The sequence below is a fragment of the Streptomyces sp. NPDC051909 genome (assembly GCF_040681095.1).
Taxonomy (GTDB): Bacteria; Actinomycetota; Actinomycetes; order Streptomycetales; family Streptomycetaceae; genus Streptomyces.
Map to the genome: position 1 here is coordinate 56,066 of NZ_JBFAYA010000015.1, position 56,409 is coordinate 112,474.

General features: G+C 72.8%; 51 protein-coding genes, 1 tRNA gene and 2 pseudogenes (2 of these 54 only partly in view). 15 read left to right on the forward strand and 39 right to left on the reverse strand.

The genetic code is table 11. From position 1 onward, the window contains the following. Nucleotides 1-2,519, reverse strand: partial view of a phosphoenolpyruvate carboxylase gene (gene ppc, locus AB0M18_RS23645; protein ID WP_365761126.1) — the 5' portion only. Its footprint begins 211 nt before the window's first position; 2,519 of the gene's 2,730 nt are visible here — the first part of the coding sequence; the start codon lies at nt 2,517-2,519; its stop codon lies off the left edge, out of view. Nucleotides 2,520-2,777: 258 nt separating this feature from the next. On the opposite strand from ppc, the gene AB0M18_RS23650 reads away from it, so the two are divergent. Next, complete coding sequence (locus AB0M18_RS23650) at nt 2,778-3,758, forward strand: fatty acid desaturase (RefSeq protein WP_365761128.1); 981 nt, start codon at nt 2,778-2,780, stop codon at nt 3,756-3,758. Continuing rightward, the gene (locus AB0M18_RS23655) at nt 3,758-4,444 is read left to right on the forward strand and encodes a TetR/AcrR family transcriptional regulator (RefSeq protein ID WP_365761377.1); all 687 of its coding nucleotides are present in this window, start codon (nt 3,758-3,760) and stop codon (nt 4,442-4,444) included. Before AB0M18_RS23650 ends, AB0M18_RS23655 begins: the two co-directional genes overlap by 1 nt. Before the next feature lie 31 nt (nt 4,445-4,475). Here the strand turns inward: AB0M18_RS23655 and AB0M18_RS23660 are convergent, their stop codons facing one another. The 3 genes and pseudogenes from AB0M18_RS23660 to AB0M18_RS23670 all read right to left on the reverse strand — a co-directional run bounded on the left by AB0M18_RS23660 (nt 4,476) and on the right by AB0M18_RS23670 (nt 6,218). Next, nucleotides 4,476-5,027, reverse strand: coding sequence for a hypothetical protein (locus AB0M18_RS23660; protein WP_365761130.1), 552 nt, complete (start codon nt 5,025-5,027; stop codon nt 4,476-4,478). Nucleotides 5,028-5,103: 76 nt separating this feature from the next. Next, nucleotides 5,104-5,304 (reverse strand): annotated as a pseudogene (locus AB0M18_RS23665) (glyoxalase); the annotation flags it as partial. 80 nt (nt 5,305-5,384) lie between these two features. Continuing rightward, the gene (locus AB0M18_RS23670) at nt 5,385-6,218 is read right to left on the reverse strand and encodes a trans-aconitate 2-methyltransferase (RefSeq protein ID WP_365761132.1); all 834 of its coding nucleotides are present in this window, start codon (nt 6,216-6,218) and stop codon (nt 5,385-5,387) included. Nucleotides 6,219-6,381: 163 nt separating this feature from the next. Here AB0M18_RS23670 and AB0M18_RS23675 point away from each other — a divergent pair, with 163 nt between their 5' ends. Beyond that, entirely contained in the window at nt 6,382-6,879 is a 498-nt protein-coding gene (locus AB0M18_RS23675) for a MarR family transcriptional regulator (protein ID WP_365761134.1), read from the forward strand. Here the strand turns inward: AB0M18_RS23675 and AB0M18_RS23680 are convergent. From AB0M18_RS23680 to AB0M18_RS23720, 9 genes and pseudogenes are all read right to left on the reverse strand, one after another. Next, entirely contained in the window at nt 6,838-7,581 is a 744-nt protein-coding gene (locus AB0M18_RS23680; RefSeq protein WP_365761136.1) for a response regulator transcription factor, read from the reverse strand. The genes AB0M18_RS23675 and AB0M18_RS23680 overlap by 42 nt on opposite strands. Nucleotides 7,582-7,833: 252 nt before the next feature. Continuing rightward, nucleotides 7,834-8,997 carry a galactokinase gene (gene galK, locus AB0M18_RS23685; RefSeq protein WP_365761138.1) on the reverse strand — a complete coding sequence of 388 codons (1,164 nt, stop codon included), beginning with the start codon at nt 8,995-8,997 and terminating at the stop codon, nt 7,834-7,836. Between the two features lie 91 nt (nt 8,998-9,088). After that, a pseudogene (locus AB0M18_RS23690) lies at nt 9,089-9,223 on the reverse strand (NAD-dependent epimerase/dehydratase family protein); the annotation flags it as partial. A 44-nt stretch (nt 9,224-9,267) separates the two neighbouring features. Further along, entirely contained in the window at nt 9,268-10,320 is a 1,053-nt protein-coding gene (galT, locus tag AB0M18_RS23695) for a galactose-1-phosphate uridylyltransferase (RefSeq protein WP_365761140.1), read from the reverse strand. 197 nt (nt 10,321-10,517) lie between these two features. Further along, entirely contained in the window at nt 10,518-11,204 is a 687-nt protein-coding gene (locus AB0M18_RS23700) for a response regulator transcription factor (RefSeq protein WP_365761142.1), read from the reverse strand. A 182-nt stretch (nt 11,205-11,386) separates the two neighbouring features. Continuing rightward, the gene (locus AB0M18_RS23705) at nt 11,387-13,159 is read right to left on the reverse strand and encodes a PQQ-binding-like beta-propeller repeat protein (RefSeq protein ID WP_365761144.1); all 1,773 of its coding nucleotides are present in this window, start codon (nt 13,157-13,159) and stop codon (nt 11,387-11,389) included. 100 nt (nt 13,160-13,259) lie between these two features. Continuing rightward, complete coding sequence (locus AB0M18_RS23710) at nt 13,260-15,074, reverse strand: PQQ-binding-like beta-propeller repeat protein (protein WP_365761146.1); 1,815 nt, start codon at nt 15,072-15,074, stop codon at nt 13,260-13,262. Between the two features lie 133 nt (nt 15,075-15,207). Further along, nucleotides 15,208-17,013: an ABC-F family ATP-binding cassette domain-containing protein gene (locus AB0M18_RS23715; RefSeq protein ID WP_365761148.1), complete on the reverse strand. Its 1,806-nt coding sequence runs from the start codon at nt 17,011-17,013 to the stop codon at nt 15,208-15,210. Nucleotides 17,014-17,077: 64 nt separating this feature from the next. Continuing rightward, a complete protein-coding gene (locus AB0M18_RS23720) occupies nt 17,078-18,361 on the reverse strand; it encodes an acyltransferase (RefSeq protein WP_365761151.1) in 1,284 nt (427 codons plus the stop codon). 237 nt (nt 18,362-18,598) lie between these two features. On the opposite strand from AB0M18_RS23720, the gene AB0M18_RS23725 reads away from it, so the two are divergent. Next, entirely contained in the window at nt 18,599-19,555 is a 957-nt protein-coding gene (locus AB0M18_RS23725) for a hypothetical protein (RefSeq protein ID WP_365761153.1), read from the forward strand. Here AB0M18_RS23725 and AB0M18_RS23730 read toward each other — a convergent pair whose 3' ends face one another. From AB0M18_RS23730 to rsmI, 6 genes are all read right to left on the reverse strand, one after another. After that, entirely contained in the window at nt 19,556-20,455 is a 900-nt protein-coding gene (locus tag AB0M18_RS23730; protein WP_365761155.1) for a 4-(cytidine 5'-diphospho)-2-C-methyl-D-erythritol kinase, read from the reverse strand. It lies immediately after the preceding gene. Continuing rightward, a complete protein-coding gene (gene rsmA / locus AB0M18_RS23735; protein WP_365761157.1) occupies nt 20,452-21,339 on the reverse strand; it encodes a 16S rRNA (adenine(1518)-N(6)/adenine(1519)-N(6))-dimethyltransferase RsmA in 888 nt (295 codons plus the stop codon). Before rsmA ends, AB0M18_RS23730 begins: the two co-directional genes overlap by 4 nt. A gap of 42 nt (nt 21,340-21,381) precedes the next feature. Further along, nucleotides 21,382-22,548 carry a ubiquitin-like domain-containing protein gene (locus tag AB0M18_RS23740; RefSeq protein ID WP_365761159.1) on the reverse strand — a complete coding sequence of 389 codons (1,167 nt, stop codon included), beginning with the start codon at nt 22,546-22,548 and terminating at the stop codon, nt 21,382-21,384. A gap of 103 nt (nt 22,549-22,651) precedes the next feature. After that, complete coding sequence (locus AB0M18_RS23745) at nt 22,652-23,521, reverse strand: TatD family hydrolase (protein ID WP_365761161.1); 870 nt, start codon at nt 23,519-23,521, stop codon at nt 22,652-22,654. Nucleotides 23,522-23,562: 41 nt separating this feature from the next. Continuing rightward, the gene (locus AB0M18_RS23750; protein ID WP_365761163.1) at nt 23,563-23,994 is read right to left on the reverse strand and encodes a hypothetical protein; all 432 of its coding nucleotides are present in this window, start codon (nt 23,992-23,994) and stop codon (nt 23,563-23,565) included. Nucleotides 23,995-24,133: 139 nt separating this feature from the next. Further along, nucleotides 24,134-25,018: a 16S rRNA (cytidine(1402)-2'-O)-methyltransferase gene (gene rsmI / locus AB0M18_RS23755; RefSeq protein WP_365761165.1), complete on the reverse strand. Its 885-nt coding sequence runs from the start codon at nt 25,016-25,018 to the stop codon at nt 24,134-24,136. A gap of 165 nt (nt 25,019-25,183) precedes the next feature. Here rsmI and AB0M18_RS23760 point away from each other — a divergent pair, with 165 nt between their 5' ends. The 5 genes from AB0M18_RS23760 to AB0M18_RS23780 all read left to right on the forward strand — a co-directional run bounded on the left by AB0M18_RS23760 (nt 25,184) and on the right by AB0M18_RS23780 (nt 30,346). Beyond that, nucleotides 25,184-26,908 carry a phospholipid carrier-dependent glycosyltransferase gene (locus AB0M18_RS23760; RefSeq protein WP_365761379.1) on the forward strand — a complete coding sequence of 575 codons (1,725 nt, stop codon included), beginning with the start codon at nt 25,184-25,186 and terminating at the stop codon, nt 26,906-26,908. Nucleotides 26,909-27,010: 102 nt separating this feature from the next. Next, the gene (locus AB0M18_RS23765; protein WP_365761167.1) at nt 27,011-28,660 is read left to right on the forward strand and encodes a penicillin-binding transpeptidase domain-containing protein; all 1,650 of its coding nucleotides are present in this window, start codon (nt 27,011-27,013) and stop codon (nt 28,658-28,660) included. A 78-nt stretch (nt 28,661-28,738) separates the two neighbouring features. Continuing rightward, nucleotides 28,739-28,945, forward strand: a complete 207-nt coding sequence (locus tag AB0M18_RS23770) for a hypothetical protein (RefSeq protein WP_365761405.1) — start codon at nt 28,739-28,741, stop codon at nt 28,943-28,945. Then, the gene (locus AB0M18_RS23775) at nt 28,942-29,796 is read left to right on the forward strand and encodes a DMT family transporter (protein WP_365761169.1); all 855 of its coding nucleotides are present in this window, start codon (nt 28,942-28,944) and stop codon (nt 29,794-29,796) included. Before AB0M18_RS23770 ends, AB0M18_RS23775 begins: the two co-directional genes overlap by 4 nt. 19 nt (nt 29,797-29,815) lie before the next feature. Then, nucleotides 29,816-30,346 (forward strand): NUDIX domain-containing protein, encoded by a 531-nt coding sequence (locus AB0M18_RS23780; protein WP_365761171.1) that lies wholly within the window; start codon nt 29,816-29,818, stop codon nt 30,344-30,346. On the opposite strand, the gene AB0M18_RS23785 is transcribed toward AB0M18_RS23780, so the two are convergent. From AB0M18_RS23785 to AB0M18_RS23800, 4 genes are all read right to left on the reverse strand, one after another. Beyond that, the gene (locus AB0M18_RS23785; protein WP_365761173.1) at nt 30,291-31,454 is read right to left on the reverse strand and encodes a serine hydrolase domain-containing protein; all 1,164 of its coding nucleotides are present in this window, start codon (nt 31,452-31,454) and stop codon (nt 30,291-30,293) included. The genes AB0M18_RS23780 and AB0M18_RS23785 overlap by 56 nt on opposite strands. Before the next feature lie 84 nt (nt 31,455-31,538). Continuing rightward, nucleotides 31,539-32,285 (reverse strand): ABC transporter ATP-binding protein, encoded by a 747-nt coding sequence (locus AB0M18_RS23790; RefSeq protein WP_365761381.1) that lies wholly within the window; start codon nt 32,283-32,285, stop codon nt 31,539-31,541. Nucleotides 32,286-32,326: 41 nt separating this feature from the next. Next, nucleotides 32,327-33,088 (reverse strand): cobalt ECF transporter T component CbiQ, encoded by a 762-nt coding sequence (cbiQ, locus tag AB0M18_RS23795; RefSeq protein WP_365761175.1) that lies wholly within the window; start codon nt 33,086-33,088, stop codon nt 32,327-32,329. A 1-nt stretch (nt 33,089) separates the two neighbouring features. Further along, the gene (locus tag AB0M18_RS23800; protein ID WP_365761177.1) at nt 33,090-34,154 is read right to left on the reverse strand and encodes an energy-coupling factor ABC transporter permease; all 1,065 of its coding nucleotides are present in this window, start codon (nt 34,152-34,154) and stop codon (nt 33,090-33,092) included. Between the two features lie 161 nt (nt 34,155-34,315). Here AB0M18_RS23800 and AB0M18_RS23805 point away from each other — a divergent pair, with 161 nt between their 5' ends. Beyond that, nucleotides 34,316-34,678 (forward strand): SsgA family sporulation/cell division regulator, encoded by a 363-nt coding sequence (locus tag AB0M18_RS23805; RefSeq protein ID WP_365761179.1) that lies wholly within the window; start codon nt 34,316-34,318, stop codon nt 34,676-34,678. An 86-nt stretch (nt 34,679-34,764) separates the two neighbouring features. Here AB0M18_RS23805 and AB0M18_RS23810 read toward each other — a convergent pair whose 3' ends face one another. Together AB0M18_RS23810 and AB0M18_RS23815 are read right to left on the reverse strand one after the other, a co-directional pair. Further along, nucleotides 34,765-36,999, reverse strand: a complete 2,235-nt coding sequence (locus AB0M18_RS23810) for an MMPL family transporter (protein ID WP_365761181.1) — start codon at nt 36,997-36,999, stop codon at nt 34,765-34,767. Nucleotides 37,000-37,101: 102 nt separating this feature from the next. Next, the gene (locus AB0M18_RS23815) at nt 37,102-37,677 is read right to left on the reverse strand and encodes a TetR/AcrR family transcriptional regulator (protein WP_365761183.1); all 576 of its coding nucleotides are present in this window, start codon (nt 37,675-37,677) and stop codon (nt 37,102-37,104) included. 176 nt (nt 37,678-37,853) lie between these two features. Here AB0M18_RS23815 and AB0M18_RS23820 point away from each other — a divergent pair, with 176 nt between their 5' ends. Further along, entirely contained in the window at nt 37,854-41,375 is a 3,522-nt protein-coding gene (locus tag AB0M18_RS23820; protein WP_365761185.1) for a S41 family peptidase, read from the forward strand. On the opposite strand, the gene AB0M18_RS23825 is transcribed toward AB0M18_RS23820, so the two are convergent. From AB0M18_RS23825 to AB0M18_RS23845, 5 genes are all read right to left on the reverse strand, one after another. Continuing rightward, nucleotides 41,318-41,872, reverse strand: a complete 555-nt coding sequence (locus tag AB0M18_RS23825; protein ID WP_365761187.1) for a GNAT family N-acetyltransferase — start codon at nt 41,870-41,872, stop codon at nt 41,318-41,320. The two genes, AB0M18_RS23820 and AB0M18_RS23825, sit on opposite strands and share 58 nt — an antisense overlap. Before the next feature lie 138 nt (nt 41,873-42,010). Next, entirely contained in the window at nt 42,011-42,199 is a 189-nt protein-coding gene (locus tag AB0M18_RS23830; RefSeq protein WP_365761189.1) for a hypothetical protein, read from the reverse strand. Nucleotides 42,200-42,322: 123 nt separating this feature from the next. Continuing rightward, a complete protein-coding gene (locus AB0M18_RS23835) occupies nt 42,323-43,204 on the reverse strand; it encodes an SDR family oxidoreductase (RefSeq protein ID WP_365761191.1) in 882 nt (293 codons plus the stop codon). Next, nucleotides 43,201-44,100, reverse strand: a complete 900-nt coding sequence (locus AB0M18_RS23840; protein ID WP_365761383.1) for an alpha/beta fold hydrolase — start codon at nt 44,098-44,100, stop codon at nt 43,201-43,203. The genes AB0M18_RS23835 and AB0M18_RS23840 overlap by 4 nt, the downstream gene beginning before the upstream one ends. An 11-nt stretch (nt 44,101-44,111) precedes the next feature. Beyond that, nucleotides 44,112-45,635: an NAD(P)/FAD-dependent oxidoreductase gene (locus AB0M18_RS23845; RefSeq protein WP_365761193.1), complete on the reverse strand. Its 1,524-nt coding sequence runs from the start codon at nt 45,633-45,635 to the stop codon at nt 44,112-44,114. 274 nt (nt 45,636-45,909) lie between these two features. Here AB0M18_RS23845 and AB0M18_RS23850 point away from each other — a divergent pair, with 274 nt between their 5' ends. Next, nucleotides 45,910-46,530, forward strand: a complete 621-nt coding sequence (locus AB0M18_RS23850) for a MerR family transcriptional regulator (protein ID WP_365761385.1) — start codon at nt 45,910-45,912, stop codon at nt 46,528-46,530. A 54-nt stretch (nt 46,531-46,584) separates the two neighbouring features. Here AB0M18_RS23850 and AB0M18_RS23855 read toward each other — a convergent pair whose 3' ends face one another. Next, the gene (locus tag AB0M18_RS23855) at nt 46,585-47,388 is read right to left on the reverse strand and encodes an exodeoxyribonuclease III (RefSeq protein WP_365761195.1); all 804 of its coding nucleotides are present in this window, start codon (nt 47,386-47,388) and stop codon (nt 46,585-46,587) included. Between the two features lie 68 nt (nt 47,389-47,456). On the opposite strand from AB0M18_RS23855, the gene AB0M18_RS23860 reads away from it, so the two are divergent. Beyond that, nucleotides 47,457-47,948 (forward strand): GNAT family N-acetyltransferase, encoded by a 492-nt coding sequence (locus AB0M18_RS23860; RefSeq protein ID WP_365761197.1) that lies wholly within the window; start codon nt 47,457-47,459, stop codon nt 47,946-47,948. A 142-nt stretch (nt 47,949-48,090) separates the two neighbouring features. Next, nucleotides 48,091-49,125 (forward strand): peptidase, encoded by a 1,035-nt coding sequence (locus AB0M18_RS23865; RefSeq protein ID WP_365761199.1) that lies wholly within the window; start codon nt 48,091-48,093, stop codon nt 49,123-49,125. Nucleotides 49,126-49,197: 72 nt separating this feature from the next. On the opposite strand, the gene AB0M18_RS23870 is transcribed toward AB0M18_RS23865, so the two are convergent. The 7 genes from AB0M18_RS23870 to galU form a co-directional block, all read right to left on the reverse strand. Beyond that, nucleotides 49,198-49,271 (reverse strand) — tRNA-Ala (locus AB0M18_RS23870). 109 nt (nt 49,272-49,380) lie between these two features. Continuing rightward, nucleotides 49,381-50,478: a gephyrin-like molybdotransferase receptor GlpR gene (gene glpR / locus AB0M18_RS23875; RefSeq protein WP_365761201.1), complete on the reverse strand. Its 1,098-nt coding sequence runs from the start codon at nt 50,476-50,478 to the stop codon at nt 49,381-49,383. Between the two features lie 146 nt (nt 50,479-50,624). After that, nucleotides 50,625-51,242: a GNAT family protein gene (locus tag AB0M18_RS23880; RefSeq protein WP_365761203.1), complete on the reverse strand. Its 618-nt coding sequence runs from the start codon at nt 51,240-51,242 to the stop codon at nt 50,625-50,627. After that, a complete protein-coding gene (locus AB0M18_RS23885) occupies nt 51,239-51,892 on the reverse strand; it encodes a MogA/MoaB family molybdenum cofactor biosynthesis protein (RefSeq protein ID WP_365761205.1) in 654 nt (217 codons plus the stop codon). The genes AB0M18_RS23880 and AB0M18_RS23885 overlap by 4 nt, the downstream gene beginning before the upstream one ends. Further along, the gene (moaC, locus tag AB0M18_RS23890; protein WP_365761207.1) at nt 51,889-52,374 is read right to left on the reverse strand and encodes a cyclic pyranopterin monophosphate synthase MoaC; all 486 of its coding nucleotides are present in this window, start codon (nt 52,372-52,374) and stop codon (nt 51,889-51,891) included. The genes AB0M18_RS23885 and moaC overlap by 4 nt, the downstream gene beginning before the upstream one ends. An 82-nt stretch (nt 52,375-52,456) precedes the next feature. Beyond that, the gene (glp, locus tag AB0M18_RS23895) at nt 52,457-53,734 is read right to left on the reverse strand and encodes a gephyrin-like molybdotransferase Glp (RefSeq protein WP_365761387.1); all 1,278 of its coding nucleotides are present in this window, start codon (nt 53,732-53,734) and stop codon (nt 52,457-52,459) included. A 109-nt stretch (nt 53,735-53,843) separates the two neighbouring features. Then, nucleotides 53,844-54,743 (reverse strand): UTP--glucose-1-phosphate uridylyltransferase GalU, encoded by a 900-nt coding sequence (gene galU, locus AB0M18_RS23900; protein ID WP_365761209.1) that lies wholly within the window; start codon nt 54,741-54,743, stop codon nt 53,844-53,846. Between the two features lie 178 nt (nt 54,744-54,921). On the opposite strand from galU, the gene AB0M18_RS23905 reads away from it, so the two are divergent. Next, nucleotides 54,922-55,488, forward strand: coding sequence for a 5-formyltetrahydrofolate cyclo-ligase (locus AB0M18_RS23905; RefSeq protein WP_365761389.1), 567 nt, complete (start codon nt 54,922-54,924; stop codon nt 55,486-55,488). Between the two features lie 31 nt (nt 55,489-55,519). On the opposite strand, the gene AB0M18_RS23910 is transcribed toward AB0M18_RS23905, so the two are convergent. Next, nucleotides 55,520-56,409, reverse strand: partial view of a penicillin acylase family protein gene (locus AB0M18_RS23910; protein ID WP_365761211.1) — the 3' end only. 1,852 nt of this gene lie beyond the right edge of the window; the window shows 890 of its 2,742 coding nt (coding positions 1,853-2,742); the start codon falls outside the window, past its right edge — the gene reads right to left on this strand; it ends in the stop codon at nt 55,520-55,522.

Sequence of the window (56,409 nt, forward strand, 5' to 3'; positions counted from 1 at the left end):
CCCGTCACCTTCAGCACCTCGGCGACCGTGAGCGCGTGCTCGGCCTCGATCGTGTCGAAGACGTGCTTGAGCTCGTCCGGGACCAGGGTGTCGACGTAGTGGCGGGCGATCCGCAGGTCCGTCTTGGCCAGCGTCATCTCGACGTTGGAGAGGAAGTTGCGGAAGAAGTGCCAGCGTTCGTACATCTCGCCGAGGACGGCGTCGAGGCCGGCCTCGCGCAGGGCCTTGAGGCCCGACCCGACGCCGTACCAGCCGGGGACGATCTGGCGGGACTGGGTCCAGCCGAACACCCACGGGATGGCGCGGAGTCCGTCGAGGGAGACGCCGGAGCCGGGGCGGCGCGAGGGGCGCGAGCCGAGGTGCAGGTCGGCGAGCTGGTCGACGGGGGTGGAGGCGAGGAAGTACGCCGGCAGGCCGGGGTCCTCGACGAGCTTGCGGTACGCGGTGTGGGCAGCCTCCGAGACGGTGTCCATGGCCGCGTCCCAGCGGGCGAGGGCATCGTCGGACTGGCGCGGCGCGGTGTGCAGGGCGGAGGCCTGGAGGGTGGCGGCGACCGTCAGTTCCAGGTTCTCCCGCGCCAGGGACGGGATCAGGTACTTGTCGGAGATGACCTCGCCCTGCTCGGTCACCTTGATCTCGCCCTCCAGGGTGCCCCAGGGCTGGGCGAGGATCGCGTCGTGCGAGGGGCCGCCGCCGCGGCCGACGGTGCCGCCGCGGCCGTGGAAGAGCCGGAGCCGTACGCCGTAGCGGTGGGCGACGTCGCGCAGGCGCCGCTGGGCGCGGTGGATCTCCCACTGGGAGGTGGTGATGCCGCCGAACTTCGACGAGTCGGAGTAGCCGAGCATGACCTCCTGGACGTCGCCGCGGAGCGAGACGAGGCGCCGGTAGGAGGGGTCGGCGAGCATGTCGTTGAGGATGACGTCCGCGGCGCGGAGCTCGTCGGTGGTCTCCAGGAGCGGCACGATGCCGATCTTGGCCCAGCCGGCGTGCAGGTCGACGAGGCCGGCCTCGCGGGCGAGGACCGCGGCGGCGAAGACGTCGTCGGCGCCCTGGCACATCGAGATGATGTACGACTCGATGACCTCGGGTCCGAAGACCTCCAAGGCCCGCTTCACGGTCTGGAAGACACCGAGGGTCTTCTCGCCGGCGGCGTCGAGCGGGGCCGGCGTGGGGGCCAGCGGACGCCGCGAGCGGAGCTCCTTGGCGAGCAGCTTCTGCCGGTAGTCGCGGGGCATGTCGGCGTAGCGCCAGGACTCCTCGCCGAGTCGGTCGAAGAGCTGACCGAGGGCGTGGTGGTGGGCGTCGGCGTGCTCGCGCACGTCCATGGTGGCGAGCTGGAGGCCGAAGGCGGCGAGGGTGCGGATGGTGCGGTCCATGCGGCCGTCGGCGAACAGGCCGCCGCGGTGGGCGCGCAGGGAGGTCTGGATCAGGGTGAGGTCGCGGAGGAGTTCGGCGGTGCCGAGGTAGTCGCGGCCGTCCTGGTGGGGGGTGCCGTTGGCGAGGCGCTCGCGGGTGTTGAGGAGCTTCTGGCGGACGCAGGTGACCTTGAGCCGGTAGGGCTCCTCGGCGTTGAGGCGCTTGTAGCGGGGGCTGATCTCGGGCAGCCGCTCCAGGTCGGCCTGGAGGGACTCCAGGAGTTCCTCCGTCGCGCCGGCGTAGCGGATGGAGTTGGAGAGGAGTCCGCGCAGGTGGTCGACGAGTTCGAGGGCGTCGGTGATGCCGTGCTCGTGCTGGAGGATCAGCACGTCCCAGGTGACCTGGGGGGTGACGTTGGGGTTGCCGTCGCGGTCGCCGCCGATCCAGGTGCCGAAGGTCAGCGGGCGGGTGCCGGCGGGCAGCTCGAAGCCGACCCGCTCCAGCTCGGCGGCGAGGTCTTCGAGGACGTCGCCGACGGCGTCGGCGTGCAGCTCGTCGAGGTAGTAGATGGCGTTGCGGGCCTCGTCGGCGGGCTCGGGACGGACGACCCGGAGCTCGTCGGTCTGCCAGACGAGGTCGATGTTCTCGGCGAGCCGGAGGTCGACGCGGCGCCGGTCGGCCTCGATGACCGGGGTCTCCAGGAGGGCCCCGATGCGGCGCAGCTTGTTGAGGACGGAGCGCCGGGCGGCCTCGGTGGGGTGGGCGGTGAACACCGGCCGTACGTTGAGGTTCTTGATCGTCTCGCGTACGTGGGCGGGGTCGCCGTCCTTGAGCATGTCGGCGGTACGGGCGAGGAGGCCGCCCTCGGCGGCGCGCTTCTCGCGCATCTCGCGGCCGCGGTGGACCTGCTCGGTGACGTTGGCGAGGTGGAAGTAGGTGGAGAACGCGCGCACGAGGCGGGCGGCGGTCTCCAGCTCGACGCCGCGCAGCAGCTCGGCGGCGGCCTCGCCGTCCTCGCGGGTGAGGCGGCGGACCTTCTCGACGAGTTCCAGGAGCTCCGGGCCCTCCTGGCGGACAAGGGTCTCGCCGAGGAGATCGCCCAGTCGGCGGATGTCGGAGCGCAGCTCGGCGCTGGCGGTGGAGGTCTGGTCGGCACTGCTCACAGGTGCGGCTCCTTGCAGTGTTTGAGCACGTCTGGAGGGGTACTGGAGGCTTGCGGACCGCGCTGTCCGACGCACCCAGGATAGGTGTCCGTCGCCGCGGCACGGGTCACGCCCCGCCTTTGGCGCTCTTGCCGCGCGCCGAGGCGCTGCCATACTTACGTCGCCGTAGGTTACGGAGCCGTAGCCAAGGGCTCCCTTTTCGTACGCGCGCGTACTTTTCCGCTCGCATTCCTCACCCTCACCCCCCAGGGGACAGCCATGACCACAAGCCCCGAGTTGACCTCGGAGTCCCGGGAAGTCACCGCTCCGGACCTGCCCTCCGCCACGCTCGGCGGGGACAACAAGCGTTCGATCGAGCAGATCACGCTGCTGCTGTTCATCACGGTGCCCTTCCTGGCCCTGGTCGCGGCGGTGCCGCTGGCCTGGGGGTGGGGGGTGAGCTGGCTGGATCTGGGGCTGATGACGGCGATGTACTTCATCGGCTGTCACGGCATCACGATCGGTTTCCACCGCTACTTCACGCACGGGTCGTTCAAGGCGAAGCGGCCGCTGCGGATCGCGCTGGCGATCATGGGGTCGCTGGCGGTGGAGGGGCCGCTGGTGCGGTGGGTGGCGGACCACCGCAAGCACCACAAGTTCTCGGACGCGGAGGGCGACCCGCACTCGCCGTGGCGGTTCGGGGAGACGGTGCCGGCCCTGATGAAGGGGCTGTGGTGGGCGCACATCGGGTGGATGTTCGACGAGGAACAGACGCCGCAGCACAAGTACGCGCCGGATCTGATCAAGGACCCGGCGATCCGGACGATCTCCCGCCAGTTCGTGCTGTGGACGGTCGTCTCGCTCGCGATTCCGCCGCTGGTGGGCGGTCTGGTGACGATGTCCTGGTGGGGCGCGTTCACGGCCTTCTTCTGGGGTTCTCTCGTCCGCGTGGCGCTGCTGCACCATGTGACGTGGTCGATCAACTCGATCTGTCACGCGGTCGGCAAGCGCCCCTTCAAGTCGCGTGACCGCTCGGGCAACGTGTGGTGGCTGGCGGTGCTGTCCTGCGGCGAGTCCTGGCACAACCTGCACCACGCGGACCCGACGTCGGCGCGGCACGGGGTGCTGCGGGGGCAGGTGGACTCCAGCGCGCGGCTGATCCGCTGGTTCGAGCTCGCGGGCTGGGCGTCAGACGTGCGGTGGCCTGCGCAGGCGCGGATCGACGCCCGGCGCCAGGATGCGCCCGCCGACGCGGCATGATGGAAGACGTGGCGATCGACGGCAGTACAGGCAGTGCGGGCAGCACGAGCGAGCAGAAGGCCCGGCGTGGCCGCCGGGTGAGGATGACGGGCGCCGAGCGCCGCGAGCAGCTCCTCGACATCGGTCGCACGCTGTTCGCGGAGAAGGGCTTCGAGGGCACGTCGGTGGAGGAGATCGCGGCGAAGGCCGGGGTCTCCAAGCCGGTGGTGTACGAGCACTTCGGCGGCAAGGAGGGCCTGTACGCGGTCGTGGTGGACCGGGAGATGCGCCAGCTGCTCGACATGGTGACGGGCGCGCTGACCGCCGGCCACCCGCGCGAGCTCCTGGAGCAGGCGGCCTTCGCCCTCCTCGACTACATCGAGCGCTACACGGACGGCTTCCGGATCCTGGTCCGCGACTCGCCGGTCGCCCAGTCGACCGGCACCTTCGCGTCGCTGATCAGCGACATCGCCACCCAGGTCGAGGACATCCTGGGCCTGGAGTTCAAGGCCCGCGGCTTCGACCCCAAACTGGCCCCCCTCTACGCCCAGGCCCTGGTCGGCAGCGTGGCCCTGACCGGCCAGTGGTGGCTCGACGTCCGCAAGCCGAAGAAGGCCGAGGTCGCCGCCCACCTGGTCAACCTGGCCTGGCACGGCCTCGACGGCCTGGAGCAGAAGCCCCGCCTGATAGGGCACCGCAAGAGCTGACCCCGATGCCCGGCCGGCGTACGGCCGGGCATCAGTTCGCCCTGTGCCAGGGCTTGCAGCCCGCGGTCTTGAACGCCTTGTCCGAGGCCAGGACGGTCACGGTGACGGGCCCCTTGGACCCGTCGGCCGCGATCACCTCGCCAGGGTCCCCGGTCGTCCCCCGCAGCCGGCTCCAGAAGCAGAACGGGGCGGGCCCGTCGCTACCGCCCTCGCTGCGGTACGTACCCGGGGCGATGTCCTCGCCGACGAGGAAGGTCCCGTCGCCGGGGATGGTGTTCCGGCCGGCCGCCGCGGTGGGCGTTCGCGCCGTGGTGGGCCGTTCGGCGGCCGGTGCGGTGCCGCGCTCGGTGGCCGCCCCGGTCTGCGGCGGGCTCGTGGTGACGGTGACCGTGGCCGCCGGCCCGCCCCCGGAGTCGTCCTCGCCGAGGAGGAGTCCGAGCAGCAGCCCGACGCCGATGCCGCCGAGGGCGACGAGGGAGTGGGTCAGCAGCGGTCCGCGCCGGAACGGCTGAGGGGCGGGACGGCGGGACGGGCCCGACGTGGGCCCCGGCGGGGGCCCGGTCGGGGTCGGGCGGTCGGTCATGGAGCCAGGGTGCGGCCGGGGCGGTCCGGCCGCACCCCGAGCGGGCTGTCTGTACTGCGGCCCCATGGCCCCGGGCTCACCCCACCGCTTCGGTCGCCTGTTCGGCCAAGGGCTCCAGGAACTCCAGCCGGTTGCCGACCGGGTCGTCGGAGGAGATGCGGCGGTGGCCCGGGAGGTTGTCGTCCCAGGCCACGGGGGCTCCGCGTTTCTCCAGGCGGGCCGCGTAGTCGGCGATTGCCGTCACCCGGGGGCCCGGGTGGGCCTTCCTCGCCGGCCGGCGGTGGCATGGTCCGCCTCCGGCGGGGGTCGCCTCGGGTCCCGGGTGGAGCTGGACGTGGTCCACGGCGGATAAGGGCATCAGGCGGCCTTCCTCGCGAGGGCGAAAATCCGGCGGAACGGGAACGCGGTGCCGTGCGGGCCCGGTGGGTAGGCCTCGCGGAGGCGGTCGCGGTACTGGGTGAGGAAGGCCTCGGTGGCCGCCGGGTCGTCGCGGAGGGCGGTGAGGACGGGGCGCAGGGCGGTGCCCTTGACCCAGTCGAGGACCGGGTCCTCGCCCGGCAGCAGCTGGATGTACGTGGTCTCCCAGACGTCCGTCTCGCAGCCGAGGTCCGCGAGGCGCTGCAGATAGTCGACGGGCTCCAGGATGTGCACGAAGCGCCGGCCCTGGTCGCCGACCCGGTCCCGCCATTCGGGGCTCTCGCACAGTTCGCCGAGCAGCGCGTGGCTGGGCGAGGTGAAGTTGCCCGGGACCTGGAAGGCGAAGGTGCCGCCGGGCCGCAGTCCGTCGATCCAGACCGCGAAGGACTCGGGGTGGTTGGGCACCCACTGCAGGGCCGCGTTGGAGACGATCAGGTCGTACGGCTCGTCCGGCGTCCAGTGCGCCGCGTCGGCCCGCCGGAAGTCGAGCCAGCCGCCGCCGGACGTGGTGCCCGCCCAGTCCTTCTCGGCCCGCTCCAGCATCTCGGGCGAGAGGTCGAAGCCGGTGATGTGCGCGTCGGGCCAGCGGTCGGCGAGGAGGACGGTGACGTTGCCCGGTCCGCAGCCGATGTCGGCGATGCGGGCGGGGCGCGATTGGTTCGGCAGCTGCGGTATTCGTGCGAGCAGATCGAGGAACGGGCGGGTGCGATGACCCGAGTGGCGCAGGTACTGCTGTGGGTCCCACGTCGGTGCGGCGGAGTCCACGGAATGCATGTTCGAAGCCCCCTTGCTGGAACGAGTTGCCGAAACGGAACGGAGTTCCGGCCCGGTCCCTTCCCCATAGTCAAGAAGACTATATCTCGACATCAAGATACTTGAAAGAGAGATGCTCGATCTCAAGAGACTTTACGTCAACAGACCCTCTACACTGATCGTCATGGAGGACGAGGTCGACCGATTGGTCGCTGCATGGCGCCGCGAGCGCCCGGACCTCGACGTGGAACCGCTCGAGGTGCTCAGCCGTGTCTCACGCCTGGCCCGCCACCTCGACCGCGCTCGTCGACTCGCCTTCGCCGAGCACCAGCTGGAGCCCTGGGAGTTCGACGTCCTGACGTCGCTGCGCCGGGCCGGCGCGCCCTACCAGCTCTCCCCCGGCCAGCTGCTCACCCAGACCCTGGTCACCTCGGGCACCATGACCAACCGCATCGACCGGCTCGCCAAGAAGAGCCTCGTCGAGCGGCTGCCCGACCCCAGCGACCGGCGCGGCGTCCTGGTCCGCCTCACCCCCGAGGGCCGCGACCGCGCCGACCAGGCGCTGGCCGGACTGCTCGCCCAGGAGCGCGCCATCCTGGCCCGCCTCCCCCGCCACCAGCGCGGCGAACTGGCCGATCTGCTACGCCAGTTGACCGCCCCGTTCGACAACCTCCCCAGCTAGGACGGGTCCTGGGGCGGGCGCCGCCTCCGGGGCCTCGGCCGGGTCCACCCCGGCCCGCCGGGCCAGCGCCACCGCCGCGAGTGTCGAGTGCACGCCGAGCTTCCCGAGGACGTTCTGCATGTGCGTCCGCACGGTGTGCGGTGACAGGAAGAGCCGCTCGGCGACGGCCTTCCGCCCGAGCCCGGCCACCATGCACCGCAGCACTTCCCGCTCCCTCGGCGTCAGCGACTCCACAAGGCGTTCGCTCTCCGTACGGTGCCGACGGGCCTCCGTCAGCTCCCGCAGCACGCCGGTGAGCAGCGCCGGCGGCAGATGCGTCTCGTCCCTGAGCACACCCCGTACCACCGCGAGCAGCCGCTGCAGCGAGGAGTCCTTGGCCACCCAGCCCCAGGCCCCGGCCTGCAGCGCGAGCGCCGCGCGCCGGGCGTCGTCCCGCTCCGCGAGCACGACGCTGCGCAGCCCGGGGCGGCCCTCCCGGACCTGCCCGACCAGCTCGATCCCGTCTCCGGAGCCCAGCTCCGCGTCCACGAGCATCACGTCGAACCGCCGCCCCTCCGCAGTCGCCCGGTCCAGACAGCGCAGGGCGGCGGGTCCGCTCCCCGCGGCGGCGACCTCGACGTCGGGCTCCGCCGCGAGGGCGGCGGCCAGCGATTCTGCGAAGACACGGTGGTCGTCCACCACCAGAACCCGGATACGGGCCACGGACACCCCTCATGTGGTCGAGGAACGGCCCCGGCACGGGTACGACGCCGGGCGCGGGCCGTCACTCGCACGGCCGCCGCCGTGCCAGACGCATACCCCCGCCCCGGGCGCCGTACCCGGCGGGTCTCGATACCCCTGATCAGCACCGGCCCCCACCGGCGCTGCGACCAGACTAGGGGCGCCCTCGCCGCCCCGCGGCAAAATCGCGGAAGTCCACCCGCCCGCGCGAAACGCACCGGAACGGCCGCCGCGTCACCGAAGTCGACGGGCACCGGCCCCCGGAACGACCGGAAACACCCGCGGTTCGGCGAACCCGGCGACGCGGAACACCTCACCGACAGCGCGAGCCACCTCGTCGGCGACGCCGTCCTCCACCAGCACCACCACCGACCCCCCGAAGCCGCCACCCGTCATCCGCGCACCCAGCGCGCCGGCCTCGACCGCCGCCCGGACCGCGAGGTCCAGCTCCGGACAGGACACCCGCAGGTCGTCGCGGAGCGAGGCGTGTCCCTCCACGAGCAGCGGGCCGACCGCGCGCGGGTCGCCCGCGTCGAGCAGCGCGATGGTGCGCTCCACGCGCGCGTTGTCGGTGACCACGTGCCGTACGTACCGGCGAACCGTTTCGTCAGTCAACCGCCCGAGAGATTCGGGCAGATGCGCGACGCCCACCTCACGCAGCGTGCGCACGCCGAGCGCCCGCGCACCGGCCTCGCATCCGGCGCGCCGCTCCGCGTACGCGCCGTCGCCGAGGGCGTGCTTGACCCGGGTGTCCACGACGAGCAGCCGCAGCCCGTGCGCGGCGAGGTCGAAGGGCACCTGACGGTACGACAGGTCACGGGTGTCCAGGAACAGCGCGTGCCCCTCCGTGGCGCACGCGGAGGCCATCTGGTCCATGATCCCGCAGGGCACGCCGACGAACGCGTTCTCGGCGTGCTGGGCGATCCGGGCGATCTCGGGCCGGGTGAGCCCGAGCCCGTACTGCTCGCCGAGCGCGAGCGCGGTGACGACCTCCAGCGCGGCGGAGGACGAGAGACCGGCCCCGGTCGGCACGCTCGACGCGAGGTGGACGTCGGCGCCGCCGCCCACCGGGTGCCCGGCGGCGCGCAGCGCCCACACCACGCCGGCCGGGTAGGCGGCCCAGCCGTCGCCCGTCCCCGGCTCCAGGGCGGCGACGTCCAGGCGTACGGGACCGCCCGGCACGTCACGGGAGTGCAGCCGCAGCACCCCGTCGTCGCGCCGGGACACCGCGGCCACGGCCGTGTGCGGCAGGGCCAGCGGAAGCACGAAGCCCTCGTTGAAGTCGGTGTACTCACCGATCAGGTTGACCCGTCCGGGCGCGGCCCAGACCCCCTCGGGCGCGGCCCCGTACAGCTCCTGGAACTCCGCGGCGACGCCCGCCCCGACCGCACTGGTCATGCCCTCTCCTACTCCTTCTTCCGTGCGAACGCCCACGCGTCCTCGACGATGGCCGCCAGGTCCGGGCGGGACGGGGTCCAGCCGAGCCGCTCGCGGGCACGCCCGCGCGGAAGCCGGTGGACAGGTCGTCGAGGACGGTGACCTCGTGCCCCGCCTCAAGCAGGTGCGCGGCGACCGTGCTGCCCACATAGCCCGCTCCGCCCGTCACCAGGTACCTGCCCGTCACCGGGTGCCTGCCCGTGACCGGATACTCGGCCGTCACCGCCCCGCTCACCTGCTCGCCACCTCTCGGAGTCGGTCGGCCGCCGACTCCGGCGACACGTCGTTCATGAACGCTCCCATCCCGGACTCGGTGCCCGCGAGGTACTTCAGCCTGCCCGAGGCCCGCCGGACGGTGAAGAGCTCCAGGTGCAGCGCGAACTCCTCGCGGCCCGGGCCGTCGACCGGGGCCTGGTGCCAGGCCGAGATGTACGGGGTCGGGGGCGCGTCCGGGCCGAAGATCCGGTCGAAGCGGCGAAGCAGCTCCAGGTAGACGGACGGGAACTCGGCGCGCGCCTCCGCGCCGAGGCCGGTGAGGTCGGCGACCCGCCGGTGCGGCTGCAGATGCACCTCGTACGGCCAGCGCGCGGCGTACGGCACATAGGCCGTCCAGTGCTCCCCGGCGAGCACCACCCGCTCGCCGGCCCGCTCCTCGGCGAGCACGTCCTCGAAGAGGTTGCGGCCGGTGCGGGCGCGGTGCCCGGCGGCGTTGCGGAGCATGGCGGCGGTGCGCGGGGCGGTGAAGGGGAAGCCGTACACCTGCCCGTGGGGGTGGGCGAGGGTGACGCCGATCTCGGCGCCGCGGTTCTCGAAGCAGTAGACCTGCGCGACCCCGGGGCGGGCGGAGAGCTCGGCGGTGCGGTCGGTCCAGGCGGCGAGCACGAGGGCGGCGCGCTCCTCGCTCAGCTCGGCGAAGGAGGCGTGGTGGTCGGAGGTGAAGCAGACCACCTCGCAGCGCCCGTTGGCGCCGGAGAGGGACGGGAAGCGGTTCTCGAAGACGGCGACCTCGTAGCTCCCGGCCGGGATCTCGCTGTGCCAGGCCTCGGTGGAGGGGCAGAGCGGGCAGCTGTCGGCGGGCGGCTGGTAGGTGCGGCCCTGCCGGTGGGAGGCGATGGCGACGTGCTCGCCGAGCAGCCGGTCGAGGCGGATCTCGGAGGCGGAGACGACGGGGTCGAGGGCGCGCCGGTCGGCGGCGTCGCGGCCACCGCTCTCGCGGGCGCCGTCCTCGGCGTCGTAGTAGATGAGCTCGCGCCCGTCGGCGAGACGGGTGACGGTCTTCTTCACGGCGGGCGGCTCCCTCGGCATCCAACAAACAGAACCACACATAAAAAAGCACAATCAAACATCACCGCGCAACACTCAACCCGACCCGTGCCCCGGATCGGTACCGAAGGAGAAGGGCGAGGCGAGCGAGGAGGGCGAGGCGAGCGAGGAGGGCGAGGCGAGCGAGGAGGGTTACGGGTCGGGTCCGCGGTTACGGGTCAGGCCCGCGGTGCCGGCACGCGCACCGGCACCCGGTCGAGCAGCCCCGTCCGCGCGGCCAGCGCCGCCGCCTCCAGGCGCGAGCCCACGCCCAGCTTCATCAGCACCCGCTGCACATGGGTGCGCGCCGTGCTCGGGGCGATCGCCATGCCCGCCGCGATCACCCGGGTGTCCTCGCCCTCGGCCACCCGGACCAGCACCTCCGCCTCGCGCGGGGTCAGCAGCCGCAGCAGCCGCTGCCCCTCGTCGTCCGGCTGCGCCACCGGGTTCAGCAGCTCGGCGAAGGCTCCCTGGATCAGCTGCGGCGCCACCGCCGTCTCGCCCGCGCGCGCCTTCACCAGGGCGCGCTCCACGCCCTCGATCCGCTCGTCGTGGCGCACGTAACCGGACGCGCCGGCCGCGAACGCGGCGGCGATCCCGCGCGGCGACGGCACCGGACCGAGCACCACCACCGCGATCTGCGGCCGCTCGCGCTTGATCCGCACCACCGGGTCGAAGGTGCCCGGCTCCGCGGGCGCCGCCGTGCCGAGCAGGCAGACCTCGGGTGCGCGGCTCACCACCAGCTCCGCGGCCCCGGCCACGGGCGCCGCCGCCGCGAGCACCCGGTGCCCGCGCAGCTTCAGCGCCGAGGCCAGTGCCTCCGCGTGCAGTCGGTGGTCGTCGACCACCATGAGCCGTACGCCCATCGTCGCTCCCCCATCCCCGGGCCGGCCTTCCCCTGGCCACCCTGCCCGGCAAGCTACACACTCCCCCGCCCCGCTTTGCCCCAATCGCGCCGACCGGTGAAACGGACGCGCCCCGGAGACGCCGGTGGGGCCCCTCCCTGAGCAGAGGGGCCCCACGGCGAGCGGAAGCGGTCGGCCGGCGGTCAGCCCGCGGTCGTGAAGGCCACGGCCAGGTACTTCTTGCTGTACGCGGAGCTGCTGTTCGAGGACTTGCTGACCAGCTTGTCGGCGATGAACAGGCGCCCGTCGGCGTACCGGAACTCGGCGCCGGTCTGGCTGAAGCTCGTCTCCGCGGTCCTGGTCGGCTTGTCCGACGGGTTCTCCATGAGCAGCGTCGACTTCATCGTCCCGCCGTCGATGGAGACGACCTGCCCGCCCTTGTCGTAGGGCGGCCACTTGTACGCGATGAGGTTGCCGCCGTCCATGCGCAGCGGGATGAGGTTGTACCGGTCGCCCGCGTCGGCCTTCTCCGGCACGAGCTGGCCGGTGGCGAGGTCGAAGCCGACGATCTCGTTGGTCTCGTCGCCGTACTCGCCGGTGCTGCCCTCGTGCTCCTCGGTCGGCACGTAGAGCCGGCCGTTGCCGACGAGGACGTGCGTGCAGGACTCGACCTCCTGGGAGCAGCGGGGCTCGTAGCGCTCGGGGTCCGCGGTGATCTTCGCCTTCAGCTTCCCGGTCTTCTCGTCGATGGAGAAGAAGTCCGAGACGCCGCTGCCGTCGTTGGAGGCGTCGTTGACGTCGGCGGCGACGACCAGCGGCTTGGTGGAGACGACGTTCGCGCGGTCCACGCCCGGGGGCATCTTGTACTGCGAGATCGGCGCGCCGGTGAGCGGGTTGAGGTTCTGGATGGTGATCGTCGGGTCGTCGACGGAGCCGCACCTGCGGACCGCGACGAGGCCGCCCTCACCGCCGCCGTAGCCCACGTCCTCGCAGTCCCCGGCGCTGGTCTGCGGCTTCCAGCGCGTGTTGCCGTTGGCCACGTCGAAGGCGGCGCCGCCGTCGAGGCCGCCGGCCGCGACGGTCTGGCCGTGCAGGGTGACCTCCAGGAAGCCCGCCTTCTTGTCGCCGACGGCGCCGCCGCTGATCGAGGTCTGCCACACCAGCTTGCCGGTGACGAGGTCGACCAGGGCGACCTCGGTGCACGGCTGGTAGTACTTCGGGGCGACCCGCTTGGCCGCCTCGAAGAGGATCGGCACCTTGTGGTCGGCCGTCATGTGGACCGAGGTGCCGCAGACCTGGCCGGCCAGCGGCAGGGTCCACAGGACCGTGCCCTTGTCCAGGTCGTAGCCGACGATCGAGTTGATGCCCGTCTTCACGTACGCCTTGTCGGTGATCCAGGAACCCGACAGGTCGGTGATGTCCGGGACCTGGGGCAGGTCGAACTGGAAGGCGAGCTTGGCCTTGGTGTTCGCCGGGACCTTCTCCTTGCCGCCTCCGCCGATGCCGCCCGCGCCGCCGTTCTGGCCGGCGCTGGTCCCACCGGAGCCGCCCTTGGCGGGCGTCTCCGGGTCGCCGCCGCCGGAGTTCGCGTACCAGAGGCCGCCGCCGATGATCAGCGCAATGGCGACGACCGCCGCGATGATGATCTGCGCCTGCGCGGACAGCTTCTTGCGGCCGCCGGGGCCGGGGACCGGCGCGGGCGGCTGCTGCGGGTACATCGGCTGCGTGGTGGGCTGCATCGGCTGCGCCGGGTAGCCGTACGGCTGCTGGGGCTGGGGCTGGGGCTGCTGCGGATAGCCGTAGGGCTGCTGCTGCGGCTGCTCCTGCGGGTAGCCGTACGGAGGCTGGGCCGGGGGCTGCGCCGGGGGCGGCGGGGTGGGCACCCCGAAGCCTCCGGACGGAGGATCCTGCGGCGCGCCGAATCCGCCCGGGGGCGGCCCCGGGGGCTGGTTCGGCGGGGGCGGCGGCTGGGTCATGGCTGAGGACACCTCGGTCGGGTCGAAAGGGAGGAGCGGCGGGACGAGCAGGGGTCTGTCCGGCGGACCGGGAACGATCCGCCGGACAGACCCCGGGGCGTCACTTGGCGTACGCCATCATCGTCTTGGTCTCCTTCTCCTCCTTGTCGTTGGAGGCGGAGACCCGGCCGGCCGAGATCACGAACGTGCCGTTGGAGTAGGCGTATCCGGCGCTGAAGAAGGAGTTCTCCACCGAGGAGACCGCCGCCTGGTGCTGGAGCAGCACCTTCGGCGCGCCGCCGGTCGGCGCGATCGTCGCGACCGCGCCGCCCGCGTCGTAACGCGGCCCGACGTAGACCAGGACGTCCGAGCCCTCCATGCGCAGCGGGGTCATCTGCTGCTCACCGGGAGCCTTGGAACGCCACTTCGCCTTGCCGGTGTTCAGGTCGAAGGCGATGACCTCGTTCGGCGTGCCGTACTCGGTGTCGGTCGACATGTAGAAGGTGTTCGCGTCGGCGGCGACGCCGGTGCAGCCCTGGAGGTTCTTGCCGAAGATGACGAAGCTGCCGCCGCAGCGCGGGGCGAACTTGTCGCCGCCGCCCTGGATCTGCGAGCGCTCCTTGCCGTTCGCGGTGAGCGAGAAGATCGCCCACTTCTTCTGCTCGCGCTGGGTGGCGGAGACGACCAGCGGGTCGACGGAGTAGACCTTGTCGACCTCCCACGTGGCCTGGAGCTGGAAGGTCCACTTGGCCTTGCCCGTGGCGGGGTCGACCTCGCTGATCGCGTGCTGCTCCTTGTTCACGTCGCCCGAGGGGCACTTGGAGGCGGCGATCAGCTTGCTGCCGCCCGCGTACGCGTAGGGCTTGCAGCCGCTGGTGGGGCCGGTGAAGAGCTGCTTGCCGTCGGTGAGCGAGAAGCCGTAGGCGGAGCTGGAGCCGGAGGCCGTCACCGTGTTGCCGCTGATGGTGAGGGTGTTGTCGGAGAAGGCGAAGAGACCGGTCGGCTTGGGGATGGACTTCTTCCAGCCCGCCTTGCCGGTGTTGAGGTCGACCTGCTGCATCTCCAGGCACTTGGCCTTGTCGCCCGCGGTGTCCTTGTACGCGAAGACCATGAGGCCCTCGGCGTTCGGCTGGGGCGGCGCGGCGCACAGCTCGTTGGGCACGTCGATGTGCCACTTGCTGGAGCCGTCGGCCAGGCTGTAGCCGTCGATGCCCTTGTACATCGCCTTGACGACGGTGTCGCCGACGATCCACGGGCCGTAGACGTCGGCGCCGTTGCGCGGCAGGTCGACGGTGTTCTTCAGCAGCCAGCTGATCTTGGCCTCGCCGTCCTTGCGACCGGCGTTCAGGTCCTCGGGGCCGCCGTTCTCGCCGTCGCCGCTGCCGTCGCCCTTGTCGACGGACTCGGTCGGCTTCGGGCCGGTGGTCGCGGACTGGGTCGGCTCGGCGACCGGGTCCTTCTCCTCGTCGCCGCTCAGGGCGAACCAGGTGCCGAGGCCGATGACGAGCGCCGCGGCGACGGAGGCCGCAATGATGATGCCGGGCTTGCCCTTGAACGGGTTCTTGCCGCCGCCACCGCCGGGCGCCGGGGGCATCGGGGCCGTCGGGTAGGCGCCGTACGGACCCGGCTGCTGCTGGCCGTACGGACCCGGCTGCTGCGCATAGGGCCCGGGCTGTTGCGGATACCCGTACGGACCGGGCTGCGGCTGCTGCGGGGCCTCCTGCGGGTAGCCGTACGGGCCCTGCTGAGGCGCCTGTTGCGGGTAGCCGTACGGGCCGGGCTGCGCGGCCGGAGCGGCGGGCACGGTCGGCGGGGCGGTCGGCGGTGCCTGCGGCGGGACCGGCGGTGCCTGCGGCGGCATGGGCGGGACCGGCGGGACGTTCGGGTCCGGCGCGCCGAAGCCTCCCGGCGGCTGGTTGCTGGGCGGCTGGGTCATCAGCGCTTCCCCCTTTTGTGAGCGGGTTTTCTTTCTACCACTCACCGGATGGCGCAAAAGTGACCGGTCCGTCCCTTGTTCCCAAGGGAGGACCGGTCCGTGATGCCAGCGTTACGCGTCCTCTACGACATCTCTACGCGTCTTCGGCGAGTTCCAGCCAGCGCATTTCCAACTCCTCGCGTTCACCTGCGAGTTCCCGGAGCTCCGCGTCCAGTTTGGCCACCTTTTCGAAGTCCGTGGCGTTTTCGGCGATCTGGGTGTGCAGCTTGCTCTCCTTCTCGGAGATCCTGTCGAGCTGTCGCTCGACCTTCTGCAACTCCTTCTTCGCGGCGCGGGCGTCGGCGGCCGAGACTCCGGTCTTCGCGGCCGCCGCGGCAGCGGCCGGCGCCGGGGTCGCGGCCTCGATCATCCGCTGCCGCCGCTCCAGGTACTCGTCGATGCCGCGCGGCAGCATCCGCAGGGTCTTGTCGCCGAGCAGCGCGAAGGTGCGGTCGGTGGTGCGCTCGATGAAGAAGCGGTCGTGGGAGATGACGACCATCGAGCCGGGCCAGCCGTCGAGCAGGTCCTCCAGCTGGGTCAGGGTCTCGATGTCGAGGTCGTTGGTGGGCTCGTCGAGGAAGAGCACGTTGGGCTCGTCCATGAGCAGGCGAAGCAGCTGGAGCCGGCGCCGCTCGCCACCCGACAGGTCGCCGACCGGCGTCCACTGCTTCTCCTTGGAGAAGCCGAACTGCTCGCACAGCTGACCGGCGGTCATCTCCCGGCCCTTGCCGAGGTCGACCCGGTCGCGGACCTGCTGCACGGCCTCCAGGACCCGCAGCTCGGCGGGGAGCTCGGTGACGTCCTGCGAGAGGTAGGCGAGCCGCACGGTCTTGCCGACCACGACCCGCCCGGCGGCGGGCTGGATGTCCCCCTCCGTGACGGCGGCATCCGCGAGCGCCCGCAGGAGTGAGGTCTTCCCCGCGCCGTTGACGCCGACCAGACCGATCCGGTCGCCGGGGCCGAGCTGCCAGGTGAGGTGCTGGAGCAGCGTCTTCGGACCGGCGGTGACGGTCACGTCCTCCAGGTCGAAGACGGTCTTGCCGAGCCGGGCGTTGGCGAACTTCATCAGCTCGCTGCTGTCCCGGGGCTCCGGCACGTCCGCGATGAGCGCGTTCGCCGCCTCGATGCGGAAGCGCGGCTTGGAGGTACGGGCGGGGGCGCCGCGGCGCAGCCAGGCCAGCTCCTTGCGGACCAGGTTCTGCCGCTTGACCTCCTCGGTCGCGGCGATCCGCTCGCGCTCGGCGCGCGCGAAGACGTAGTCGGAGTAGCCGCCCTCGTACTCGTACACCGTGCCGCGCTGCACGTCCCACATGCGGGTGCAGACCTGGTCGAGGAACCAGCGGTCGTGGGTGACGCAGACGAGCGCGGAGCGCCGCTCGCGCAGGTGCTTGGCGAGCCAGGCGATGCCCTCGACGTCGAGGTGGTTGGTGGGCTCGTCGAGGACGATCAGGTCCTGCTCCTCGATGAGCAGCTTGGCGAGCGCGATCCGCCGCCGCTCGCCGCCGGACAGCGGCCCGATGACGGTGTCGAGCCCCTTCTCGAAGCCGGGCAGGTCGAGCCCGCCGAAGAGGCCGGTGAGCACGTCCCGGATCTTGGCGCTGCCGGCCCACTCGTGGTCGGCCATGACGCCGATGACCTCGTGCCGGACGGTCGCCGTCGGGTCGAGCGAATCGTGCTGGGTGAGCACCCCGAGGCGCAGCCCGCCGCTGTGGGTGACGCGTCCGGTGTCGGCCTCCTCCAGCTTGGCGAGCATCCGGACGAGGGTGGTCTTGCCGTCGCCGTTGCGGCCGACGACGCCGATCCGGTCCCCTTCGGAGACGCCGAGGGACACCCCGTCGAGCAGTGCACGGGTGCCGTACACCTTGCTGACGGACTCGACATTGACCAGGTTGACGGCCATTTCACTCCTGTACGGGGCTTGCGATCGACGTCCCAGGGTACGTCCCCCGGCGCCGCTCCGGCCCCTACGCCCGCCCCGCCCGCTCCACCAGGAACCAGCCCGCGAGCGCCATCGCGACGGCGGCCGGGGCGGTGACGCGCAGCGCGATCAGGGTGGCGGTGTGGCCCTCCAGGAGGCCGCCCAGGCCGGTCATCGAGAGGCCGAGGACACCGAGCAGGGCCAGGGTGATGCCGAGGGCGGCGAGGGGGCCGCCGGTGTCGGTCGCGGGGACGGCGGGGGCCGGCTGCTCGAAGCGGCGGAAGACGGCCACGAGGAGGGCGGTCAGGACGGCCGCCGCGGCGAGGCGGAGCGGGACCTGGGCCCACCAGGCGCCGGTCGCGGGGTCGGGCAGGCCGGCGCCGAGGGCGAGCAGCGCGCCGTACACGCCGAGCATCGCCGTCAGATGCCAGAGGAAGGCGGTCATGGCGATCCCGTTGGCGGCGACGACCGCGCGCCAGACCCGGGCCCGGGCCGTGAGGCGGGCGCCCGGGCCCTTCAGGAGCTCGACCGCGCCGACCAGCCACAGGCCGTGGCAGAGCAGGGCGAGGGTGGGCGGGGCCATGTTCGAGATCTTCTCGCCGGGCATGCCGACCATGGACAGCGGATACGGGCCGAGGGCCACGAGCAGCCCCGCGCCCGCCAGACCCGCCGCCGCGAGCAGCGCCGGGCGGCGGATCATGCCGTCGGCCCGCAGGAAGCCGAGCTGGTGGATCGCCAGCCAGACGAAGGCGAAGTTCAGGAACTCGACGTACGGCACACCGGCCGCGAACCGCAGCACGTCCACCACGCCCGCGCCCGCCACCAGCGCACCGAACGCGCGCCATCCGTACCGCCCGTGCGCCGTCAGGAGCGGCGGCGTGAAGGCGACCATGGCGAGGTAGATGCCGATGAACCACAGCGGCTGGGTGACGAGCCGCAGCGCCGTCCCGGTCAGCCCGCCGTCCGCGCCGAGCAGCTGGACGGCCAGCGCGAGCACCCCCCACACCCCGATGAAGACCATCGTCGGCCGCAGCAGCCGCTGCAGCCGGGCCCGCAGGAAGGCGGCGTAGCGGGGGCGGGAGCGGTGGGCGAGGGCGTGCGAGAAGCCGCCCACGAAGAAGAACACCGGCATGACCTGGAGCACCCAGGTCAGCACCTGGAGGCCGGGCACGACGGCGAGCAGGTTGCCGACCTGTCCGTCGGCGGTGACGGCCGCCATCAGCCAGTGGCCGAGCACGACGACCGCGAGCGAGGCGACCCGCAGCAGGTCGACATAGCGGTCGCGCGTCGCGGGCGTGGCGGCGGCGAGTTCCCGAGCGCTGATTCCCATACGGGCACGGTGCCGGGCGGACCGGGGGTGCCGGGAGCGCTCGGATACTCAACTCGCGCGTGAGTACGAGGCGGACGGGCCGTCTTCAGGGCCCCGGCGCCCCGGGTCTCCGGCCCGGATGGCGGGAGCACGCTCGACCGCGCGGGCGACCCCGCGGCCGGGGCACCGCACCCGACCGCTGACCGTCCGTCACATTCAGGGCGTCGTCCTCACCCCCGCCCCACCCCGAGGAGCCCCATGCCCCGCACCGTCCTCGCCGCCGGCGCCGCGCTCGCCGCCCTGCTCGTCTCCGTACCGAGCGGCGGCGACCCGACCGTCTCGCACCCGCGAATCGCCGCCCACTTCGACGCCGCGGCCGGCCAGAACGCGGAGAACATCGCCCTCGAACCCGACGGCTCCGCCGACATCACGTTCGCCTTCGCCCGCCAGGTCGCCCGGGTCGGCAAGGACGGCGACACGACGATCCTCGCCACCCTCCCCGAGGTGCCGGGCGCGGTGACACCCGTCGGCGGGGCCGTCGTCCTCGGCATCGCCCGCGCCCACGACGGCACCCTGTACGTCAACTACGCCACGGGCAAGCGGGAGACCGGCATCTGGCGCCTGTCGCCCGACGGCGAGCTGCGGCAGATCGGGTTCTTCCCGGCGAACGCCTTCCCCAACGGGCTCGCCCTCGACGAGGAGTGCGGCACCCTCTACACCGCCGACTCGGCGCTCGGCACGGTGTGGAGCCTGCCGGTGTCCGGCGGCGAGCCCACGGCCTGGGCGACCGGGACGGCGCTCGAACCCACCCCGGAGCTCGGCTTCGGCGCGAACGGCCTCAAGGTCCACAACGGCGCCGTCTGGGTGTCCAACTCCGCCCGCGGCACGCTGCTGCGCATCCCGGTCGGCCCCGAGCCGGACCGGGCCGCGGGCCCGGTCGAGACCAGGGCGACCGGACTCACGTTCATCGACGACTTCGCCTTCACCGGGCACGGTGACACGGTGCTCGCCGCGTTGATCCAGGCGAACAGGCTGGAGCTCGTACGGCCCGACGGCACCCACAAGACCGTGCTCACCGCGACGGACGGGCTCGACAACCCGACCTCCGTGGCGGTGCACGCCAAGAAGGTCTACGTGAACAGCGCGGCCTTCTTCAACACGACGGACCCGGACCCGAACCTGCTGCTCGCCCGCATCTCCAAGAACAAGCTGTAACTAGGCGAGAAGGGTCGCCCCGGCCGCCGGGGAGGTCGCCACGCGGGCCGTCCGGCAGGTGCCGGAGGCGATCAGCGCGGCGGCGACCGACTCGGCGGACTCCGGGTCCTTCACCAGGAACGCCGTCGTCGGGCCCGAGCCGGAGACCAGGGCCGCGAGCGCGCCCGCGTCCGTGCCGGCCGCGAGGGTCGCCGCCAGCGAGGGCCGCAGCGACAGCGCGGCCGGCTGGAGGTCGTTGGCGAGGGCGCCCGCGAGCGCGGCGGTGTCGCCGGTCCGCAGGGCGTCGAGGAGTACGGGCGAGGCGACCGGCTCCGGCACGGTCACGCCCTCGTTCAGGCGGTCGAACTCGCCGTACACCGCCGGGGTCGACAGACCGCCGTCGGCGACCGCGAACACCCAGTGGAAGGCGCCGCCGACCGGCAGCTCCGTCAGCCGCTCGCCGCGGCCGACGCCGAGCGCGGCGCCGCCGACCAGACTGAAGGGCACGTCGGAGCCCAGCTCGGCGCAGATGTCGAGGAGCTCGGCGCGCGGGGTGTCCAGGCCCCACAGCGCGTCGCAGGCGAGCAGCGCGCCCGCGCCGTCCGCGCTGCCGCCGGCCATGCCGCCGGCGACCGGGATGTCCTTGGCGATGTGCAGGTGCACGTCGGGTGCGATGCCGTGGCGGGCGGCGAGCAGTTCGGCGGCCCGCGCGGCCAGGTTGGTGCGGTCGAGCGGCACCTTGCCGGCGTCCGGGCCCTCGCACGTGATCGTCAGGGTCTCGGCGGGCGTCGCGGTGACCTCGTCGTACAGCGACACGGCGAGGAAGACGTTGGCCAGGTCGTGGAAGCCGTCGGGCCGGGCGCCGCCGACCGCGAGCTGGACGTTGACCTTGGCGGGAACCCGTACCGTCACGCCGCTCATGCCTTCGCCTCCGGCTTGTTCTCCGCGATCCGTGCGAACTCCTCGACCGTCAGCGCCTCGCCCCGCGCCTGCGGCGAGATCCCGGCCTTGACCAGGGCCTCCTCGGCGGCGGCCGGCGACCCCGCCCAGGTCGCGAGCGCGGCCCGCAGGGTCTTGCGGCGCTGCGCGAAGGCCGCGTCGACGACCGCGAAGACCTCGGCCTTGGCGGCGGTCGTGGCGATCGGCTCGGTGCGCCGGACGAGGGAGACCAGGCCGGAGTCGACGTTCGGCGCGGGCCAGAAGACGTTGCGGCCGATGGCGCCGGCCCGCTTGACCTCCGCGTACCAGTTCGCCTTGACGGAGGGGACCCCGTACACCTTGTTGCCGGGGCGTGCGGCGAGCCGGTCGGCGACCTCGGCCTGCACCATGACGAGGGTCCGCTCGATGGTCGGGAAGCGGTCCAGCATGTGCAGCAGGACGGGCACGGCGACGTTGTACGGCAGGTTCGCGACGAGCGCGGTCGGCGCCGGTCCCGGGAGCTCCTGCACGTGCATGGCGTCCGAGTGCACCAGTGCGAAGCGGTCCTTCTTCTCCGGCATCCGCGCGGCGATCGTCGACGGCAGCGCGGCGGCGAGGACGTCGTCGATCTCGACGGCCGTCACCCGGTCCGCGGCCTCGAGCAGCGCGAGGGTCAGCGACCCGAGCCCGGGCCCCACCTCGACGACCACGTCGTCGGGCCGCACCTCGGCCGTCCGGACGATCCGCCGCACGGTGTTGGCGTCGATGACGAAGTTCTGCCCCTTCTGCTTCGTGGGCCGCACGCCGAGGGCGGCGGCCAGCTCACGGATGTCGGCGGGGCCGAGGAGGGCGGAATCGGGGCTGTCAGGGCCGGTGGTGGTGCTCACCGGTACAGCGTAGGGCCTGCGCGGGGCCCGCCGGGCCCGGGCTCACTGGTGGAGGCGGCGCCCGCAGTGGGGCCACGGGCTCGCGCCGCGCTGCACGTAGAGCTTCTTCGCGCGGAAGGTCTGCTCGGCGGCGGGGGCGTTCTGGGCGACGCCGGTGCCGCCGAGGGCGTGCCAGGTGCCGGGGTCGAACTGGTAGAGGCCGCCGTAGGTGCCGGAGGGGTCGACGGCGGTCGGGCGGCCGCCGGACTCGCAGGCGGCGAGGGCGCCCCAGTTCAGGCCGTCGGCGCCGGCGACCGAGGTGGGCAGGGGGCGGGTGCCGACGCGGACCCGCTGGGAGACCGGCTCCCGGACCGTCTCCTCGCCCGTGCGGCGCGGCTTCTGGCGCACCCCGTTGACGGTCCGCAGGGCGTACGTGACGCGGCGCACGCCCGGCACGCCCTGCCGTTCGACCAGCTCGGTGCCGGCGAAGAGGTCCGGGTCGCGGGTGCGCTCGACGGCGAACGGGACCGGCTCCTCGCGGATCTCCCGGGTGCCGGTGATCCGCAGCACGGCGACGGTCTGGCCGTCGCGCGGGAAGGAGTCGAGCGGCACCGAGGTGGTGTCCTGCCCGGCGAGCGTGATCCCGGCCTCCTCGACGGCCTCCCGGACGGTCGCCGCGTTGGTGCGCACGGTCCGCTCCCGGCCGTCCGCCAGGAAGGTGACGGCCCGCTCGGTGCGCACGTCGAGGGCGAGGCCCTGCCGGGAGATCGGCGCGGACCGGGACACCGACAGATACGCGCCCTCGGCCCGAACCCCGAGCTGCCGCAGCGCGCCGTCGACCGTGCGGGCGGTGGTCCACACCTGACGGCGCCGGCCGTCGAGGGTGAGGGACACCGGCCGCCCGTAGCGGACCACGATCTCGTCGCCGCTGCCCAGGGCGGCGCCGGGCGCGGGCGCGACGATGTCGTGCGCGCCCACCGCGAGGCCCTCGTCGGCGAGCAGCTCCTCGACGTCGTCGGCGAAGGTGTGCAGGGTGCGCGGGACGCCGTCGACGGACAGTCTCACCGCCTTGTCGTTGGCGACGAAGGCGCTGGTGCCGCCCGCCAGGAAGGCGACGACGAGGGCCTGCGGGACGATCCGCCGCAGCCCCTCGGCGGCGGGCGGGCTCGCCTTGCGGCGCCGGGCGGCCCGGCGAGCCCCGGATCCCCCGGATCGGTGCGAAGTGCTCACGAGGCCGGGACCCTAGCCCCGGGCGCGGTGACTCTCCAAAACGACGCGGCTACCTTGTGTAACCGTTATGGATCGGTAATCGAGGAGCGCGCTCAGTACCCGCTCAGTAGTCGAAGGCGCGGGCCGTGTTCACGGCGATCGCCCCGGCCAGCTCCTCCTCCGTGACCCCGCGCACCGCCGCCATCGCCCGGACGGTCACCGGGATCAGGTACGGGGCGTTGGGGCGGCCCCGGAAGGGCGCGGGGGTGAGGAAGGGGGCGTCCGTCTCGACGAGGACGAGCTCCAGCGGGGCGACGGCGAGGGCGTCGCGCAGCGGCTGGGCGTTCTTGAAGGTGACGTTGCCGGCGAAGGACATGTAGTAGCCCTTGGCGGCGCAGATCTCGGCCATCTCGGCGTCGCCGGAGTAGCAGTGGAACACGGTCCGCTCGGGCGCGCCCTCCTCGTCGAGGACCCGCAGCACGTCGGCGTGGGCCTCGCGGTCGTGGATGACGAGGGTCTTGCCGTGCCGCTTGGCGATCTCGATGTGGGCCCGGAAGGAACGCTCCTGCGCGGCCATGCCCTCGGGGCCGGTGCGGAAGTGGTCCAGGCCGGTCTCGCCGACGCCGAGGACGTGCGGCAGGGCGGCGAGCCGGTCGATCTCGGCGAGGGCGTCGTCGAGCGCCGCGTCGCCGCCCGCGTCCCGGGCTCCCTGACGGGACCACCCGTCGGGATCTCCCAGGACGATCCGGGGCGCCTCGTTGGGGTGCAGGGCGACGGCCGCGTGCACGTGCTCGTGCGCGGCGGCGGTCTCGGCGGCCCACTGCGAGCCCTTGATGTCGCAGCCCACCTGGACGACCGTCGTGACGCCGACGGCGGCGGCCTTGACGAGGGCCTCCTCGACGGTGCCGGACTGCATGTCGAGGTGGGTGTGCGAGTCCGCGACCGGGACGGGCAGGGGCTCGGGCAGCGGCGGCGGGGCGTCCTTGGCACTCATGGCCCCGATCGTACGAGGGCCATGAGTGCGGGGGCGAAGGATTACCGGCGGGGCCGGCGGTGGAAGAGGTCGGAAAGGTGCCAGTGGTGCGGTACCGGCGGCGGCTCCTCGCCCGCGACGGGGACGTCCTCCGTCAGTTCCTGACCGATCGGCCCGGCGATGCCCACCGGCTTCGTCGCCCTGGCCCCGGGGCTGTGGTGCTCGGTCGCCGCGACCATGTCGAGCACCGAGGACACCTTGCCCGCGCCCATGATGCGGACGACATGGCTGCTGCAGTTCATGCAGGTCGGACGGGACAGCGGGGACGGAACCCGATGCCCGTCGGCCTTGTAGACGACGTAGTCCTGACCGTGCGCGTCGGTGTGGTGCTCGATCTCGTACGCCTGCTCCCAGCCGTATCCGCACCTCATGCAGGCGAAGGCGTACGCCTCATGGGCGACGGGCGGCGTTCCGGTGCCGGTGATCTCGCTCATTCCAGCTCCTCTCCACTGAACCAGTGGACGCCCTTTCGGGCCGGAACGCATCAGCGCCGGAAGAACCATGGACGCTCTTTGGCGTTTCCTTGCCCAAAAGGCCTTCGAGCAGCCCCGTCACCGGGTTCCGCTTTGCCTTTCAGATTAGTCCTTTACCGTTTCCAGGGCCCGGTGCCGCCCCGGCCGCGTTCTTCGCCGCCACGACGGCATCGAACACCTCCCGCTTGGGAAGCCCCGCCTCGGCGGCGACCGCCGCGATGGCCTCCTTGCGCCGCTCCCCCGCCTCCTCGCGCACCCGCACCCGGCGCACCAGCTCCTCGGCGTCGAGCTCGGCGGGCCCGGTCTCCGGGGCGCCCTCGACGACGACGGTGATCTCGCCGCGTACGCCGTCCTTCGCCCACTCCACGAGCTCGCCGAGGGGGCCGCGCTTCACCTCCTCGTACGTCTTGGTCAGCTCGCGGCAGACGGCGGCGCGCCGGTCCGGGCCGAAGACCTCGGCCATCGCGGCGAGCGTGTCGTCGAGCCGGTGCGGGGCCTCGAAGTAGACGAGGGTGCGCCGCTCCTGCCCGACCTCGCGCAGCCGGGACAGGCGCTCCCCGGCCTTGCGGGGCAGGAAGCCCTCGAAGCAGAAGCGGTCCACGGGCAGCCCGGAGAGGGCGAGCGCGGTGAGCACGGCGGAGGGGCCGGGCACGGCGGTGACCTTGATGTCCCGCTCGACGGCGGCGGCGACCAGGCGGTAGCCGGGGTCGGAGACGGACGGCATGCCGGCGTCGGTCACGAGCAGCACGCGCGCGCCGCCCTCCAGGGCCTCCACCAGTTCGGGCGTACGGGCCGACTCGTTGCCCTCGAAGTAGGAGACCACCCGGCCCTGGGTGTGGACGCCGAGCGCGCGGGTGAGTCCGCGCAGCCTGCGGGTGTCCTCGGCGGCCACGACGTCCGCGCGCTCCAGCTCGGTGGCGAGCCGCGGCGGGGCGTCCGCGATGTCGCCGATGGGGGTCCCTGCGAGTACCAGCGTTCCAGTCACAGGATCATCCTCCCAGCCCGGACAGGCGACGCGCACAGGCGCGTTCCCTACGATGGCGCGGTGACCAGAACCGCACCCGAGGCCCTGGAGGGTCAGCACCCCATGGATCCCATGGACCCCACGGCTTCCGTGGACCCCACGGCCCCCGTGGATCCGTCGGCTCCCATGGGCTCCGCCGCGGCGGAGTCCTCCGAGTGGCTGCGCAGGCTGCGGCGCTTCGGTTACCGGCCCGACACGGCGGCCTCCCTGTCCATCGGGCTGCGGGAGCGGCTCGTACCGCCGTACACCCGGCCCTCGCCGCGCCTGTGGTCGCTGCTCGGCATCGGCCCGAAGGTCTCCCACCGGCTGTGGCGGATCGCCGCCTGGGGCGGGCCGCTGCTCGTCGCGCTGGTCGCGGGCCTGCTGCGGTTCTGGAACCTGGGCAGGCCGAACGCGGTGATATTCGACGAGACGTACTACGCCAAGGACTCCTGGGCCCTGATCAACCAGGGGTACGAGGGGGCGTGGCCGAAGGACATCGACAAGACGATCCTGGCGAACCCGGACTCGGTCCTGGTGCCGACGGATCCGGGCTATGTCGTCCATCCGCCGGTCGGCAAATGGGTCATCGGCGTCGGCGAGAAGATCTTCGGCTTCGAGCCCTTCGGCTGGCGCTTCATGGTGGCGCTGCTCGGCACCCTGTCGGTGCTGATGCTGTGCCGGATCGGCCGGCGGCTGTTCCGCTCGACCTTCCTGGGCTGTCTGGCGGGTCTGCTGCTCGCGGTGGACGGCCTGCACTTCGTGATGAGCCGCACGGCGCTGCTCGACCAGGTGCTGATGTTCTTCGTGCTCGCCGCCTTCGGCTGTCTGGTCGTCGACCGGGACCGGGCGCGGGCCCGGCTCGCCGGGGCGCTGCCGGAGGACTCCGACGGGGCGGTGGGCGTGCTGCGGCCGGACGCGGAGGTCGCGGAGACGCTGCGGCTCGGCTGGCGGCCGTGGCGGCTCGCGGCGGGCGTGATGCTGGGCCTGGCGGCCGGCACGAAGTGGAACGGCCTGTACATCATGGCCGCGTTCGGCCTGATGACGGTGCTGTGGGACATCGGCGCCCGGCGCACGGCGGGCGCGGTCCGCCCGTACGCGGCGGTGGCCCGCCGGGACCTCGTCCCGGCCTTCGTCTCGGTCGTGCCGGTGGCGATCGCCACGTATCTGGTGTCCTGGTCGGGCTGGATCCTCACCGACAAGGGCTACTTCCGGAACTGGGCCGCCGAGCAGGACAAGCTCCCCGGTGGCGGCGGGACGTGGGGCTGGCTGCCGGACTGGCTGCGCAGCCTGTGGCACTACGAGACCGAGGTCTACAAGTTCCACGTGGGCCTGAGCTCGCCGCACACCTACGAGTCCAACCCGTGGAGCTGGCTGGTCCTGGGCCGTCCGGTCTCCTACTTCTACGAGTCCCCCGCCCCCGGCACCGCCGGCTGCCCGGTCGACGCCAAGGAGAAGTGCGCCCAGGAGGTCCTGGCCATCGGCACCCCGCTCCTGTGGTGGGCCGCCTGCTTCGCGATCCTGTACGTCCTGTGGCGCTGGGCCTTCCGCCGCGACTGGCGCGCGGGCGCGATCGCCTGCGCCTTCCTGGCCGGCTGGGCGCCGTGGCTGCTTTATCAGGAACGCACCATCTTCCTTTTCTACGCGGTGGTGTTCATCCCCTTCCTGTGCCTCGCGGTGGCGATGATGCTCGGGGCGATCGTGGGCCCGGCGGGCTCCTCGGAAAGGCGCCGCACTTTCGGTGCGGTGGCGGCGGGAGTGCTCGTACTCCTCATCGTCTGGAATTTCATCTATTTCTGGCCGCTCTACACCGGGACCGCGATTCCGATGGAGCAGTGGCGGAACAGGATGTGGCTGGACACGTGGGTGTGACGGAAACCGACGCGCCGGTCGCTTTCCGGTAACGATCGTCACCGCTGTCACTCCTGGCGCATAGGCTTCCCTCGGGCCATACCTGGGGAGGGAGGCGCAGTCATGCGCAGTGGTGCCAAGGTCGCGATCGTCGGGGGAGTCTTCGTCGTCGTGGCGAGCGGGGTGGGGTACGGGGGTTACAACCTCTGGAACGGGATCAGCGGAGGGTCGGGCGGTACGACGTCGACGTCCGGTTCCGACAGCAGGAAGAGCGGGCCCGTCACCGACGAGGAGGTGACGGCGGCCGCGAAGGACTTCCTCGCGGCCTGGGCCGGCGGCGAGTCCGACCGGGCGGCACAGCTGACGAACAACCCGGTCGCCGCCGGGCCCGCGCTGCTCGGCTTCCGCGAGGAGGCGAAGGTCTCCGGCGCGCAGATCACGGCGGGCGCGGCGACCGGGACCACGGTGCCGTTCACGGTGAAGGCGACCGTCACGTACGAGGGCGTGTCCAAGCCCTGGACGTACGCCTCGCAGCTCACCGTCGTCCGCGGCCTCACCACGGGCCGGCCGCTGGTCGACTGGAAGCCGACGGTGCTGCACCCGAAGCTGACGACGGGCGGCTCGCTGCGCACCGGCGGCGCGAGCTCCGGCGAGATCGAGGCCGTGGACCGCAGGGGCCGGGCCCTGACGGCGGAGAAGTACCCCTCCCTCGGCCCGGTCCTGGCCCAGTTGCGCGAGCGCTACGGCTCGACGGCGGGCGGCAAGCCGGGCATCGAGGTGTACGTCGACTCCGGCGCGGAGGGCGTGCCCGACACCACGCTGCTGACCCTCCAGAAGGGCGAGCCGGGCAAGCTGGAGACGACGATCGACGCGGAGGTGCAGGCGGCGGCGGAGAAGGCGGTGGCGCGGCAGGGCAAGGCGTCCGTGGTGGCGATCCAGCCGTCGACCGGCGCCGTGCGGGCGGTGGCGAACAGCCCGGCGGGCGGGTTCAACACGGCGTTCCAGGGCAAGACGATGCCCGGTTCGACGATGAAGATCGTGACGGCGGCGCTGCTCCTGGAGAAGGGCCTGGTGAAGGCGGACCAGGTGACGGACTGCCCGCGCGAGGCGGTCTACAACGGCCGGACGATCCGCAACCTCGACGGCTTCTCGCTGGAGGGCAAGACCTTCGGCCATGCCTTCGCCAAGTCCTGCAACACCGCCTTCATCAAGAAGATCGACGACGTGAAGGACGTCGAGGGCGACGACTTCGGGCTCGCGCGGGAGGCACGGGAGGTCTTCGGCATCGGCCTCGACTGGAAGACCGGCATCCTGTCGGAGGACGGCAGCGTCCCGGAGGTGTCGGACGCCGCGGCCGCGGAGCAGTACATCGGCCAGGGCACGGTCACCATGAACCCGCTGAACATCGCGTCGATCACGGCGACCGCGAAGGACGGCACCTTCCGGCAGCCGTATCTCGTGGCGGCGGACGTCGACAACCGCGAGTTCGCGAAGGCCGAACGGAAGCTGCCGACAGCGGTGGCGAGACAGCTGCGCGACATGATGCGGACCACGGCGACCGCGAGCTACGGCACGGCCACGGGCGCCATGGCCTCCGTGGGCGGCGACAAGGGCGCGAAGACGGGGTCGGCGGAGGTCGACGGCCAGGGCGTCTCGGACTCGTGGTTCACGGGCTTCTCGGACGACCTCGCGGCGGCGGCGTTCGTCCAGAGCGGCGGCCACGGCGGAACGGCGGCCGGCCCGGTGGTCGCACAGGTGCTGAGGGCCGGATAGCGGGCCGGGCGGCGTCCCGGGCGGCGGTGCCGCAACCCGGTCGCGTGCGCCGTACACGTACCGCTAGCCTGCGGGCCCATGACGACGTCACACGCAGATGCGCATCCCCAGTTCGCCGCGGCCCTGCGGGAGTTCGGCCTCGACCACGAGGTGGTGTGGGCGGCGGCCGGCACCCCGCACAGCGTCTTCGCACTCGACCCGAAGACACTGATCGCCCACGCGGGCGGCACACTGGTGGACGTCCGCGAGCGCTCCGACCAGCGCTCCGAGGAGCGTTCGGCGTGACGCCGCTGGTCGTCACGGCGGTGCTGCTCGCCGCCGTGACGCACGCGAGCTGGAACGCGATCGCCGCGCGCATCCACGACCAGCTCCTCTCCTTCACGCTGATCGCCGGCGGCGGGGCGCTCATCGGTCTCGTCGGCGTCTGCCTCACCCCGCTGCCCGCCTCCGGCGCGTGGCCGTCCCTGATCGCCTCGGCGGCGCTGCACGTCGCGTACTACGCGCTGCTCATGAAGTCCTTCGCGCTCGGCGACTTCGGCCAGATGTACCCGATCGCGCGCGGCACGGCGCCGCTGGTGGTCACCCTGCTCGCCGCGCTCTTCGTCGGCGAGATCCCGGACGCCGGGCAGCTCGCCGGCGTCGCCGTCGCCTGCGCGGGCCTCACCGGCCTGGCCCTGTGGGGCATCCGCGGCAAGGGCGCCCGGCCACACTGGCCGGCGCTGCTAGCCGCGGGGGCGACGGGCCTGTCGATCGCCGCGTACACCGTCGTCGACGGCGTCGGCGTCCGCGCCTCCGGCACCCCGCTCGGCTACATCGCCTGGCTGATGCTCCTGGAGGGCCTGGTCATCCCGGCCTACGCCCTCACCCGCCGCGGCCCTGCCACCCTCGCCGCCGAACTCCGCCCCTTCGCCGCCCGCGGCCTGCTCGGCGCCGCGATGTCGGTCGCCGCCTACGCCCTCGTCCTCTGGGCCCAGACCAAGGCGCCCCTGGCCCCGATCGCCGCCCTCCGCGAGTCCTCCATCATCGTCGGCGCCGCCATCGGCGCCCTCCTCTTCAAGGAACGCTTCGGCGGCCCGAGGGTCGCGGCGGCGGGCCTGATGGTGGTGGGCATCGGCCTGATGCTGTACGCGAGTTGAGGATTGAGGGGGAACGCCCGTGAGTGCAGTGCCCGTGCCCGTGCCCGTGCCTGTGCCTGACGTACGCACGCGAATCTCGGCCTACGGAATCGTCATCGACCGGGACCGGCTTCTGCTCGCCCGCCTGGGCGCGGCGTCGCCCGTCTTCGCGCCCGGACTGTGGCATCTGCCGGGCGGCGGGATCGATCCCGGGGAACAGCCCGTGGAGGCGCTGGTCCGGGAACTGCGCGAGGAGACCGGACTGACGGCGGGCGCGGACGGAATCCGCCTGCTCGACGCCCGTACCTACGCCGCCGAGCGCGGCGGCGTCCGCTGGCACCTCACAGCGCTCTTCTACGCCGTCACCCTCACCGGGGACGACGCGGCCGGCCCGCTCGTCCCCGAGACGGACGGCTCCAGCGAGGCGGCCGCGTGGATCCCGCTGGCCGAGCTGAACGACGCGTCTCGTCTTTCGCCACCGGCGGCGGACGCGGTGCGCCTGCTCCCGGCGGGGCTCAGAGAGACGCCCGCACCGCCCGGACCAGGGCCTGGGCGCGCGGGTCGGCCGTGACCGTCTTGCGCATGCCGTTGGTGACGTAGCCGAAGGAGATGCCGGAGTCGGGGTCGGCGAAGCCGAGGGAGCCGCCGCGGCCCGGGTGGCCGAAGGAGCCGGGGCCGAGGAGCGGGGAGGCCGGGCCGTGGAGCATGTGGCCCAGGCCGAAGCGGGTGCCGACGACGAGGACGCGGTCGGGGCCCGCGGACTCCTCGGTACGGGCCAGGGCCAAGGTGGCCGGGGCGAAGAGGCGGGGGCTGCCGTCGACCGGGCCGAGGGTGGCGGCGTAGAAGCGGGCGAGGGCGCGGGCGGTGGCGACACCGGCGGAACCGGGCAGTTCGGCGGCCTGGTACACCGGGTCGTTCTCGTCGGGGCGCGGGTCGATCACCCCGAAGGCGCGCCGGGTGAGGGACTGCGGGTCCTGGTAGGCGGCGGTCACGGCCGGCTTGGGGCGCAGCCGCAGCGCCGGGCTGTCGGCGGGCTCCTTCTCCTCGACCGGGCCGATGCGGCCGACCCGGTGGGCCTCGTCCCCGGGCAGCCCGATCCACAGGTCGAGGCCGAGCGGGCGGGCGATCTCCTCGGCGACCCAGCGGCCTATGGTGCGGCCGGTGACCCGGTGGACCAGGCCGGCGAGCAGCCAGCTGAAGGTGTGCGCGTGGTAGCCGTGGGCGGTGCCGGGCTCCCAGGCGGGGGCCTGCGCGGCGATCGCGGCCGTCGCGGTCGGCAGGTCGACGGCCTCGGCGAGGGTGAGGGGCCGGTCGAGGACCGGTACGCCCGCGCGGTGCGCGAGCAACTGCCGTACGGTCACCCGCTCCTTGCCCGCGGCCTTGAACTCCGGCCAGTACGTGGCCACCGGCGCGTCCAGGTCCAGCAGGCCGCGCTGGTGGAGCAGGAGGGGGACGGCCGCGGCGACGCCCTTCGTCGCCGAGCGCACGATCTGGGCGGTGTCGACCGCCCACGGCGCCTCGCCGTCGACGTCGCGCGTGCCCGCCCACAGGTCGACGACCTTGGAGCCGTCGCGGTAGACGGCGACGGCCGCGCCGCGCTCCCCGCGCTGCTCGAAGTTGCGCAGGAACGCGTCCCTGACCGGCTCGAATCCCGCCGCCACCGTGCCCCGGACGTCCACCTGAACCCACGCTTCCTCTCGTACGTACGACCCCCATCGTGCAACGCGACGGTTCGCCCGCCGATTCCGGGGTCCGTACGCGGGTCAGGCGACCGCGCTCGGCACGAAGCCGAACGGCAGCTCCAGGCGGTGCCGTGCCATCAGCTCCTCGTCGGAGAGGATCTCCGCGGTCCGTCCGTCGGCGGCGATCACGCCCTCGCTGAGGATCACCGAGCGCGGGCAGAGCTCCAGGGCGTACGGCAGATCGTGGGTGACCATGAGGACGGTGACGTCCAGGGAGCGCAGGATGTCGGCGAGCTCGCGCCGCGAGGCCGGGTCGAGGTTGGAGGACGGCTCGTCGAGGACCAGGATCTCCGGCTCCATCGCGAGCACGGTCGCCACCGCCACCCGGCGCCGCTGCCCGAAGGACAGGTGGTGCGGGGGCCGGTCGGCGAACTCCTCCATGCCGACCCGGGCCAGCGCCCCCAGGACCACGGCGTCCAGCTCGGCGCCGCGCAGCCCGGCCGCCGCCGGGCCGAAGGCCACGTCCTCGCGGACGGTCGGCATGAACAGCTGGTCGTCGGGGTCCTGGAAGACGATGCCGACCCGGCGCCGGATCTCGGCCAGGTGCTTCTTGCCGACCGGGAGACCGGCCACGGTCACGCCGCCCGCGCCGCCGGTGAGGATGCCGTTGAGGTGGAGGACCAGGGTGGTCTTGCCGGCGCCGTTGGGGCCGAGCAGGGCGACCCGCTCGCCGCGCCCCACGGTCAGGTTCACGCCGAAGAGGGCCTGGTGGCCGTCGGGATACGCGTACGCGAGGCCGCGCACGTCCAGGGAGGGGTGCTCGGTCACGGGGTGGTCGGTCACAGGGTGCTCGGTCACGGGGTGCTCAGTCACAGGGTCCATCCGAGGAGGCAGATCAGGAGGGCGGCGAGCGGCAGCGCGGCGGCCTGCCGCCACTGGACGGCGCTCGCGGTGACCTCGTCGATGACGGGCATGGTGCCGGTGTAGCCGCGGCTGACCATGGCGAGGTGGACCCGCTCCCCGCGCTCGTAGGAGCGGATGAAGAGGGCCCCGGCGGACTTCGCGAGGACGCCCCAGTGCCGTACGCCGCGCGCCTCGAAACCGCGGGAGCGGCGGGCGATCGACATCCGGCGCATCTCGTCTGTGATCACGTCGCCGTAGCGGATCATGAAGGAGGCGATCTGGACGAGCAGCGGCGGCAGCTTGAGCCGCTGCAGGCCGAGGAGCAGCTCGCGCAGTTCGGTGGTGGCGGCGAGCAGCACGGAGGCGGCGACGCCGAGGGTGCCCTTGGCGAGGACGTTCCAGGCGCCCCACAGGCCGGGGACGGAGAGCGAGATCCCGAGGACCCGCGTCTGCTCGCCGGGGACCACGAAGGGCATGAGCACCGCGAACGCGACGAACGGGATCTCGATCAGCAGCCGCTTGAGCACGAAGCCGCCCGGGACGCGGGCCCGCGCGGCGACGGCGCCGAGCAGGACCGCGTAGAGGGCGAAGGCCCACATCGCCTCACGGGGCGTGGCGACGACCACGACGACGAAGCCGAGGACGGCCACGAGCTTGGTGTGCGGGGGCAGCGCGTGAACCGGCGACCGCCCGCTCCGGTAGAGCCTGTGCGCATGCCCGGCCCCCATGTCAGGCCTCCGCGACGTCGGCGGTACGGCGGCGGCGCACGACCCAGAAGGCGCCGGTGCCGACGGCGAGGGTCGCGCCGACGCCGATGACGCCGGCCAGGCCGCCGGAGAGGCGCGCGTTCGAGACGTCCTTGACGCCGTAGTCGGCGAGCGGGGAGTCGGCGGCGGCGTGCGGCTCGACCTTGCTGTCGATGCCCTTGTCGGCGGCGACCTTCTCCAGGCCGTCGGGGCTGGCGGAGGCGTAGAAGGAGACGAAGCCGGCGAGGACGAGCGCGGTGACGACACCGGTGATCCACAGCTTCTTCGGGGAGCGGGCGGCCACCGGCACGGGCCGCGCCACGGGTGCCGCGTCGACGAGTTCGCCGTCCACGCGCAGCTTGAGGGGGGCGGTGAGGCCGCGGGCGCCGTACACGAGGTCGGGGCGGACGGCGATGACCGCGCCGACGGTGAGCATGGTGATCACGGCCTCGCCGACGCCGATGAGGACGTGCACGCCGACCATCGCGGTGAGCACCTTGCCGAGCGGTACGTCGGTGGTGCCGCCGATCGCGTAGATCAGCGTGAAGGCGGAGGCGGCGGCCGGTACGGAGACCAGGGCGGCCACGAAGGAGGCGACGGTCACCGAGCGGCGGGTGCGCGGCAGGACGAGGACCAGGCCGCGGAAGAGCGCGTACGCGACGACGACGGTCACCACGCCCATGACGGTGATGTTCACGCCGAGCGCGGTCAGGCCGCCGTCGGCGAAGAGGACCCCCTGCATGAGCAGGACGACGGCTATGCACAGGACGCCGGTGTACGGGCCGACGAGGATCGCCGCGAGCGCGCCGCCCAGGAGGTGTCCGCTGGTGCCGGCCGCGACGGGGAAGTTGAGCATCTGCACGGCGAAGACGAACGCCGCGACCAGGCCGGCGAGCGGGGCCGTCCGCTCTCCGCCGTAGCCTCCGGCACTGGTGGCGCCCCCGAGCTCACGGCGGGCTCCGCGCAGGGCGACGGCGACGGCGCCGGCGGCGACGACACCGGCGGCGGCCGATACGGGGGCGTTGATGAATCCGTCAGGTACATGCACGCCCGAATGATAAAGCGTTCCTGCGAACGGTTTGCAAGAGCGCGTAGGGGTCAGGAGTGGAGTGAGGAGCCTTCCCTGGCCGGGCGCGCGCCCCGGAAGAGTGGGACATTGAGGACTAACCGCGCGAACGTGTGTCGCGTACGAGTGTGAGGAGCCGCCCGATGCCCCGCGCCGTTGATGACCGAGAAGTCGAGGACCACGCCAAGGGCCGGATCATCAGCGACGCCCCGCTCTCGCGGCCGGTGCCGGTGGCCCTCCGCTTCGACCCCGGAAGCGAACCCGCCACCGTGCGCTTCGTCTTCCCCGGCAACATCGAGTGGTCCTTCCCGCGCAGCCTCCTGGAGACCGGGCTGCGCGCGCCCGCCCGCCGCGGCGACATACGCGTGTGGCCGTGCGGCCGGGTGCAGACGGTGGTCGAGTTCCACACGGACGACGGCGTCGCCGTCGTCCAGTTCGACACCACCGCCCTGCTGCGCTTCCTCAGGCACACGTACGCCGTCGGCGCGGCCATGTCGGCGCGCTGACGGCGTACGGGCCGCGGCGGTTCCCCGTCCCCACGGGTCCCGGCGCGTTCCGGGGCGCGCCGCCCGCTCAGCGGCGGCCCCGGAGTTCAGAGGCTGGCGAAGTCCGAGCCCTCGCCTTCACGGCTGAGTTCTCGCTCCCAGTCCTTGGCCGGCTCCTTCTCGGTCTCGGCGGGCGGCGCGGCCCCGGCGGCGGGGGCGGCGGCGGCGGCGGCGGCCAGGCTCTCGCCCTCGACGTCGACGTTCGGCAGCACGCGGCCGAGCCACTTCGGCAGCCACCAGGCCTTGTGGCCGAGCAGCGCGAGGACGGCCGGGACGATCGCCATGCGGACCACGAAGGCGTCGAAGAGGACGGCGGCCGCCAGGCCGAAGCCGATCATCTTGACCATCTGGTCGTCCATGCCGATGAAGCCGGAGAAGACCGCGATCATGATCACCGCGGCGGCGGTGACCACCCGGGCACTGTGCTTGAAGCCGGTGACGATCGCCTCGCCGGGGCGTGCCCCGTGGACGTACGCCTCGCGCATCCGGGTGACCAGGAAGACCTCGTAGTCCATGGCGAGACCGAAGACCACGCCCACCATGAAGATCGGCATCATCGACATGATCGGGCCGGTCTGCTCGACGCCGAACACGCCGCCCAGCCAGCCCCACTGGAAGACCGCGACGACCGCGCCGAGGGCGGCGACCACGGAGAGCAGGAAGCCGAGGGCCGCCTTCAGCGGGACCAGGACCGAGCGGAAGACCACCATGAGGAGCAGGAAGGCGAGTCCGACGACCAGGGCCAGGTAGGGCAGCAGGGCGTCGTTCATCTTCTGCGAGAAGTCGATGTTCATCGCGGTGGCGCCGGTGACCAGGACGTCGTCGCCGGTGGCGTCGCGGATGTCGTGCACCAGCCGCTCGGTCTCCGCGGAGGACGGGCGGTCCTTCGGGACGACCGTGATCATCGCGGCGTCGCCGGCCTTGTTCGGGGTCGGCGGCGTGACGGCCGCCCAGCCCTCCACGCTCTTGATGGTGGTGACGGTCTTGTCGGCGGCGGCCTTGTCGCCGTCGACGACCACGAGCAGCGGGCCGTTGGAGCCGGGGCCGAAGCCGTCGGACAGCAGGTCGTACGCACGGCGCTCGGTGGCCGAGGTGGGCTTCACGCCGTCGTCCGGCAGGCCCATCTCCAGGGAGGCGGCGGGCACGGCGATCGCGCCCAGGCCGAGGACGCCGACGACGAGCACCATCAGCGGGCGGCGGATGACGAAACGGGCCCAGCGGGTGCCGCCGTTGGGCTTGTCGCTCGCCTTGGCCGTGCCCTTGCGCTGCTTCCGGCTGACGACCTTGTCGCCGGCGAAGCCGAGCAGGGCCGGGATGAGCGTGAGCGCGATGAGGACCGCGATCACGACCGTGCCGGCGGCGGCGAAGCCCATCTTCGTCAGCATCGGGATGTTGACGACGGCCAGGCCGACCAGGGCGATGACGACGGTGAGTCCGGCGAAGACGACGGCGGAGCCGGCCGTGCCGACCGCGCGCCCGGCGGCCTCCTCCTTCGTGTGGCCCTCGGCGAGCTCCGCGCGGTAGCGGGAGACGATGAAGAGGGCGTAGTCGATGCCGACGGCGAGGCCGATCATCGACGCGAGCGTGGAGGTGGTGGTGCCGAGGTCCAGGACGTTCGCGAGCGCGGTGATCGTCGAGACGCCGATGCCGACGCCGATGACCGCGGTGAGCAGCGGGAGCCCGGCCGCGACGAGCGAGCCGAAGGTGATGACGAGCACGATGCCCGCGAGGACGATGCCAATGGCCTCGCTCGCACCCTGCTCCGGCATGCTCTGGAGCGCGTCGCCGCCGATCTCGACGGTCAGCCCCTGTCCCTGCGCGGCCCGGCCGGTCTCCTTGAGCGCGTCACGGGTCTCGTCGGTCAGCTCCATCGCGTTGACCTTGTACGCCACGGAGACGTAGGCGGTCGAACCATCGCGGGAGACCGCCTGGGCCGCGTACGGGTCGGTGACCCGGGCGATCTGGTCGGAGCCGGTCTTCAGCGCGGCCACGGTCTTGGCGACCTTGGCCTTGTTCGCCGGGTCCTGCATGCTCTGGCCGGCCGGGGCCTTGAAGACCACGCGGGCGGTGGCCCCGTCGGCGCTCGCCTCGGGGAAACGCTGTTCGAGCAGGTCGAAGGCGCGCTGTGCCTCGGTGCCGGGGATGGAGAAGGAGCTGGAGGTGGCGGCGGGCGCGGTGGCGGCCCCGACTCCGGCGAGCGCGAGCAACGCCACCCAGAGGAGGGCGACGAGCCGTCGGCGCCGGAAGGCGGAGCGGCCGAGCTTGTAGAGGAACGTGGCCACGGGGGCGTACTCCCTGTTTCGGGTGGGACAAGGGCATGGGGAGCCGGCCCGACGGCGTGAGCGGTGCGCAGTCAGGTGGTGCGGGTGGTGCGAGAGGTGCGGTCAGGCGCCGAGTGAGGGGAGCACGACGGCGTCGACGTAGCTGCGGAGGAACGCGGAGTCCACCGACTGGTCTTCGATCAGCGGGCGGGCGATGAACGCTCCGATCAGCATGTGGGGCACGAGCTTCAGGGCCGGGTTGTCGGCTCTGATCTCACCCCTCCGGACGGCCCGCTGGAGGACTTCGTCGAGGCCGGTCATCTCGGGCTCGACGAGCAGCTCGCGCAGCGCCTGGAGCAGTTCGGGGTTGTCGTGGACGACATGGGCCAGGCCCCGCATCAGCGCGGAGTCCTTCTCCATCTGACAGTCGTCGGAGTTCGCGAGGATCTGGTCGAAGTCGCCGCGCAGGCTGCCGGTGTCGATCTCGCCGAGCGAGACCCGCTTGTTGTGCCGCAGCGCCCTGGCGACCAGCTCGGGCTTGCTCCCCCACTGGCGGTAGAGGGTGGCCTTGCTGGACCGGGTGCGGGTGGCGACGGCGTCCATGGTGAGGGCGTCGTAACCGACCTCGCGCAGCAGGTCGAGCACGGCCTCGTACAGCTCGGCCTCCCGCTCGGGGGTGAGCCTGCTGCGTGCTGCCATGACCGGCCTCCTCGCGTTCGGCCGAGCCGAACGAAACGGTTTCGTACACCACGACCTTACCCGCGCACCCAACGAAACGAAACCGTTTCGTACGTGTCGTGAAACACAGCCCCGGCACTCAACCCCGGACTGACGTACGAGTTGCTTCACCCCCTTCTCGCGGAAAACATGAGGAGGTGACGGACGACCGCGCGTATCTCCGCTTCCCGCACCTCCACGGCGAGCTGCTGTGCTTCGCGGCCGAGGACGACCTCTGGGTCGCCCCCCTCGTGCCCGAGGGCCACCGGCCCGGCCGCGCCTGGCGGATCACCGCCGACCGGACCCGGGTCGGGCACCCGCGCTTCTCCCCGGACGGGCGCCACATCGCCTATACGAACTGGCGCAGCCTCGATCCGGAGATCCATCTCGCGCCGGTGGACGGCGGGCCCTCCCGGCGGCTCACCTACTGGGGCTCCACCGACACCCGGGTCTGCGGCTGGTCCCCACCCGACCAGGACGGCCGGTCCGACATCCTCGCGGTCTCCTCCCACGGCCAGCCCTTCTCCTACTTCTCCTGGGCCTACACCGTCTCCACCGACGGCTCCCCCGGCAGCAAACTGCCCTGGGGCCCGGTCACCGACATCGCCGTCGCCGACCTCGACGCCGCCGATCCGCAGGGGGGCACCGCCCAGGCCGAAGGCTCCGCGGGACACCGGCGCACCCTGCTGCTCACCGGCACCCCGCCGCACGAGCCCGCCTCCTGGAAGCGCTACCGCGGCGGCGCCATGGGCCGGCTGTGGCTGCACGGCAGGCGGCTGCTCCCGGACATCGACGGGCACCTCGACTCGCCGATGTTCGTCACCGCCCCGCCCGGCGAGGGCGGCGGGACCCGGATCGCCTTCCTCTCCGACCACGAGGGCATCGGCAACCTCTACTCCTGCCTCCCCGACGGCACCGACCTGCGCCGCCACAGCGACCACGACGAGTTCTACGCCCGCAACGCCTCCAGCGACGGGCAGCGGGTGGTCTACCAGCACGCCGGCGAACTCTGGATCGTCGACGAACTCACCGCCGGCTCCCGCCCGCGCCGCCTCGACGTCCGCCTCGGTGGCCCGCGCACCGGCCGCCGCCCCTACCAGGTGCCCGCCGCCCACCACGTGGACGCCCTGTCCGTGGACGAGACCGGCCGGGCCAGCGCCGTCTCGGTGCGCGGCAGCCTCTACTGGCTGACCCACCGCGACGGCCCCGCCCGCACCATCGCCGACACCCCGGGGGTCCGCGTGCGGCTCCCCGAGATGCTGGGCAGCGGCGGCCAGGTCGCCTATGTCACCGACGCCGAGGGCGAGGACGCCGTCGAGATCGCCTACCTCCCCCGGGCCAGCGGCGACCGCCCCCCGCGCCGCCTCGCCTCCGGCGAACTCGGCCGCGTCGAGGAGCTCGTCTCCGACCCCGACGGCGAACGTCTCGCCATCGCCTCCAGCGACGGCCGCCTCCTCCTGATCGACGCGACGGAGGACGAGGAACCGGACCTCACGGAGCCCGCCCCGGAACCCGCCACGGCGCCCACCCCCGAGGGCACCGCCGCGACCGCCGAGAGCACCGAGGCCACCGAGAACCCCGGGAGCACCGGGAGCACCGGGAGCACCGGGAGCACCGAGGCCACGGAGAGCACCCCGCCCGACCGGACTCCGGGCAAGGTCACCGAGCTGATCCGCTCCGTCAACGGGCCGGTCCGCGACCTCGCCTTCTCCCCCGACGGCGCCTGGCTCACCTGGTCCCACCCGGGCATCGGCCGCTCGCTGCGCTCCATCAAGATGGCCCGCATCGCGGGCCCCGGCCCGCGCGTCGTCGTCGACGTCACCAACGGACGCTTCGAGGACGAGAACCCGGTCTTCACCCGCGACGGGCGCTACCTCGCCTTCCTCTCCTGGCGGGGCTTCGACCCGGTGTACGACGTGCACACCGGCGACCTGTCCTTCCCGCTGGGCTGCCGCCCCTATCTCGTACCGCTCTCCTCCGCGACCCCCTCCCCCTTCGCGCTGCTCCCCGACGGCAGGCCCGCCGCCGGCGGCATGGACCCCGCCGACGAGGAAGCGGGCGCCGGGGACGGCACGGTCACCGTCGAGATCGAGGGCCTCCCCGAGCGGGTCCACCCCTTCCCCGTGACCGCCTCCAAGTACTCCGCCCTCAAGCCGGTGGCCGGCGGCGGCCTGGTGTGGCTGCGCTGGCCGATCTCCGGCGCACTCGGCGAGACCTTCGCCAATCCCTCCGATCCCTCCCCCCGCCCCACGCTGGAGCACTACAACATCCCCAAGGCCCGCAAGACCGAACTCGTGGGCCATCTCGACTGGTTCGCGGTGAGCGGCGACGGCTCCCGCCTCGTCGTGGTCGACGAGGGCGAGCTGCGGGCCGTCCCGTCCACCGAGTCCGGCGACAGCGACTCCACCGTCTACCTCGACCTGCGGCGCATCGTGCACGAGGTCGACCCGGCCGCCGAGTGGCGGCAGGCCTTCGACGAGGCCGGCCGGATCGTCCGCGCCTACTTCTGGGAGCCGGACATGGGCGGGGTCGACTGGACGGCGGTCCTCGACCAGTACCGCCCCCTCGTCCAACGGGTCGCCTCCCCCGACGAGTTCGCCGACCTGCTGCGCGAGGTGATGGGCGAGCTCGGCACCTCGCACGCGTACGTCAGCCCCGCCCGCCGCAACGAGGGCCCCGCCCACTACCAGCGCCCGCAGGGTCTGCTCGGCGCCAACCTCGTACCCCGGGACGACGGCTGGACGGTCAAGCGGATCCTGCCCGGCGACTCCTCCGACTCCAAGGCCCGCTCACCGCTCGCCGGCACCGGCATCCGCGAGGGCGCCGTCCTCACCCATGTCGACGGCCGCCCCGTCGACCCCGTGGCCGGCCCCTATCCCCTCCTCTCCGGCACCGGTGGCACCACCGTCGAACTCACCTTCACCCCCGCCGGCGGCGGGGGCCCCTACCGCCGGATCGCCGTCGTCCCCCTCGTCGACGAACGCCCGCTGCGCTACCAGGACTGGGTGAGCAAGCGGCGCGCGGTCGTCCGCGAGATCAGCGGCGGGCGCTGCGGCTATCTCCACATCCCCGACATGGGCGGCTCCGGCTGGGCCCAGTTCAACCGCGACCTGCGGATGGAGGTCTCCCGGCCGGCCCTCATCGTGGACGTGCGCGGCAACGCCGGCGGCCACATCAGCGAGCTGGTGATAGAGAAACTCACCCGCAAGATCCTCGGCTGGGACCTCACCCGCAACGCCCAGCCGGTCAGCTACGCCTCCAACGCCCCACGCGGCCCGGTCGTCGCGCTCGCCGACGAGGCCACCTCCTCCGACGGCGACATGATCACCGCCGCCTTCAAGCTGCTCGGCCTCGGCCCCGTCGTCGGCCAGCGCACCTGGGGCGGCGTCGTCGGCATGACGGGCCGTCACACCCTCGGCGACGGCACCACGATCACCGTGCCGATGAACGCCGCCTGGTTCCCCGAATACGGCTGGTCCGTCGAGAACCAGGGCGTCGCCCCCGACCTCGCCGTGCTGCGCACCCCCCTCGACTGGGCCGAGGGCCGGCACGCCCAGCTCGACGACGCCGTGCACGTCGCCCTGGCCCTGCTCGACGAGAACCCGCCCGCGAGCCCGCCCGGCTACGAGGAGGTGCCGGACCGCTCCCGGCCCAAGCTGCCGCCGAGGTCCAGCTCGTAGGCGATCCCCGGCTGGTCGCCGTCGAGCGTCACCCCGCCCACCGCACCGAAGCCGACCCGGGCGAGCACCGCCCGGGACGCCCCGTTGCCGAGGGTCGTCGCGGCGGTCAGCCGGCTCAGCCCGTACTCCTCGCGGGCCCGGACGCACAGCTCCCGTACCGCCGCGGTCGCCACCCCGCGCCCGGTGGCCTTCTCGGCGACCCGGTAGCCGAGTTCGGCGCCGCCGTCGGCTATGTCCACGAGGTTGAACCGCCCGACTATCTCCCCGTCCCCCGCCACCAGCACATGGAAGCGGATCGTCCCGATCTCCTGTTCCGCCAGCAGAGCCGCGTGCCGGTCGGCGAACTTCTCGAAATAGGCGTCCCCGCGGTCGGGCACGGACGCGGCGAAGAAGGCCCGGTTCTCCCGCTCGAAGGCGAGCAGGGCGGGCGCGTGGTCAGGTCGCAGCCGCTCGAGTACGAACGTCGCCGCGTCGGTTGCTGCCTCATTCTCGGACATGAGGATCACGGTACGTAACTTCGTGATTCCGTGCAGGAAGTTATCCACAGGCCCGTCCCCCACACGCGAGAGCGAAGGCCCCGCGCACACGCGAAGGCGCACCCGGCGTCCCGGGTGCGCCTTCCTCACAGGACGGCGTCAGGCGTCGTAGTCCATGTCGAGGCGGTCCTGGTCCTCCTGCTGCCGACGCCGCTCGTCCTCGGACCTCGCACGGCCCTTGGCCTGCGACGCGCGCTCGGAGGCCCGGTCCTTGGCCCCGCCCATCGCGTGCTGCATCTTGTCCTTGGCCTGCTGCGCCTTGCCCTGCATGTCGTCCTTGATGCCCATGAAGGTTCACTCCTAGAAGGGTGTGAGGGAGACGGGGCGTGTCGCCCCTTGGGCCTCGACCAGACTGACACGACGGAACATCCCGTGCATTTCGATCAATTACGGACTGTCACCGCGCGGCCGTCACACCCGCTCCTGCCGCGCCTCCTCGTCCGCCGCGCCGCCCGCGCCGACCAGGCCCTTGCCGACGCTCCCGAGCCGCGGCTCGAAGCGCCGCATCTCGCGCTGCCCGACGGAGGCGATGATGCCCGGCAGATAGCCGCGGGTGGACTGCATCCCGCGCAGCCACCACTGGGCGTACACATGCGCCGAGCGCCGCTCGACGCCCGCGACGATCCGGTCGACGGCCGGGCCGAGCGGGTAGGTGCGGTTCGACGGCCACGGCAGCCGCGAGCGCAGCTCGCGCATCACGTCGTCCTGGTCGGCGCCCCGCACCATGTCGGTGTCGGTCCAGGACAGATAGCCGACGCCGACCTTCACGCCCTTGTAGGCGACCTCGGCGCGCAGGCTGTGCGCGAAGGCCTCGACACCGGACTTGGAGGCGCAGTACGCCGTCATCATCGGCGCCGGGGTCATCGCCGCGAGCGAGGCGATCTGCAGGAAGTAGCCGCGGGACTCCATGAGGACCGGCAGGAACGCGCGGGCCGTGACGGCGCCGCCGATGAGGTTGACCTCGATGACCCGCCGCCAGGCGACCGGGTCGGAGTCGACGAACGGACCGCCCGCCGCGACACCGGCGTTGGCGACCACGATGTCGACCTTGCCGAACCGCTCCTTCGCCTCGGCCGCGACCCTGGCCATGGCCTCGTGGTCGGTGACATCGGCGTGCCACCAGTCGGCCTCGGTGTGCAGCCGGCCGGCGACCTCCTTCAGGAGCTCCGGCTCCAGGCCGACCAGCGCGATCTTCGCGCCGCGCGCCGAGAGCTTGCGGGCGAGGAGTTCACCGACGCCACGGGCGCCGCCGGTGACGACCGCCACCTGTCCTTCCAGGCTCACCCTGCTCATGCCCCTGCCTCCTCGTTCTCCTTCACGCCCAGGTAGGTGAGCGTCAGTTCGCGGATCTGCGCGGTGACGGCCTCCGGGGCCTCCACCGGCGTCATGTGCCCCATGCCGGCCAGTTCCACCAGCCCCGTGCAGTGCGGCAGCGCGCCCGCCATCGCCCGCGAGTGGCGCGGCGGGGTGAGCCGGTCGTCCGTGCCGACGAGCACGGCCACCGGCAGCCTCAGCTCCCGCAGCCCGACCTCCAGGTCGAGCGAGGCGAGCACCTGCGACCAACCGTGGCGGGCGCCGCGCGGGCAGGCGTGCACGATCCGGGCGCACGCGTCGACCCGCTCGGGCGCCGAGCCCGGTCCCATCGTCGCGTACCGCAGGACCTTCTTCGACACCGGCGTGACCGGCCCCAGCGGCGCCTTCGAGCCGAGGACGGCGGCGGTGATCCGGGTCCGCAGCCGGCCCGGCGCCAGCGGTACGACCAGGGCCTCCTCCGTCAGCCGCGAGGGCCCGGTGGAGCACAGCAGGGCCGCCGCGGCGTGCTGCCGGAAGACGGGCCTGCGCGAGGCGGCCATGATCGTCATGCCGCCCATGGAGTGGCCGGCCACCACGGCCCGTTCGCCGGGGCCGAGGGTCGCGGCGAGCACGGCCTCCAGGTCGTCGGCGAGCGCCTCCGTGGAGTAGCCCTTCCCGCCGCCGTCGAGCGCGCCGGCGTCGAGCGCGGGCGCCGGGGAGCCGCCGTGACCGCGCTGGTCGTAGACGATGACCCGGTGGTCGGTGGACAGGGCGTGGATCTGCGCGTCCCAGAAGCGGGTGGAGCAGGTCCAGCCGTGGGCGAGGACGACCGCGGGGGCGCCCTCGGGGCCGTACACCTCGACATGGATCGCCGAGCCGTCGGCCGAGGTGACCATCAGGTCGCGCGTCACTGGACGGCCTCCTTCCTGCGGGTGGCGCGGCGGCCGGCCGCGGGCTTCGCGGGCGCGCGCAGCACCTCGTACTCGGACAGGTCGACGGTCCGCGTCTCGCGCCGGAACTCGCCGGTGGTGCCCGGCCACAGGGTGGTGTTGCGCCCGTTGGCGTCCAGGTACCAGCTCTCGCAGCCGCCCGACTTCCACACGGTCCTCTCCATCCGCTTCTGCACCCGGCGGTTCCAGACGCCGACGGCGGAGGGGCGGACGGCGAGAGCGGTGCGCCCGCCGAGCACGTCGAGCTGGCGCAGGTAGTCGGCCATGTAGTTCAGCTGGGACTCGATCATCAGGATCATCGAGGAGTTCCCGAGGCCGGTGTTGGGGCCGATGATCGTCATCCAGTTGGGGAAGCCGGCGGCGGTCGCGCCGCGCAGCGCCTCCATGCCGCCCTTCCAGTGGTCGGCGAGCGAGCGTCCGTCGGCGCCGATGACGCGCGGGGCGATCGGCATGTCGGTGACGTGGAAACCCGTACCGAAGATGATCGCGTCGACCTCGGTCTCGGTGCCGTCGGCCGCGACGACCACGTTCCCGCGGACCTCCTTCAGACCGGAGGCGACGACGTCCACATTGGGCTGGGCGAGTGCCGGGTAGTACGTGTTCGACAGCAGGATGCGCTTGCAGCCGAGGCGGTACGAGGGGGTCAGCCTGGCCCGCAGCGCCGGGTCCTTGATCGCCCGGGCGATGTTGGCCTTGGCGAGCCGCTCGACCAGGCCGAGCTCGTCGGGCCGCTTGGTGAACGCGCTGACCTGGAGCTCGCGGATGCCCCACAGGATGCCGCGGCGCGCGGTCGCGGTGAACGGCAGCTGCCGGTGCAGCCAGCGCTCGGGGGCGCTGATGGCCCGGTCCATCCGCGGCATGACCCACGGGGCCGTGCGCTGGAAGAGGGTGAGCCTGCCGACCTTCGGCTGGATCGACGGCACGATCTGGATGGCGGAGGCGCCGGTGCCGACCATGGCGACGCGCTTGCCGGTCAGGTCGTAGTCGTGGTCCCACCGGGCGGAGTGGAAGACCTTGCCGGTGAAGTCGGCGAGCCCCGGAATGTCCGGGATCTTGGGATCGGAGAGCGGGCCGGTGGCGGAGACGACGACATCGGCGGAGAAGCTGCCGCGGCTGGTCTCGATCTCCCAGCGCAGCTCGTCCTCGTTCCACGTCATCCTCATGACCTCGTGGTTCAGCCGCAGGTGCGGCCGGACCCCGAAGGTGTCCGTGACATGCTCCAGGTACGCGCGGATGTGGGGCTGGCCGGAGAAGGTGCGGGGCCAGTCGGGGTTGGGCGCGAAGGAGAAGGAGTAGAGGTGGGAGGGCACGTCGCAGGCGCAGCCGGGGTAGCTGTTGTCGCGCCAGGTGCCGCCCACGGAGTCGGCCCGCTCCAGGACGACGAAGTCGGTGATGCCCTCGCGGCGCAGCCGGACGGCGGCTCCGATGCCGCCGAATCCCGATCCGATCACCGCCACCCGTACGTGCTCGTGCTTCGCCATGCCGCCTCCCGTGCGCCCGGCCAAGATTCCGCCAGCAATCACTGGCACAATCGGGACTGTAGAGCAGCGGCATACCGAGCGGTAGGGGTAAGGCCGGGGAAAGTTACCGGCGGTACAACATAGGCTGGCGGGCGTGGCAGAACGATCGGGAGACCAGGCGGACCAGGCGGACCAGGCGGACACGATGGACGCGGCGCAGCCCACGGGTACGCACGCCGGCACGCCCACGGGGGCGGCGGACCTCTCGGACGGGCCCGCGCCCCGCGAGTACCGGATGGCCGAACTCGCCGCCGCCGCCGGCATCACCGTCCGCACCCTCCGCTTCTACCGCGAGCGCGGCCTCATCCCGCCGCCCCGCCGCGAGGGCCGGATCGCCTGGTACGACGCCCACCACCTGGCCCGGCTGCGGACGATCTCCGCCCTCCTCGAACGCGGCCACACGCTCAACGGCATCGCCGACCTCACCGCCGCCTTCGAGTCCGGCCGGAACGTCGGCGAGGTCCTGGAACTGGGCACCCCCACGGAGGAGGAGCCCGTCCGCCTCACACCCGAGGAGCTCGCCGACCACTTCGCCGGCGAGGTCACCCCGGAGAACCTCGCCGCCGCGCTCGACCTCGGCTACCTGGCCACCGACGGCGAGGACATCGTCCACGTCAGCCGCCGTCTGCTCGACGTCTCCTCCGCCCTCGTCCGCGAGGGCGTCCCGCTGGCCGCCGTCCTGGAGGCGGGCGGCCGGGTGCGCGAGCACGCGGAGGCGCTGGCGGAGCTCTTCGCCGAACTACTCGGGAAGTACGCCGCCGAGAAGGACGTCCAGCGGCTGCGCCCGCTGGCCAAGAGCGTGGTGGAGGCGGAACTCTCCCTCGCCCTGGACCGGCGGATGCACGGCGGCGTCTGAGAACACGTAACGAGAACGCGTACCGAGAACGCGTGCCGGGAACGCGCGTGTGCGCTACAGCTCGTAGACCGCGGTCACGGGCGCGTGGTCGCTCCAGCGCTCCGCGTGGGTGGCGGCCCGCTCGACGTACGCCTTGACCGCCTTGGCGGCGAGCCCGGGCGTCGCGACCTGGTAGTCGATGCGCCAGCCGCTGTCGTTGTCGAAGGCGCGGCCACGGTAGGACCACCAGGAGTACGGGCCGTCCTGCTCGGGATGGAGGGCGCGGACCACGTCCACGTAACCGCCGTCGCCCTCGTCGAGGACGCGGCTCAGCCAGTCCCGCTCCTCGGGGAGGAAGCCGGCGTTCTTCTGATTGGCCTTCCAGTTCTTGAGATCGGCCTCGCGGTGGGCGATGTTCCAGTCGCCGCAGACGACGACCTCGCGGCCGTCGGCGGCGGCCCGCTCGCGCAGCTCCTTCAGATAGGGCAGGAAGGCGTCCATGAAGCGGATCTTCTCATCCTGGCGCTCGGTGCCGACCTCGCCGGAGGGCAGGTAGAGGCTGGCGACGGTGACACCGGGCAGGTCGGCCTCGACGTAGCGGCCGCTGTCGTCGAACTCCGCCGTGCCGAAGCCGACGCGTACGGCGTCCGGCTCGCGCCGCGTGTAGAGCGACACCCCGGCCCGGCCCTTGGCGGCGGCGGGCGCGTGGACGGTGAACCAGCCCTCGGGGCCACGGACCTCGGCGGGCAGCTGCGCCTCCTCGGCACGCACCTCCTGGAGGCAGACCACATCGGCGGAGGTCCCGGCCAGCCATTCGACGAAGCCCTTCTTGGCGGCGGCTCGGAGACCATTGACATTCGCAGTCGTCACGGTGAGCATCCCGGGAGAATACCGACAACCGGCGTCCGGACTCCCTCGGCGCATCGCATAGACATACGATTGACAGCATGGACATTCGCCCCACACCCTTCGACCACCCCGACGCCGTCAAGCTGAACGACGCCGTCCAGCTGGAATACGCCGAGCGCTACGCGGACGACGACGGCGAGGGTGAGGGCGATCTCACACACCTCGAACCGTCGATGTTCGCCCCGCCGCAGGGCCTCTACCTGCTCGCGTACGACCCCGAGGGCCGCCCCGTCGCGACCGGCGGCTGGCGCACCCAGGACGCCAACGACGAGGGCTACGCCGACGGCGACGCCGAACTGAAGCGCATGTACGTGGTACCCGAGGCGCGCGGCCTGGGGCTCGCGCGGCGCATCCTGGCCGCCCTGGAGACGGACGCCCGCGAGGCCGGCCGGAGCCGCATGGTCCTGGAGACGGGCACCGCGCAGCCGGAGGCCATCGCGCTCTACACCTCGTGCGGCTACGAGCCCTGCGAGAAGTTCGGCTTCTACCGGGAGTACCCGAACAGCCGCTGCTTCGCGAAGGCGCTCTGACCCGCCAGCGCACGCAGGGCGGACCCGGCCCGAGAATGGCCGTGACAGGGCCCTGACAAGCGCGCCCGGCTCTGGCACTCTGCCCACGCACGTCGATCCGCACCGTTCTCATCCCCACCTGCCTCGGCAGAAGGAGACATGCGTGAGACGCCATCGCTTCGCCACAGCCGTACTGTTGTCCGCCGGCGCCCTCGTCGCCGGCGGACTCGCGTCGGCCGGAGCGGCCCAGGCCGCCCCGTCACCCCAGGCCGCCCCGTCACTCCAGACGGCACCGACGCCCCAGGCCGCCGGAAACACCGGCCACTCGTTCACCACCGCCCAGCAGGACCGGGCGACCGGCTTCTGGACCCCGGAACGGATGCGCTCGGCCGTCCCGCTGGACCTGACGGCCGCTCCGGGCGCGCTGCGCCAGGTCCCGCGCGCGGCCGCCCCGGCGACCGTCGCACCCTCGGCCCCCGATTCCGCCTCCGCCCCCGCCGCTGTCTCACCCGCCTCCTTCCCGCAGGCGGGCGGGGCGTGGACGGGCGGCGGCGCGGTGGTGAAGACGTCCGGCCGGGTGTTCTTCACCTTCCAGGGCCGCACGGCCTCCTGCTCCGGCAACGCCGTCACCAGCAAGAACGCGAGCACCGTCATCACCGCCGGCCACTGCGTGAAGTACCAGGGCGCCTGGCACACGAACTGGGTCTTCGTCCCGGCGTATGCCAACGGCAACGCGCCCTACGGCCAGTGGACCGCCGCCAGGACCCTCACCACCCCCCAGTGGGAGGCGAGCGAGGACATCAACTACGACGTCGGCGCCGCGGTCGTCGCCCCGCTGAACGGCCAGACCCTCACCTCGGTCACCGGCGCCCAGGGGATCCAGTTCAACGGCGCCTACAACAAGCCGATGTACGCCTTCGGCTTCCCGGCCGCCTCGCCCTACGACGGCACGAAGCTCGTCTACTGCTCGGGCAACTCCTCGAAGGACTTCCTGTTCTCCCAGGACCACTCGCTCGGCTGCAACATGACCGGCGGCTCCAGCGGCGGCCCCTGGTTCACGTCCTTCGACGAGTCCACGGGCACCGGCCTCCAGTCCTCGGTGAACAGCTTCGGCTACACCTTCCTGCCCAACCGCATGTTCGGCCCGTACTTCGGCACGGACGCCCAGAACCTCTACGACAAGGCTCAGAGTTCCTGACGTCCTGACACTGGCGGCGCATACAGCGAAGAACCCGCCCGATCTGCTGATCGGGCGGGTTCTTCGTGTCTGTGGACCTGAGGGGATTCGAACCCCTGACCCCCTCGATGCGAACGAGGTGCGCTACCGGACTGCGCCACAGGCCCCTGCGACGTGTGAAACATTAGCATCCCGAGCGCAGTACGAGGAAATCCGTTCCCCCGCAGGTCAACGAGCCCGTCAACGCACCGGTCAACGCGCCCGTCAACCGGCCGGTCATTCGTTGGCCGCGCGGGGGCGGTCGTCGTCCGCGTACTGGTCGAAGAGCGGGGTGCGGCCGTGGTCGCGGCGGGCCTGCGGGCGGGCGGTGCGCTGACGCGGGGCCGGGGCGGGGGCCGGGGCCGGGTCGGCCGCCGTGGAGGAGCGGGCCGAGCTCCAGGTCTCCGGGTCCGTGATGTCGACACCGCCGGAGGCGCGCGGGGCGACGGGGGCGGTGACATACGTCGGGAGCGGGACCGGGACCGGGTCCCAGCTGTCGCCGCGGGCCGGGCCGCGCTCGCGCTGCTGGTCGACCCACTCGGCGTGGTCCGTCTGCTCGACGAGCGCCCGGCGGTCCGCCTCCTGCGGGGAGACGGCCGGCTCGGCGGCCGGCGCCGGGGCGGGCTCCGGCTCGGGCGTCGGCGCCGGGCGACGGCTCTCGCGCAGCCGGGCGGCGGCCGCCTCGGCGTTGCGGCGGTCCATCACGTACACGAAGCGCCGCCGCTCCTGGACCCGCAGATAGACGATGTACGCGCTGAGCAGCAGGGCCGGGGCGGCCGGGGCCCACAGGAAGGCCAGGCCGCCGACGGCCGCGACCACCGCGCCGAGCGTGAAGGCGAGGAAGAGGAGCACCGTGGTGCGCCGGCGCCGGGCCAGGACCTTGCTCCGGCGGGCCCGCTCGGCCGCCGCGCCACCGCCGGATCCCGAGCCCGAGCCCGATCCGCGGCGCGCCGGGGCGGGAGCCGGGGCGGGAGCCGGGGCGGGAGCCGGAGCCGGGGCGGGGGCCTTGGGGGCCTCCTCCGGCATCTCCAGGCGGGCTTCCGTTCTGGCCGCGGGCGCACAGAAGCCCCGGACGTCGACCGAGCTCAGATGCTCGGTCGCCGCGTCCGGGTCGACGTCGGATGCCGGGTCGTCGGCCGCGCGGTCCCGGTCCCTGAGCTCCTTGGCGTAACGGCGCTCCATGCCCGCCCGTCCGGACAGCAGCCGGATGGCGGTGCTGAAGCGTTCCGTCGGACGGGCCTCGTTCAGCTCGTCCTGCCTGCGGAGCCACATCGGCACCAAGTAGGCGGCCCAGGCCCCGACAATGACTGCGTAGATGAGGCCGCTGCTGCTCACGCTTCACACGGTAGAGGGGTTCGGGTGAGGGCATCGGCCAATTGGGCCGGTGTGTCGCACGATCTGGCTGATATCACTGAACTTTTTTGTGATTGTTCAGATCGATCGGTGCTCAACTGCCGATTAAATTCGAACACTTATCGCAATTACTGGTGCTGGCGGCGGGCTTCGTGCCAACGCCGCACCAAGCCCTCCGGCACCTCCTCCGCCGTCAGCGCGAAGACCAGGTGGTCACGCCAGGCGCCGTCGATGTGGAGGTAGCGCGGCCGCAGCCCCTCCTCGCGGAATCCCAATTTCTCGACGACCCGCCGGGAGGGGCCGTTCTCCGGGCGAATGCAGACTTCCATCCGGTGCAGTCCGACCGAGCGGAAACAGTGGTCGACGGCGAGCGCCACCGCCGTCGGCATGACACCGCGGCCGGCCACGTCGCGGTCCACCCAATAGCCCACGTGGCCCGAACACATCGAACCCCAGGTGATTCCCGCGACCGTCAACTGACCGACCAGACGCCCCTGGTACTCGATGACGAACGGCAGCATCCGGCCCGCGTTCGCCTCCGCCCGCAGATGGCGCACCATCTGACGGTACGTGGGGCGCTGCGTCACCGGGCCGCCCGGGCCGGGCGGCGGGACGGTCGCCTCCCAGGGGCGCAGCCAGTCGCGGTTGCGCCGGTTCACCTCGCGCCAGGCCCGCTGGTCGCGCATCTTTATCGGGCGGAGCACCACGTCGCCGTCGACGAGGACCACGGGCCAGGACGGGATCATGACTCCGGGCCCGCTTCCGTGGCCGGTCTGGGGTGGTCGCCGCCGCGGATCTGGTCCACCGCGTGGATCAGCAGCGGCTCCAGGACCGCGAGCCCGTCGCGCACCCCGCCCGACGAGCCGGGCAGGTTGACGATCAGCGTGCCGTCGCCCCGAGGGCCGCGCGCGACCCCGGCGAGGCCGCGCGAGAGCGCCGCCGTGGGCACCTTCTCCCGGCCGTACGCGCGGATCGCCTCCGGGATGCCCGGGATCTCCTGGTCCAGGACCCTCCGGGTGACCTCGGGCGTCTCGTCGGTGGGCGAGATGCCCGTGCCGCCGGTGGTGAGGATGAGGTCGTAGCCCGCCTCGACGCCGGCGCGCAGCGCCGCCTCGACGGGCGCGCCGTCCGGCACGACCTGCGGGCCGTCCACGGCGAAGCCCAGCGCGCGCAGCCCGTCGGCGATCAGCGGGCCGCCCTTGTCCTCGTAGATCCCGGCGGCCGCCCGGTTGGAGGCGGTGACGACGAGCGCGGCGTACGGCGCGGTGAGCGCGGTCCCCGACGGGGCGGGCGCCTCGTGGGCGTGAGCCTCGTGCGCGTGAGCCTCGTGGGCGTGAGCCTCGTGCGCGTCGGCCTCGTGCGCGTGCGCCCCCACCACCTTGCCCGCGCGGGTCACGCCTCGCTCCGCGTCCAGTGGCCGGACTTGCCGCCGGTCTTCTCCTCGACGCGCACGTCGGAGATGACCGCGCCCTTGTCGACGGCCTTCACCATGTCGACGACGGTCAGCGCCGCCACCGACACCGCCGTCAGGGCCTCCATCTCCACGCCCGTGCGGTCGGTGGTCTTCACCGTCGCGAGGATCTCCACGGCGTCGTCCGCGACCGCGAGGTCGAGGGTCACGCCGGAGACCGCCAGCGGATGGCAGAGCGGGATCAGGTCGGGGGTCTTCTTGGCACCCATGATCCCGGCGATCCGGGCGGTGGCGAGCGCGTCGCCCTTCGGGACGCCCTCGCCGCGCAGCAGCTCGATCACGCGCGGCGACACGAGGACCCGGCCGCTGGCGCGGGCGGTGCGGGCGGTGACGTCCTTCGCGGAGACGTCGACCATGCGGGCCGCCCCGGCCTCGTCGATGTGGGTGAGTCCTTGCTGCGTGCTCATGGCGGTGACACTCCCGGTCGCTGTGTGGGACGACACGGTACCCCCACCGGCGCCGACGCACCGGACGAGGTTCAGCCGGTGGTCACCCCAGCAGGAGCACATCGAGCTCCGCGCCGGGCTCGACCTCGGTCACCTCCTCCGGTACGACGAGGAGCGCGTCCGCGTGCGCGAGCGCCCCGATGAGGTGGGAGCCGGAGCCGCCCACGGGGCTGACGGCGCCGGACTCCGCGTCGTACGTCCCGCGCAGGAACTGGCGCCGGCCGGCCGGCGAGGACAGCATCCGGTCGGCCTTGAGCACGGCGCGCACCCGGGGCCGGTGCGTGTCGGGCCGGTCGGCGAGGCCCATCAGGGCGCGGATGGCGGGCCGGACGAACAGCTCGAAGGAGACGTACGAGGAGACCGGGTTGCCCGGCAGCGCGAGCAGCGGGGTGTGGTCGGGGCCGATCATGCCGAAGCCCTGCGGCTTGCCGGGCTGCATGGCGAGCTTGCGGAAGTCGACCTCGCCGTCGGCCGTGAGCGCCTCTTTGACCACGTCGTAGGCGCCGACGCTGACGCCGCCGGTGGTGACGATCAGGTCGGCGCGGATCAGCTGGTCCTCGATGGCGGCGCGCAGCGACTCGGCGTCGTCGGCGACGGCCGGGACGCGGTAGGCGAGGGCTCCGGCGTCGCGGGCGGCGGCGGCGAGGGCGAAGCTGTTGGAGTCGTAGATCTGCCCCTCGCCCAGCGGCTCGCCGGGCTGGGTCAGTTCGCTGCCGGTGGAGATCACGACCACCCGCGGGCGGGGGCGCACCCGCACGGTGCCGCGGCCGATCGCGGCGAGCAGACCGATCTGCGGCGGGCCGAGCACGGTGCCCGCGGCGAGCGCGAGCTCGCCCGCGGTGACGTCGCTGCCGCGGGCCCGGACGTGGGCGCGGGCCTCGGCGGGCCGGTGGACCCTGACCTCGCCGGCCGCTCCCTCGGGGGCGGCGCTGGCCGGGCGCATCCCGCCGGCGGCGCCTCCGCCGGTGCCGCCGTCGGTCCATTCGACGGGGACGACGGCCTCGGCGCCGGGCGGCAGCGGGGCGCCGGTCATGATCCGGGCGGCCTGGCCGGGGCCGACCTCGGGCAGGCCGCCGGCCCCGGCGGCGACGTCGCCGATCACGGTCAGGACGGCGGGGAACTCCTCGCTCGCCCCGGCCACGTCGGCGACCCGCACCGCGTACCCGTCCATGGAGCTGTTGTCGAAGGGCGGCAGCGCGACCGGCACCGTGACGTCCTCGACGAGCACGCAGCCCTGGGCGTCGGCCAGTTGCAGCTCGATGGGCTCGAGCGGGGAGACCGTCGCGAGGACGTCGGCCAGGTGCTCGTCGACGGACCACAGGCCCTTGGCCGGGCCGGCGCAGGGGTCGCCGGGGCCCTGGCCATGGCTGCCGTCGTGGCCGTGGCCGTGGCCGTGGTCCGACGGTGCCGTACCGCTGCTGCTCAAGGTGCTACATCTCCTCGCTGACATAACTGCGGAGCCAGGTCCGGAAGTCCGGCCCCAGATCATCACGTTCGCACGCCAGTCTGACAATGGCACGCAGATAGTCCCCGCGGTCGCCGGTGTCATAGCGGCGGCCCTTGAAGACGACGCCGTGCACGGGGCCGCCGGCCTGCTCGTCCTGGACGAGTTTCTGCAGGGCGTCGGTGAGCTGGATCTCGCCGCCGCGACCCGGCGCGGTCTCGCGCAGTATGGCGAAGACGGCGGGGTCGAGGACATAGCGCCCGATGATCGCCAGGTTGCTGGGCGCCTCGGCCGGCTCCGGCTTCTCCACCAGGCCGGTCACCTTCACCACGTCCGACTCGCCGGTGGGGCCGACGGCGGCGCAGCCGTAGAGGTGGATCTGCGAGGGCTCGACCTCCATCAGCGCGACCACGCTGCCGCCGAAGCGCTCGCGGACCTCGACCATGCGGGCGAGCAGGGGATCGCGCGGGTCGATCAGGTCGTCGCCGAGGAGCACGGCGAAGGGCTGCTCGCCGACGTGCGGGGCGGCGCACAGCACGGCGTGGCCGAGGCCGCGCGGGGCGCCCTGGCGTACGTAGTGCATGGTGGCGAGGTCGCTGGACTCCTGGACCTTGGCGAGCCGTTCCTCGTCGCCCTTGCGGGTCAGCGCCTCTTCCAGCTCGTAGTTCCGGTCGAAGTGGTCCTCGAGCGGGCGCTTGTTGCGGCCGGTGATCATCAGGACGTCGGAGAGCCCGGCGGCGACGGCTTCCTCGACGACGTACTGGATGGCCGGTTTGTCGACGACCGGCAGCATCTCCTTCGGCGTCGCCTTGGTGGCCGGCAGGAACCGGGTGCCGAGACCGGCGGCCGGGATGACAGCCTTTGTGATGGACGGCGTCTGAGTCATGCGGTGCACCCTAGCCGTTCGGTATGTGCGGAAGGTAAGGATCACATGAGCTTTCTCAACCCTCGTACCGCTACCGCCCGATACAAGAGGAATACGAGCCGCGTTGAGCCCTGAACCCCACACCGGACCCGCCACCGGACCCGCCACCGAACCCACCGAGAACACCACTGAGAAGGCGCTGTTGCGCCGGGCCCTGCTCGGCGCCCGCGCCGCCCTGACCGCCGAGGAGCGCGAGCGGGCCGCCGAGGAGCTCGCGCGGGCCGCCCTCGACCTGCCGGAGCTGGCGGAGGCGGGCAGCGTCGCCGCGTACGTCTCGGTGGGGCGCGAACCGGGCACGCGTGCGCTGCTCGACGTGCTGCGCGAGCGGGGTGTACGGGTGCTGCTGCCGGTCCTGCTGCCCGACAACGACCTCGACTGGGCGCCGTACGAGGGTCCCGAGCGGCTGGCGAAGGCGGGCCGCGGGCTGCTCGAACCGGTCGGCGAACGGCTCGGCCCGGAGGCGGTGTGCGAGGCGGACACGGTGCTGCTGCCGGGCCTGGCGGTCGACGGGCGGGGCATGCGGCTCGGCCGCGGCGGCGGTTCGTACGACCGGGTCCTCGCCCGGCTCGTCCGCGCGGGCGCGGATCCGGCGCTCGTGGTGCTCCTGTACGCGAACGAGGTGGTCGCGCGGGTCCCGGAGGAACCGCACGACCACCCCGTGCACGCGGTGGTGACCCCGGAGGGGGTCCGGCGCTTCGCGCCCTGACCGCCTGACCGCCTGCCGGGCCGCCGGGGCCCTACGGCTCCAGCTTCAGGGTGTCCTGGGTGGTGGCCTCGACGGCCGCCTGCCCGTAGGACCAGTCGAGCAGCTCGCCCTTGACCCACTTCTCCGTCTGGTCGGTGTAGTGGCTGTGGTAGGCGTGGCCGGAGGCGCCACTGAGGTTGATCCACCGGGACCTGTCCCAGTCGCCGACGTTGACCACCATCCGCATGGACGGCACCCAGATCACGTCGTAGCCGCCGGCCGCGTTCCAGCCGGTGGCGTCGACGGCGGCCTCGCCGCCGCCCAGGTTCCACGGGCCGCGGTTGAGCATGGACTGCACGAAGCCGGGGCCGGCGGTGCCGAGGGTCTGGTTCTTCAGGGTCAGCTGGTGCAGCCGGCCCCAGCTCCAGGTGGAGACGTCCTTGCCGAGCTCGGCGGTCAGCTCCCAGCGGGCGTCCTTCATGGCGCGGGCGAGCAGCTGGTCACGGGTCTCGGTGGCCGGGTCCAGGCGGTCGCCGGGGGTCTTCCACCACTCGTTCTTCTCCTGCTTGAGGAGCGGGCGGACCACCTCGTACCAGCGGTCGCCGCCGTCCGGCTGCGCGGTGTCGGGGTCGCGCTCGCCGCACTCGGCGACGAGCTTGTTCTGCTCGTCGACCGGGCCGGTGGTGTCGGCGACACGGACGTTGATGCACTCGCCCTCGACGCGCAGCTCCTTGGGCAGCTTGTTGCCGAAGGCGAGCTTGAGGACGTTGCGCCAGACCGCGTTGAAGTACGCGGCGGCGGCCGAGTCCGGCTCCTGGGTGTAGTCCCAGCCCTCGAGCAGCTTCTGCGCCTCGCGGACCTGCGGGTCGGAGATGTCGATCTTCAGCAGGAGCGGGTTGAGCAGGGTCGCGATCTCGCTGCGGTTGTCCCTCTGCATGGTCT

Coding starts and splice junctions, on each gene's coding strand:
- AB0M18_RS23850 (WP_365761385.1), top strand. CDS start 45,910: ATGGCCGAACTCGCCGCCGCCGCCGGCATCACCGTCCGCACCCTCCGC.
- moaC (WP_365761207.1), bottom strand. CDS start 52,374: ATGAGCACGCAGCAAGGACTCACCCACATCGACGAGGCCGGGGCGGCC.
- AB0M18_RS23670 (WP_365761132.1), bottom strand. CDS start 6,218: ATGCATTCCGTGGACTCCGCCGCACCGACGTGGGACCCACAGCAGTAC.
- AB0M18_RS23825 (WP_365761187.1), bottom strand. CDS start 41,872: ATGTCCGAGAATGAGGCAGCAACCGACGCGGCGACGTTCGTACTCGAG.
- galK (WP_365761138.1), bottom strand. CDS start 8,997: ATGACCAGTGCGGTCGGGGCGGGCGTCGCCGCGGAGTTCCAGGAGCTG.
- AB0M18_RS23750 (WP_365761163.1), bottom strand. CDS start 23,994: ATGAGCGAGATCACCGGCACCGGAACGCCGCCCGTCGCCCATGAGGCG.
- AB0M18_RS23710 (WP_365761146.1), bottom strand. CDS start 15,074: ATGACCCAGCCGCCCAGCAACCAGCCGCCGGGAGGCTTCGGCGCGCCG.
- AB0M18_RS23835 (WP_365761191.1), bottom strand. CDS start 43,204: ATGAGCAGGGTGAGCCTGGAAGGACAGGTGGCGGTCGTCACCGGCGGC.
- AB0M18_RS23715 (WP_365761148.1), bottom strand. CDS start 17,013: ATGGCCGTCAACCTGGTCAATGTCGAGTCCGTCAGCAAGGTGTACGGC.
- galU (WP_365761209.1), bottom strand. CDS start 54,743: ATGACTCAGACGCCGTCCATCACAAAGGCTGTCATCCCGGCCGCCGGT.
- AB0M18_RS23845 (WP_365761193.1), bottom strand. CDS start 45,635: ATGGCGAAGCACGAGCACGTACGGGTGGCGGTGATCGGATCGGGATTC.
- AB0M18_RS23765 (WP_365761167.1), top strand. CDS start 27,011: ATGCGCAGTGGTGCCAAGGTCGCGATCGTCGGGGGAGTCTTCGTCGTC.
- AB0M18_RS23805 (WP_365761179.1), top strand. CDS start 34,316: ATGCCCCGCGCCGTTGATGACCGAGAAGTCGAGGACCACGCCAAGGGC.
- AB0M18_RS23650 (WP_365761128.1), top strand. CDS start 2,778: ATGACCACAAGCCCCGAGTTGACCTCGGAGTCCCGGGAAGTCACCGCT.
- AB0M18_RS23855 (WP_365761195.1), bottom strand. CDS start 47,388: ATGCTCACCGTGACGACTGCGAATGTCAATGGTCTCCGAGCCGCCGCC.
- AB0M18_RS23730 (WP_365761155.1), bottom strand. CDS start 20,455: ATGAGCGGCGTGACGGTACGGGTTCCCGCCAAGGTCAACGTCCAGCTC.
- AB0M18_RS23745 (WP_365761161.1), bottom strand. CDS start 23,521: ATGAGTGCCAAGGACGCCCCGCCGCCGCTGCCCGAGCCCCTGCCCGTC.
- AB0M18_RS23655 (WP_365761377.1), top strand. CDS start 3,758: ATGGAAGACGTGGCGATCGACGGCAGTACAGGCAGTGCGGGCAGCACG.
- AB0M18_RS23815 (WP_365761183.1), bottom strand. CDS start 37,677: ATGGCAGCACGCAGCAGGCTCACCCCCGAGCGGGAGGCCGAGCTGTAC.
- AB0M18_RS23725 (WP_365761153.1), top strand. CDS start 18,599: ATGCCCCGCACCGTCCTCGCCGCCGGCGCCGCGCTCGCCGCCCTGCTC.
- AB0M18_RS23660 (WP_365761130.1), bottom strand. CDS start 5,027: ATGACCGACCGCCCGACCCCGACCGGGCCCCCGCCGGGGCCCACGTCG.
- AB0M18_RS23840 (WP_365761383.1), bottom strand. CDS start 44,100: ATGGTCACCTCGGCCGACGGCTCGGCGATCCATGTCGAGGTGTACGGC.
- AB0M18_RS23880 (WP_365761203.1), bottom strand. CDS start 51,242: ATGATCCCGTCCTGGCCCGTGGTCCTCGTCGACGGCGACGTGGTGCTC.
- AB0M18_RS23705 (WP_365761144.1), bottom strand. CDS start 13,159: ATGACCCAGCCGCCGCCCCCGCCGAACCAGCCCCCGGGGCCGCCCCCG.
- AB0M18_RS23700 (WP_365761142.1), bottom strand. CDS start 11,204: ATGGGCGTACGGCTCATGGTGGTCGACGACCACCGACTGCACGCGGAG.
- AB0M18_RS23720 (WP_365761151.1), bottom strand. CDS start 18,361: ATGGGAATCAGCGCTCGGGAACTCGCCGCCGCCACGCCCGCGACGCGC.
- cbiQ (WP_365761175.1), bottom strand. CDS start 33,088: ATGGGGGCCGGGCATGCGCACAGGCTCTACCGGAGCGGGCGGTCGCCG.
- AB0M18_RS23770 (WP_365761405.1), top strand. CDS start 28,739: ATGACGACGTCACACGCAGATGCGCATCCCCAGTTCGCCGCGGCCCTG.
- AB0M18_RS23760 (WP_365761379.1), top strand. CDS start 25,184: ATGGGCTCCGCCGCGGCGGAGTCCTCCGAGTGGCTGCGCAGGCTGCGG.
- AB0M18_RS23860 (WP_365761197.1), top strand. CDS start 47,457: ATGGACATTCGCCCCACACCCTTCGACCACCCCGACGCCGTCAAGCTG.
- AB0M18_RS23675 (WP_365761134.1), top strand. CDS start 6,382: ATGGAGGACGAGGTCGACCGATTGGTCGCTGCATGGCGCCGCGAGCGC.
- AB0M18_RS23830 (WP_365761189.1), bottom strand. CDS start 42,199: ATGGGCATCAAGGACGACATGCAGGGCAAGGCGCAGCAGGCCAAGGAC.